The following is a 41,747-nucleotide window of genomic DNA, read 5'->3' as shown; positions in this document are numbered from 1 at the left end:
GGTATCAACATATCTGGCGTTGACTTTTGGCACGCTGTTGAGTTCTCAAGGAACGGACGCTTCCTTCGGAACCCTCTCACAGGCTCCTCCGGGCGTTTCCCTTCGGTTTCACCAGCTTATCAGATCCGCTTACCGCTTTTCTGACCCCCGCTGGCGGGGTTCCTGCATTTCCTTCTGCCTTTCGGCGCTTTCCGACTCTATCAGATCGCTCTGACCGTCTTCCCGCGCCACCAATCCGCAACGAGCTTCCGATCCGAGAATTCCCGGATCGGTTCGCTCACTCAGGATTGGGCTCCCCGGAGGCCGTCCGCGCTGTCAGCGCGCCCGATTCCCTCTACAGGCAGCTCGGAGAACGTTAGTAGCCCTTGGGGGGCGTGTCAAGCGCCGGCAGCGGGCCGGCACCGGGGAACCCGGTGCCGGCCCGTATCGCTGCTGGTCAGACCTCCACGACGACCGGGAGGATCATCGGCCGGCGGCGGTAGGTGTCGGACACCCACTTGCCGATGGCGCGGCGGATCAGCTGCTGCAACTGCCTGGGCTCGGCCACGCCGTCGCCGGCCGCGCGGGACAGCGTCTCCTCGATCTTCGCGATCGCCGGCGCGAAGGCCGCGTCCTCGATACCGGAGCCACGGGCCTGGATGTGCGGGCCGCCGACCACCTTGCCGGTGGTCGAGTCGACCACCACATACACCGACACAAAGCCTTCGTCGCCCAGGATGCGGCGGTCCTTGAGGGAGGTCTCGGTGATGTCGCCGACCGACAGACCGTCGACGTAGACATAGCCCGCCTGGACCTTGCCGGTGATCCGGGCGACGCCCTCGACCAGGTCGACCACCACACCGTCCTCGGCGATCACGGTGCGGTCCTTGGGGACGCCCGTCGCCTGGCCGAGGTTGGCCGCGGCGCGCAGGTGGCGCCACTCGCCGTGCACCGGCATCAGGTTGCGCGGGCGGCAGATGTTGAAGAAGTAGAGCAGTTCCCCGGAGGAGGCGTGCCCGGAGACGTGCACCTTGGCATTGCCCTTGTGCACCACATTGGCGCCCCAGCGGGTGAGGCCGTTGATCACCCGGTAGACCGCATTCTCGTTGCCCGGGATCAGCGACGAGGCCAGGACCACCGTGTCGCCCTCGACGATCCGGATCTGGTGGTCGCGATTGGCCATCCGGGAGAGCGCCGCCATCGGCTCGCCCTGCGAACCGGTGCAGATCAGCACCACGTCCTCGTCCGGCAGGTCGTCCAGCGCCCGGACGTCGACCACCAGGCCGCCGGGGACCCGCAGGTAGCCCAGGTCGCGGGCGATGCCCATGTTGCGGACCATCGAGCGGCCGACGAAGGCCACTTTCCGGCCAAACTCGTGGGCCGCGTCCAGCACCTGCTGGATGCGGTGCACATGGCTGGCGAAGCTGGCCACGATGATGCGGCGCTCCGCCTTGTCGAAGACCTGCCGCAGCACCGGCAGGATGTCCCGCTCGTGCGGGATGAAGCCGGGGACCTCGGCGTTGGTGGAGTCCACCAGCAGCAGGTCGATGCCCTCGTCGGCCAGCCGGGCGAAGGCGGGCAGGTCGGTGAGGCGGCCGTCCAGCGGCAGCTGGTCCATCTTGAAGTCGCCCGTGCACACGACCATGCCGGCCGGGGTGCGCAGGGCCACCGCGAGGGCGTCCGGGATGGAGTGGTTGACCGCGACGAACTCGCAGTCGAAGGGGCCGATGCGCTCGCGCTGCCCCTCCTTGACCTCCAGCGTGTACGGCCGGATGCGGTGTTCGGCGAGCTTGGCCTCGACCAGGGCGAGGGTCAGCTTCGAGCCGATCAGCGGGATGTCCGGCTTCTCCCTGAGCAGGAAGGGGACGGCGCCGATGTGGTCCTCGTGGCCGTGGGTGAGGACGATGCCGTCGATGGCGTCCAGCCGGTCCCGGAGGATGGTGAAGTCCGGCAGGATCAGATCGACGCCGGGCTGCTCCTCCTCCGGGAAGAGCACGCCGCAGTCGACGATCAGCAGTCGGCCGCCGTACTCGAAGACGGTCATGTTGCGGCCGATCTCGCCGAGCCCGCCGAGCGGGATGACGCGCAGGGCGCCCTCGGGAAGCTCGGGGGGCAGGCCCAGTTCGGGGTGCGGATGGCTCAAAAGTCTCTCCTTACGCCGCGCGCCACATGCCCCAGGGTCGCCCCCGTCGGCACATGGCGCGCGTGTCTCGTTCCTTCGATTGCTTGTTCCGCCCGTTGCCGAGCGGCGGGTCCGTGTGCGGTGCCTCGCGCCTGGTCCGGTTCTGCGGCGGTCCGTGCCGGGATGTCCGGCGGAGACCGGCGAGCCGGGGCGCGCACGTCTGCCGTCTGGCAGGTGCCTGCCGACAGCTTGCCGACTGCTGCTGACTACAGGTGTACCCCGCCTGCGGCGAGATCCTTCCTGAGCTGACCGATCTCCGCGTCCGTGGCCTCCAGCAGCGGAAGGCGCAGCGGGCCCGCGGGCAGGCCGAGCAGGTTGAGCGCCGCCTTGGTGGTGATCACGCCCTGGGTGCGGAAGATGCCGGTGAAGACCGGGAGCAGGCTCTGGTGGATGCCGGTCGCCTTGGCGTGGTCCCCGGCGAGGAAGGTCTCCACCATCAGGCGCAGCTCCGGGGCCACCAGGTGGCCGACCACGCTGACCAGGCCGACGGCGCCGACCGACAGCAGCGGCAGGGTGAGCACGTCGTCGCCGGAGTACCAGGCCAGGCCGCTGCGGGCGATGGCCCAGCTGGCGGCGGACAGGTCGCCCTTGGCGTCCTTGTTGGCGACGATCCGGGGGTGCTCACCGAGCCTGGCGAGGGTCTCCTGGCTGAGCGCGACTCCGCAGCGGGCGGGGATGTCGTACACCATCACGGGCAGGCCGGTGGCGTCGGCGACAGCGGTGAAGTGCCGGACCAGGCCCTCCTGCGGCGGCTTGCTGTAGTACGGCGTGACCGCCAGCAGGCCGTGGGCCCCGGCGGTCTCGGCCTGCCGGGCCAGCTCCACGGAGTGGCGGGTGTCGTTGGTGCCGACGCCGGTGATCACATGGGCGCGGTCCCCGACGGCTTCCACCACGGCCCGGACCAGTCGGGCCTTCTCGGCGTCGCTGGTGGTCGGAGACTCACCAGTGGTGCCGCTGATGACGAGGCCGTCGTTGCCTGCGTCGACGAGGTGGACGGCGAGGCGCTGCGCGCCGTCGAGGTCGAGGGAGCCGTCAGCGGTGAACGGGGTCACCATCGCGGTCAGGACCCGGCCGAAGGGGGTCTCAGGGGTGGAGGTCGGAGCCATGGAACCAACGCTACTCGTTGCCGACCGGAGGGTGCCCCCGGTGGGTGGGGGGTGGAGGTCCGCCCGGGTTCGCCGCCCCGGGAGCGAAACGGGAGAGTCAGGCGGAAACCGGGGGTGACCACCGGAAGTTCTCCGGGCGATCAGGGTCGCGGCAGGGATTCCGGTGCCGTCTGCTCGGGGGTTCAGCCGGCACCGGAATCCGTGATTTGAGCCTAGGTACGGGGCCGGGAGCCCGCAATCCGGACATGGCCGACCGGGTACTCCCCCGCGCGGCCGCCGCAGGTCAGGGGGCGACGCGGCCGTGCTCGTCGAAGGCCGCATGGGTGAGCGGCATCAGCTCGGCCCACCGCTGCTCCATCAGCTCCGCCACCATCTCGATCTCGCGCTGCGGGAAGGAGGGCACCTTGGCCCGCTCGTCCTTGGTGCGCAGCGAGAGGAAGTGCATCAGCGAGCGGGCGTTGCAGGTCGCGTACATCGAGCTGAACAGCCCCACCGGCAGCACCGCGCGGGCCACCTCGCGGGCCACGCCGGCGGCCAGCATCTCGCGGTACGCCTGGTAGGACCGCTGGTAGGAGTCCTCCATCGCCGTCGTGACCGTCCGGTGCTGCTCGGGCGTGCCCTCGACGAACTCGTACTTGCCGGGGCGCCCCTGCTGGACGAGCTTGCGCTCCGCCGCCGGCACGTAGAAGACCGGCTGCAGCTCGCGGTAGCGGCCGCTCTCCTCGTTGTAGGAGTTGTGCACCACGATGCCGTCGGCGAGGAAGTTGTGCCACGGACCTGCGACGGAGAGGTCGTAGGTCATCTCCTCGCCGTCGTCCTGCACCGAGACCAGCATGTCCGGCTTGGCCACCGCGACCTTGCCGCCGCGCTTGGCGAGCCCCTGCTCGTCGGCGCTCTTGGCCGTGTGGCAGGGCCGGCAGGCCGGGGAGAGGTTCCCTTCGTCCAGCGCGAGGAGCAGGTCCAGCGCGACCGGAATGACGTGGTCCAGCTCCAGCTCGGCCCGGGGGAAGGTCCGCGAGCAGAGGTAGCAGGTGTCCAGTTCCTTGATCAGCCGGTTGCGCTGCATGGATGTCCAGACGCCGATGCCCTGCCGCAGGCTCGGCGGCACGAGTGCCTCACTCGGCCTCGGCGAGGTGCCCGCGGCCATGACCGCGTCCCCGGCTTGCAGCTCTCCCGCCTTGCGCCAGCCGTCCGGGGTGAGGACGGCGTGGTCCCTGCTGCACCGCAGGACCTTCCCCGACGCGGTGGTCAGCCTGAGGAGCTGCTTGACCCCGGACTCCATGACGTCGATGATCTGCGCCCGCTGCGCGAGCAACGTCCGCTCGTCGTAACAGCGGACGTGGTTGCGCCGGACCGACTCCAGCCGACGGCGGCGCGTAGTGGGGTGCTCCGCCCGGAAGTCGGCGACGACCCGCTCGGCGTCCTCCCGGGCCTCGTGCAGCCCCAGATAGTGGTACTCCCCCTGGTGGCGCACCTGGGCGTTCCACTTGCCCGCCTTCTCGTGCCAGGTCACACCGCCCTTGGAGACCGGCAGCCGGTCCTCCACGCCGTGGTGCCATTGCTGGTAGAGGTCCTTGATGCTCCTGCGGGCCAGATGGCCGCCTTCGCTCTCCAGGGTGATCTGGGTGTCGCCGGCGAGGCACCAGCCGCTGCGGTGCCGGTGGAATTCGCGGAAGACGAAGATCGGGGCGCTGATGAAGAAGGTCATGGAGTTGTGCTCGAAGGGCGTGCCGTGGCGGTCGCGCATCAGGTAGTTGATCAGGCCCTTGGAGCGGGCGGGGTCCTGCTGGAGCGCTTCCAGGGACTGCTCGCCGGCCGTGGAGACCCGGGCGGCCCAGAGCACGTCGCTGTCGCGGGCGGCGTGCCGTACCAGTTCGACGGTCACGTCGCCTCGGAAGCGGACCTCCTGGGCGGCTTCGTCGGTCACGGGTGGTTCCTCTCGGGGCGGCGGTGGGGGCGGCGCCAGACTATCCCGCACGTCGCGGGCCCCGGCACGGCACTCGCCCGGCGGCTTCGTATCCTCGTGCGCACGGCTCGGCCGAGCCGGTGACCGAGGAGGAACGGATGACGGTGGAAACGTACGGGACGGCTGTGGTGCGGGAGACCCGTCCGGAGGACATGGCCGATGTGCTGCGGGTGCGGACGGCGGGGTGGCGGGCCGCGTACCGGGGGATTGTGCCTCCCGCGTACCTCGATGCGCTGGACGCCGGTCCTGAGGCGCTGACCAGGGCGTTAAGGCACTTCCGGGAGCGGCCGCGGGACCGGTGGCACCTGGTGGCGGAGCGCGGCGGGCGGGTGGTGGCGTTCGCGGTCTGCGGGGGTGCGCGGGCGACGCTGCCGCTGCCCGCCGAGGGGGAGCGGCGGCCCGGTGAGCTGTATGCGCTGTACGCGCACCCGGAGGCGTGGTCGACGGGGGTGGGGGCGTTGCTGCTGGAGGCGGTGCGGGGGCGGCTGGCGGGGGACGGCTATCCGGCGATGGTGCTGTGGGTGCTGGAGGAGAACGCTCGGGCTCGGGCGTTCTATGAGCGGCACGGGTTGCGTCCGACGGGGGCGCGGGCGATGTTGCGGTTGGGCGGGGCGAGGTTGCCGGAGCTCCAGTACCGGGTTGCGCTGGGGGTGGGTGGGTCGTAGCTGGGCGGTTCGGTGCTCACGCCTGAACGGGGACGGGTCGCCACCCGGGGGGCGGGATCTGTGGGGTGGGGTGCTGCGGCTGGGTGGGGGGTTGCTCGTGCAGTTCCTCGCGCCCCTGACGGGGCCGCCCACACCCGGGTGGGGACGGGTCGCCACCCGGGCGGGGCGGGACAGGTGGGTTCGGAGGCTCTGCTGGGTGGGGGGTTGCTCGCGCAGTTCCTCGCGCCCCTGACGGGGCCGCCCACACCCAGGCGGGGACGGGTCGCCACCCGGGCGGGGCGGGATCTGTGGGGTGGGGTGCTGCGGCTGGGTGAGGGGTTGCTCGCGCAGTTCCTCGCGCCCCTGACGGGGCTGCCCACACCCAGGTGGGGACGGGTCGCCACCCGGGGGGGCGGGATCTGTGGGGTGGGGTGCTGCGGCTGGGTGAGGGGTTGCTCGCGCGGTTCCTCGCGCCCCTGACGGGGCCGCCCACACCCAGGCGGGGACGGGCCACCACCCGGGCGGGGCGGGACAGATGGGGTGGGGGGTTAGTGGGGGGTGGGGTGGAGGCGGATGGCGTGTTGCATGGTTTTGCGGGCGCGGGGGGTGTCGCCGGCGTCGGCGTAGGCGATGGCGAGGCGGAACCAGACGCGCCAGTCGTCCGGCGCCGCCTCCGCCTCGGCCTGACGGCGGGCGAAGACGGCGTCGGCGGAGGCCCGGTCGATGCGGCCGCCGGGGGTGCGTACCAGTTCATCGACGGGGAGGCCGCCCTCGGCCTCCAGTTCGCGGGCCAGCGCCTCGCTGTGGCGGCCGAACTGCACGGTGTGCCAGAGGAACCAGACACCGATGCCCGGGATGACGATCGCGCAGATGCCGATGCCGACCCCGGCCGGTCTACCGGTCGCCATCAGCTGGACGCCCTCGAACACCACCACCGCGAAGGCCAGCAGCAGGATGGCGGCGAGGACGAAGAATCCGGTGCGGGACTTCACGGGGTACTCAGTCCAGGTCCAGGAAGTGCTCCAGGCCGACGGTGAGGCCCGGAGTGCCGCCCACCCTGCGTACGCCCAGCAGGATGCCGGGCATGAAGCAGCTGTGGTGCAGCGAGTCATGACGGATCGTCAGCGTCTCGCCGGTGTCGCCGAACAGCACCTCCTGGTGGGCCAGCAGGCCGCGCAGCCGGACCGCGTGCACCGGCACGCCGTCCACGTCCGCGCCGCGCGCGCCGTCCAGGGCGTGCGTGGTGGGGTCCTGCTGGCGGGGCCGGCCGGCCTGCTCGCGGGCGGCGGCGATCAGCTGGGCCGTACGGGTGGCGGTGCCGCTCGGCGCGTCGGCCTTGCGGTCGTGGTGCAGCTCGACGACCTCGACCGACTCGAAGAAGCGGGCCGCCTGCTGGGCGAACCGCATGGTGAGCACCGCGCCGATGGAGAAGTTGGGCGCGATCAGTACGCCGGTGGCGGGCGAGGCCGCCAGCCAGCCGCGCACGGTGGCCAGCCGCTCCTCGGTCCAGCCGGTGGTGCCGACCACGCCGTGGATGCCGTGGGAGACGCAGAACTCCAGGTTGCCGAGGACGGCGTCGGGGTGGGTCAGGTCCACCGCGACCTGCGCCCCGGCGTCGACCAGGGTCTCCAGGCTGTCGCCGTGGTCGGGCGAGGCGACCAGCTCCAGGTCGGGGGCGGCCTCGACCGCCCGGCACGCCTCGGAGCCGATCCGGCCCTTGGCTCCGATGACAGCCACTCGCAGCGGCGCGGTCATGAGGGTGCTTCCTTTCACGGGAACGGGAATCACAAGGCGGTCGGACGGTCGGGCGGTCAGGCCACCGCTTCGGCGAGGCGGCCGGCGCGCTTGTCCCCCACCGGTCCTATCACGGCCAGCGACGGGCGGCGCCCACCGAGGACGTCCCGGGCGACCTCGCGGACGTCGTCGGGCGTGACGGCGGCGATCTTCCCCAGCAGCTCGTCCACCGACAGGTGGGTGCCGTAGCAGAGCTCCGCCTTGCCGATCTTGTTCATCAGGGAGCCGGTGTCCTCCATGCCCAGCACCGTGGACCCGGAGATCTGGCCGATGGAGCGGCGCAGCTCCTCGTCGTCGATGCCGTGCTCGGCGACCCGCTCCAGCTCCTCGCGGCAGATCTTCAGCACCTCTTCGACCCGCTTGGGCTGGCAGCCGGCGTAGATGCCGAAGAGGCCGCTGTCCGCGTACGAGGAGGAGTACGAGTACACCGAGTAGGCCAGGCCGCGCTTCTCGCGGACCTCCTGGAAGAGCCGGGAGCTCATGCCGCCGCCGAGGGCGGCGTTGAGCACGCCCAGCGCCCAGCGGCGCTCGTCGGTGCGGGCGACACCCGGCAGGCCGAGCACCAGGTGGGCCTGCTCGGTGGGCCGGTTGAGGACCTGGGACCGGCCGGCGGTGCGCAGGGCGCGGCTGCCGCCGCGCGGTTCGGCGGGCCGGGCGTCGGCGCGGCCCAGTGCGCCGGCCGCCTCGAAGGCCCGGGTCACCTGGCGGACGACCTTGGCGTGGTCGATGTTGCCCGCGGCGGCGACGACCAGGTGCTCGGGCTTGTAGCGGCGGCGGTAGAAGCCGTCGATCTGGTCGCGGGTGAGGGCGTTGATGGTCTCCACGGTGCCGAGCACCGGGCGGCCGAGCGGCGAGTCGCCGTACATCACCTGGGAGAACAGGTCGTGGACGACATCGCCCGGGTCGTCCTCGGTCATCGCGATCTCCTCGAGGATGACGCCGCGCTCGGCGTCGACGTCCTCGGGGCGGATCAGCGAGCCGGTGAGCATGTCACAGACCACGTCGATGGCGAGCGGCAGGTCGCTGTCGAGCACCCGGGCGTAGTAGCAGGTGTTCTCCTTGGCGGTGAAGGCGTTCATCTCGCCGCCGACCGCGTCCAGCGCGGAGGAGATGTCCAGCGCGCTGCGCCGCTCGGTGCCCTTGAAGAGCAGGTGCTCCAGGTAGTGGGTGGCTCCGCCCAGCACCGGGGTCTCGTCCCGCGAGCCCACCCCCACCCAGATGCCGAAGGTGGCGGAGCGCACCGTCGGCAGGGTCTCGGTGACGACGCGCAGGCCGCCGGGGAGCACGGTGCGGCGTACGGTGCCGGCGCCGTCCACCCCCTTGAGCAGGGTCCGGGTCGTGCCGGGGCGCTGCTGCGCCGCCGAGACCTGAGCCACGGGGAAACCTCCAGGAGCAGGGAGAACAGGAGTATCAGGGGTGCGGCCCGTCCCTCCCCGGCAGGGGAGGAACGGGCCGTGGGTCAGGCTGTGCCCGTGACCGGGGTCAGGAGCTCGCGGCCTCGTCGCCCTCGCCCTCGATGACGGGGATGAGGGAGAGCTTGCCGCGCGGGTCGATCTCGGCGATCTCGACCTGGACCTTGTCGCCGACCTTGACGACGTCCTCGACGTTCTCCACCCGCTTGCCGCCGGAGAGCTTGCGCAGCTGCGAGATGTGCAGCAGGCCGTCCTTGCCCGGCATCAGCGACACGAACGCGCCGAACGTCGTGGTCTTCACCACAGTGCCCAGGTAGCGCTCCCCGACCTCCGGCATGGTCGGGTTGGCGATCTGGTTGATCGTCGTACGGGCAGCCTCCGCCGAGGGGCCGTCGACCGCACCGATGTAGATGGTGCCGTCGTCCTCGATGGTGATGTCCGCGCCGGTGTCCTCCTGGATCTGGTTGATCATCTTGCCCTTGGGGCCGATGACCTCACCGATCTTGTCCACCGGGATCTTGATGGTGATGATGCGCGGCGCGTTCGGGGACATCTCGTCGGGCGCGTCGATGGCCTCGTTCATCACGTCGAGGATGTGCAGCCGGGCCTCGCGGGCCTGCTTGAGCGCGGCGCCGAGCACCGAGGCGGGGATGCCGTCGAGCTTGGTGTCGAGCTGGAGCGCGGTCACGAAGTCGCGGGTGCCGGCGACCTTGAAGTCCATGTCACCGAACGCGTCCTCGGCGCCCAGGATGTCGGTGAGGGTCACATAGTGGGTCTCACCGTCGATCTCCTGGGAGATCAGGCCCATGGCGATACCGGCGACGGGGGCCCGCAGCGGGACACCGGCGTTCAGCAGCGACATGGTGGAGGCGCAGACCGAGCCCATCGAGGTGGAGCCGTTGGAGCCCAGCGCCTCGGAGACCTGGCGGATCGCGTAGGGGAAGTCCTCGCGGGTCGGCAGCACCGGGATGAGCGCCCGCTCGGCCAGCGCGCCGTGGCCGATCTCGCGGCGCTTGGGGGAGCCCACCCGGCCGGTCTCACCGACCGAGTACGGCGGGAAGTTGTAGTTGTGCATGTAGCGCTTGCGGGTCTCCGGCGCCAGGGTGTCCAGCTGCTGCTCCATGCGGAGCATGTTCAGCGTGGTGACACCGAGGATCTGGGTCTCGCCGCGCTCGAAGAGCGCCGAGCCGTGCACCCGCGGGATGGCCTCGACCTCGGCGGCCAGGGTGCGGATGTCGGTGACCCCGCGGCCGTCGATCCGGACCTTCTCCTTGATGACGCGCTCGCGGACCAGCTTCTTGGTCAGCGCGCGGTACGCGGCGGAGATCTCCTTCTCGCGGCCCTCGAACTCGGGCAGCAGCTTCTCGCCGGCCAGCGCCTTGACGCGGTCCAGCTCGGCCTCGCGGGCCTGCTTGCCGGCGATGGTCAGCGCCTGGGCCAGCTCGTCGCTGACGGCGGCGGTGAGCGCCTGGAGCACGTCGTCCTGGTAGTCCAGGAAGACCGGGAACTCGCCGGTCGGCTTGGCGGCGCGGGCGGCCAGGTCGGCCTGGGCCTTGCAGAGCACCTTGATGAACGGCTTGGAGGCCTCCAGGCCGGCCGCCACGATCTCCTCGGTCGGCGCCTCGGCGCCGCCCTCGACCAGCTTGATGGTCTTGTCGGTGGCCTCGGCCTCGACCATCATGATCGCGACATCGCCGTCGTCCAGGACGCGGCCGGCCACGACCATGTCGAAGACGGCCTCCTCCAGCTCCGGGTGGGTCGGGAAGGCGACCCACTGGCCCTTGATCAGCGCGACGCGGACGCCGCCGATCGGGCCGGAGAAGGGCAGGCCCGCCAGCTGGGTGGAGGCGGAGGCGGCGTTGATCGCCACCACGTCGTACAGGTGAGTCGGGTCCAGCGCCATGACGGTGCAGACGACCTGGATCTCGTTGCGCAGGCCCTTGACGAAGGACGGGCGCAGCGGGCGGTCGATCAGCCGGCAGGTGAGGATCGCGTCCTCGGAGGGGCGGCCCTCGCGGCGGAAGAACGAGCCGGGGATGCGCCCGGCCGCGTACATCCGCTCCTCGACGTCCACCGTGAGCGGGAAGAAGTCGAAGTGCTCCTTGGGCTGCTTCGAGGCGGTGGTGGCCGACAGGACCATGGTCTCGTCGTCCAGGTAGGCCACGGCCGAGCCGGCGGCCTGGCGGGCCAGTCGGCCGGTCTCGAAGCGGATGGTACGGGTGCCGAAAGCGCCGTTGTCGATGACGGCCTCGGCGTAGTGCACGTTCTCTTCCACCAGGAAGATCTCCTCTTGTCATACGGGTCCTGGTGGAGCGCCCCTGCGCATCGCTACCGCTCCGGCCCCGGCCGGGCCGGTCTTCGATCGAAGCCTCCGGGCGGCTGTTCGCGCTGCCCGGCGGCCACTACCGAGGACCGGCGCCTCCTGGCACCGAGTCGGCGGTCGCGTGTGGACGCTCCCCTGGGTGCGGGCGGCCTCCGTTTGAGGCCTGCGGCCCGCGCGGTGTCGGTGTGCCCGTCGGCGCCGACGTGCGGCGCCCTCTGCGGGCCTTCCCTCCACCTTACAAATCCACACCCTACAAACCGGGCCGTTCCCACGCGCGTGGGAACGGCGACCCCGGGGGGGTGCGGCGCGCCGCCGGGCGGTTCGGCCCGGAATAGCGCGAAGGGGGCGGCTTCCCCACCAGGGGAGCCGCCCCCCGGGCGACGTGTTACTTGGCGCCGCCGGCGGCACCGCGGCGGATGCCCAGGCGGTCGACGAGCGCACGGAAGCGCTCGATGTCCTTCTTGGCCAGGTACTGGAGCAGGCGGCGGCGCTGGCCGACCAGCAGCAGCAGGCCCCGGCGGGAGTGGTGGTCGTGCTTGTGGGCCTTGAGGTGCTCGGTCAGGTCGGAGATCCGACGGGTGAGCATCGCGACCTGGACCTCGGGGGAGCCGGTGTCGCCCTCCTTGGTGCCGAACTCGGACATGATCTGCTTCTTGACGGCGGCGTCGAGAGCCACAGCAACTCCTTCGAGTGATTCGCCGAGCGGTCCTGGTCTGCGTCACAGGCGCCTTGGTGGGACTCGGCTTCGTACGGCGACCGTGGCCCGGCGTGTGCGGACACACAGCGTGTGGACACTGCATCCGGACACAGTGCGGCAACGATCGATGCCCAAGCGTACCAGTGCCCGCCGACCGGCTGGTCGGCGGGCACTGGCGGGGCTTGGGCACGGCCGGGGGCCGCTCGGGCCGGGGGGGTTTCAGCTGGTGAGGCCCCGGACGGTCGCGTACACGTCCAGCACCGCCAGGGTGAGCGGCACCAGCGAGATCAGCACCAGGCTGTCCACCAGGTCCAGCACCCGGCCCCAGAACGGCGAGACGCCGAGCCGGGGGACGACCAGGGCGATGGCCACCAGCAGCGCGGCGCCGACCGCGATGGCGGTGCTCAGCCAGACGGTGCGGATGTCGGCCTCCGGGCCGGCCTGCACCGAGACGATGAACTGCGGGGTGTGCAGCGCCAGGCCGAGGATCAGCAGGCCCAGGCTGACCAGACCGGCGATGACCAGGCAGAAGACCTGCGCGGAGTAGCGGAACAACCGGGCTCGCAGCATGGTCGCGATCCCGATCACCAGGGCGAGCAGCTCCCCCCACATGCGGTCGCTGAAGCCGAGCACCGTGCAGGCGCCCACGACCACCGCGGCGGCGCCGCCGACCAGGCCGACCAGCACCTCGTGGCCGCGCCGCGCCTGGGCGGCGATCCGCTCGTACTCCAGGGCCTCGTGGTCGGCCGGGTCCGCGCCGCGCTCGCGGGCGCCGGCCTGGCCCGGGGCGTGGAAGCCGACCGGCAGCCGGGCGAAGCGGGAGGAGAGCGCGGGCAGGAAGCCGACCACCGCCACCGCGGCGGCGCCGGTGACGGCGGCGATGGAGCCGGCCGAGGTGTTCTCCATCGCCACGGCGGCGAAGGTGGCCAGGGTGCCGGCGGCGGCCACGAAGGCGGAGCCGACGAAGAAGGAGTCCTTCTCCGGCAGCAGGCCCACCAGCAGCACCGACACCACTAGCACGGTGACGCAGCCGACCAGGAACTGCATCCGGCCGGGCCCGCCGCCGACCAGGGCACCGGGATGGGTGACCGGGATGATGCCGGAGCCGGCGATCAGCGCGTGCGGCAGCGCGGCCAGCCCGAGGGCGAGGGCCGCGGCGTGGTCGGCGTACACCCGGGCGCGTACGCCGCTGAAGGCGACCAGGACCACGGCGGTCACCCCGGAGAGCAGCCCGGGGAGGCTGTGCATGTCGTGGAAGAGGTCGGAGAACCAGAGCGCGAAGCCCATCAGGGTGAGCAGCAGCACCGCGCCGGTCAGGCCGAAGGTGCGCATCAGGGCGGGGCCCCAGAAGCGGCGGTCGGACTCCACGGCGGTGGCGATGGCGTCCGCCACGTCGTCGTACACGGCCGGCGGCAGCGACTCCGCGAAGGGACGCAGGCTCAGCAGGTCGCCGTCGCGCACCTGCTGGGCGGCCAGCGGCAGTCCGCTGTCGAGGACGGTGCCGTCGCGGCGGACCAGGTGGAACCCGGTCGGCGCGCCTTCCTGCTGTGTCTGGCCGGACAGCCGCAGCACCTCCGGGTAGACGTCCGCGAGCGGGACGTCCTCCGGCAGCGCGACGTCGATCCGGCTGTCCGGTGCGACGACGGTGACCCGGCAGAATCCGGTCGTTGCGCTGGCGCTCACCGGTTCTCCCCCTTGTTGTGTGTACTACGGATTCGGCGCGGGGCCGGTACGGCCTCCGTGCACCGCGCCCGCCCCGCCGGGTGCTGACCGCGTCCTGGCAAGACCGGCGCGGGCACACCCTACCCAATCCGGCCCGGCGCCCGGCCACCGCCGTGGCCGGGGCGGGGCCGCGATGTGATGGTGGATCAGCTGTGCGGCGCGGCGGCCCCGAGGCGCCGCACGGCCGGCATCAGCGCCCGCCCGCCGAGCTGCCGGACCGGGGAGCCGTCGGCGCTGTCCTCCCGTGGGCGGATCGATCCGTGACAAACCGTCAGAGTGTGTCGGGCGGGCGGTGGGTGCGACCACCGCCCCGAGGCCCGCCAGGCCGGGGGATCGGGGTTCTGGCCATTGTCCGGTACCAGTAGGATCGGCCCCTGCGCAGGGGTGTCGAGGGGCGGTTGCCGGCTTGCGGGCCCCTGCGGTCGGTGGAGGGGGCCACGGGGGCTCTCACCCCGGACCGACCGGGCACGCACACCGCTGCGCGGCTGCCGGCCGGTCCGGCGATACGACGAAGCGACGAAGCGACGCAGCGACACGATCGACAGCGTGCGTGAGGGCTGGTGCCGAAGTGAGCGTGGTAACCGTCAAACGGCCGCCGAGGGCCTATCCGCCCACGGTGCCGGACGAGCCGGTCCAGTTGGAGTCGCCGCCGGAGCTGCCCAGGGGCGGTAACGACGACTGGATGATGAACCTGCTGCCGCTGCTCGGCATGGGCGGTTCCGCGGCGTTCTTCTTCATGCCCAACGGTGGCGGCTCCACCATGAAGGTGATGGGCGTCCTGATGATCGCCTCCACCGCCGGCATGGCGGTGGCGCAGATCGTCCGGGCCCGGCGCGGCGGCGGCTCCGCGATGTCGGACGAGCGCCGTGACTACCTCAAGTACCTGACCCAGATGCGGCGTCAGGTCCGCCGCATCGCGGAGCGGCAGCGCGGTGCGCAGTTGTATCTGCACCCGGAGCCGGACCAGCTGTGGTCGGTGGTGGCGGAGGGCCGCCGACTGTGGGAGCGGCGGCCCAGCGATCCGGACTTCGCGCAGATCCGGCTGGGGCGCGGTCCGCAGCAGTTGGCCACCCCGCTGGTGGCGCCGCAGACGGCGCCGCTGGACGAGTTGGAGCCGCTGACCGCCGAGGCGATGCGGACCTTCCTCTCCTCGCACGGCACCCTGCACGACCTGCCGCTCGCGGTGTCGCTGCGGGCCTTCTACCACATCACGGTCTGCGGCGACCCGGACACCGTGTACGGCAATGTCCGGGCGATGATCGCGCAGTTGACGACGCTGCACTCGCCGGACGACCTGGTGGTCGCCTTCGCCGCCGCGCCCGGCGCGGCGGACGAGTGGGAGTGGGCCAAGTGGCTGCCGCACACCCAGCACCGCCGGGAGAGCGACGGCGCGGGCAGCCGGCGGCTGATCACCACCGGGCTCGGCGAGCTGGAGGAGCTGCTGGAGGACGAGCTGGCCGGCCGGGCGCGCTTCCACCGGGACGCTCCGGTCAGCGGCGACCAGCCGCATGTGGTGGTCGTGGTGGACGGTGCCTCGGTGCCGCAGGACTCGGCGCTGGCGGGTGCGGAGGGCCTCCAGGGCGTCACCATCATCGAGGTGGTCCCCGGTGATCTGGACGAGCTGAGCGGCAGCCTGGTGATCACCGTCTCCCCGGACGAGCTGCTGCTCCAGTCGGCGTCCGGCGCCGCCTACCGGGGCACCGCGGACACCCTGTCCACCTGGCAGTCCGAGGCGCTGGCCCGGCAGCTGGCGCCGTACCGGATCTCGGCGGGCGGCGACGACGAGCCGCTGCTGTCCAATCTGGACTTCACCGATCTGATGGGCGTGGGGGACGCCGGTTCCATCGACATCTCCCGTACCTGGCGGCCGCGCGCCTCGCACGAGAAGCTGCGGGTGCCGATCGGCCTGGGCGCCGGCGGTGAGCCGGTGATGCTGGACCTGAAGGAGGCCGCGCTGGAGGGCATGGGCCCGCACGGCCTGTGCGTCGGCGCGACCGGCTCCGGCAAGTCGGAGCTGCTGCGTACGCTGGTGCTGGGCCTGGCGATGACGCACTCCTCGGAGATCCTCAACTTCGTGCTGGCGGACTTCAAGGGTGGTGCGACCTTCGCCGGGATGGCGGAGATGCCGCACACCTCGGCGGTGATCACCAACCTGGCGGAGGAGCTCACCCTCGTCGACCGGATGCGCGACGCGATCACCGGTGAGCTGAACCGCCGTCAGGAGCTGCTGCGCTCGGCGGGCAACTACGCCAACCTCAACGAGTACGAGCGGGCCCGGGTGGCCGGTGCGGCGCTGGACCCGCTGCCGTCGCTGGTCCTGATCATCGACGAGTTCAGCGAGCTGCTGACCGCCAAGCCCGACTTCATCGAGATGTTCATCCAGATCGGCCGGATCGGCCGGTCGCTGGGTGTGCACCTGCTGCTGGCCTCGCAGCGGCTGGAGGAGGGGCGACTGCGCGGTCTGGACACCTACCTGTCGTACCGGATCGGTCTGCGGACCTTCTCGGCGGCGGAGTCGCGGGCGGCGCTGGGGGTGCCGGACGCGTACCACCTGCCGCCGGTGCCGGGCGTCGGCTACCTGAAGTTCGGCACCGATGTGATGGACCGCTTCAAGGCGGCGTACGTCTCCGGTCCGTACCGGCCGGCCGGGCAGGTGCGCTCCACCGGGCGGGTCTCCAGCCACCGGCCGGTGCTGTTCACGGCGGCCGAGGTGGCGGTGGTCGAGACCGCGCCCGCCGAGGTGGAGCCGGAGCAGCCGCGCGAGGACGACGCGTTGGTGGACACGGTGCTGGACGTGATCGTGCAGCGGATGATCGGCCAGGGGCCGGCGGCGCACCAGGTGTGGCTGCCGCCGCTGGACGAGGCGCCGAGCATGGACCAGCTGCTGCCGCCGCTCCAGGTCACCCCCGAGCGGGGGCTGACCGCGCCCGAGTACGGCGCGCTGGGCCGGCTGGTGGTGCCGGTCGGCATCGTGGACAAGCCGTTCGAGCAGCGTCGCGATGTGATGTACCAGGACTTCTCCGGGGCGGCGGGCCACGGCATGATCGTGGGCGGTCCCCGGTCCGGCAAGTCCACGCTGATGCGGACCATGGTGGCGGCCTTCGGGCTCACCCACACCGCGTCCGAGGTGCAGTTCTACTGCCTGGACTTCGGCGGCGGCGGCATGATCGGCCTGGAGGGGCTGCCGCACGTCGGCGGTGTGGCCGGCCGGCTGGACGCCGAGAAGGTGCGCCGGATGGTCAGCGAGGTGCACGGGGTGCTCAACCGGCGCGAGGAGCTGTTCCGCGCGCAGGGCATCGACTCCATCGGCACCTACCGCACCCGGCGGGCGCAGGGCGCGCTGCCGAACGAGCAGTTCGGTGACGTCTTCCTGATGGTCGACGGCTGGCTGACCTTCAAGCAGGAGTTCGAGCTGCTGGAGCCGGTGATCGCGGACATCGCGCAGCGCGGTCTGGGCTACGGCATCCACCTGGTGCTCACCGCCTCCCGGTACGCGGAGGTGCGGCCCGCGCTGAAGGACCTGCTACAGAACCGGGTCGAGCTGCGGCTCGGTGACTCCATGGAGTCCGAGATCGACCGCAAGGTCGCGCAGAACGTCCCGGCGGGCGCGCCCGGTCGCGGCCTCACCCCGGACAAGCTGCACTTCCTGGGCGGTCTGCCCCGGCTGGACGGCTCGCACTCGGTCGAGGACCTGATGGACGGCGTGGCGCAGCTGGTGCAGTCGGTGAGCACCGGCTGGAACGGCCCGCAGGCGCCGCAGGTGCGGATGCTGCCGACGGTGCTGCCCGCCGGGCAGCTGCCCAAGGGCTTCGAGTTCCCGGAGCGCGGTGTGGCCTTCGGTGTGGACGAGGTGGAGCTCTCCCCGGTCTTCGTCAACTTCGAGACCGACCCGCTGTTCGTGGTCTTCGGCGAGAGCGAGTCCGGCAAGTCGTCGGTGCTGCGGATGCTGGTCAAGCAGATCACCGAGCGGTACACGCCGGACGAGGCGGGCATCGTGGTCGGTGACTACCGGCGTGCGCTGCTGGGCACCGTGCCGCAGGGCTACCTGGTGGAGTACGCGGCGGCGCAGCCCGCGCTGCAGCAGATCGTGGAGATGCTGCGCGGCTCCTGCGCCCGCCGGCTGCCGGGTTCGGATGTCACCGCCGAGCAGCTGCGGGACCGCAGCTGGTACACCGGCAAGGACATGTTCGTGATCGTCGACGACTACGAGCTGGTCGCGACGTCGTCGGGCAACCCGTTGCAGGGGCTGGTGGAGTTCCTGCCGTTCGCGCGGGACATCGGCCTGCGGGTGATCATCGCGCGCAGTGCCGGTGGTGCCGGGCGGGCGATGTTCGAGCCGATGATGCAGCGGATGAAGGAGCTGGGCGCGCAGGGCGTGGTGCTCTCCGGCAACAAGGACGAGGGCGCGCTGCTGGGTACGGTCAAGCCGCAGCCGCTGCCGCCCGGCCGGGGCATGTTCGTGTCGCGGCGGATCGGCTCCGGTCAGATGGTGCAGACCGGCTGGCTGCCCTCGCACTGAGGCCGCCATACGCGGAGAGCGGCGGCGGGGACCGGTCCGGTCCCCGCCGCCGCTTCGTCGTACCGGGTGGCTGTCGTACTGAGTGGCTGTCGTACTGGCTGGCTGTCGTAACGGGTGGCTGTCGTAACGGGTGGCTCAGATGGCGGCCCGGCGCTTGCGGTGGTCGCGCAGCACCACCGAGCCGCCGCTGATCAGCAGCACGCCGAGCAGGCCGGCGCCGAGCACATAGGTGGCGGTGCGGCGGTCCCGGTCGGCCTGGGTCTCGCCCAGGATGAGCGGCTGCGCCACCAGCGGGTCGGCGGCCAGGCGGGTCACCGGGTCGGGCACGGCGGCGGTGGCCGGCGGGGCGTTGGAGGTGACCGCCTTCACCGGGTCGACCACTCCCCAGCCGATGAACTTGTCACGGTCGCGGCCGTTGCGCTGCGCGGTCTGCTCGATCCGCGCCGCGATGGCGGCCGGGGTCCACGCGGGGTACTTGTCCACCGGGTACTTCTGCCGGAGCAGCGCGGCCACGCCGGCCACGTACGGGGCGGAGAAGCTGGTGCCGTTGTCCACGCACTGGCCGGCGCTGGGGACGGTGGAGAGCATGTCCACGCCGGGGGCGGCCACGTCGACGAAGTCGCCGTACTGCGAGAAGGTCGCCCGCTCGTTGTTGCGGTCGGAGGCGCCCACCGCGATCACCCCGGGGAGGGACGCCGGGAAGGTGGCGCCCTCCTTGCCGTCGTTGCCGGACGAGGCCACCACGATGATGCCCTTGTCGATGGCGGCCTGGACGGACTTGGCCAGGGCGTCGCGGCCGTTGAAGTCCCCGGAGGGGCCGGTGCCGCGGACGTCCTGCGAGATGTTGATGACCTGGGCGCCCGCCGCCACCGCGTCGTCGATGGCGGTGGCCAGGGTCTTGACGTCGCCGCTGCCCTCGCTGTCGTTCTGCCGGATGGCCAGGATGGTGGCGTCCGGGGCGAGGCCGACGAAGCCGGTCGCCGCGCTGGGGGAGGCCGCGATGATGCCGGCGACCTTGGTGCCGTGGCCGACCGGGTCGGTGGTGGCACCGCCGGCGACGGTCTGCTTGGTCTGCGGGTCCTTGAGCAGCACCTGTCCGGGCCGGACCTTGCCCTGGAGCTGCGGGTTGCGCGCGTCCACACCGGTGTCGATCACCGCGACGACGACGCCCTTGCCGGTGATGCCGCCCTTGGTGGTGACGCCGCCCTTCCACAGCTGGTCCAGTACCACCCGTTGCAGTGACCACGGCACGCCGGGGACGTCGCTGGACGGGATGTTGCACGTGCCGGCCGCCGCCGGGCTCAGCGGGGACCAGACCACCCCGCCGTCCTGCTCGGCCCCCGGGGCCACCGCCGCCGCCGGGACCGCGGCGACCGTGGCGAGGATGCCGAACGCGGCCGCGGCCGACGCCGCCGGGGTCGCCACGGCTCGGAGGCCACTGCGCCGCGCGGCCTCCCTCTGCTTGCTCAACGGCACCTGTACTGCCCCTCTTTCGCGCAGGTCCTCGTCGGGTGGGTCCGCCCGGTGCAGCCGTCAGGGGCGGGCGCCGTCCGGCGCCCGCCCCTGTTCAGCCGACCGGGGGTCAGTTGCCCCAGATGCTGGCGTTCTTGTTCTCGGTCTGCTGGTAGCTCTGCGCGGCGTTGTCCAGCGCGGTACCGATCTGGTTCAGCACCTGGTGCAGGTCGGCGGCGGAGCGGTCCCACTCGGCCTGGCGGGCCTGGTAGCCCTCCTTGGCCTTGCCGTCCCAGCTCTGGGCGATGCGCTGCACACCGGCCTTGAGGTCGTCCAGCTGCTGCTGGATGCGACCGGCGGTCGAGCGGACCTCGGAGCCGGCGTTCTGGATGGTGCTGAAATTGACGAGAATGTGGCCGTCGGACATGACGTCTCCCTGTCGAAAGGATCTTCAACGGCCCGCTGTCGCACGGGCCGGCGGGTACAGCGGCGGAAGCGGGCGGGTCAGCTGAACTGGCCGGTGATGTTGCCCAGCGACGAGCGCTGCTCCTCTTCGGTCGCGGAGTACTGCGCGGTGGTGGCGTCGATGGCCTGCTTGATCTCGTCGAGCACCCGGTTCAGCTTGGTGGCGTCCTCGTTCCAACGCTCCTGGAGCTGGTGGTAGGCGGTGGCGGCCTGGCCCTGCCACGTGCCGGTGACGGAGCTCACCAGGCTGTTCAGGCGGCTGAGCTCCTGCTGGATGGACGCGTTGACGTCGGCGATGCGAGCCGAGAACGCCCGCATCTCCTCGGCAGTGGTCCTGAACTGACCCGACATGTTCCAGTCCCCCATGAGACAGACGACTTGGCCGGCAGCCCGTATCCAGCCCCCGGTCAACACCACGACGTGATGTCCGGAATCACTCTAGCCGCCGCCACTGACACGCCCAACACCCCCTGGGGACGGTTACCGGACCATGACATCCGATGCACACAACGGCCGCAGGCCGGGCCGGAAGGCTTCCGGCACCGGCCTGCTGACGGTTCGTCGGATGATCAGATGAGGGACCGTCAGGACGTCTGCGGCTGCAACGCCGAGCTGCTGTCCAGGTTGGGCCCGCCCGGTACCAGGTCGGACCAGGCCCTCGGCACCAGCGACGGCTGGACGTCCTTGTAACCGAGCCGGGCCTGGGCGTCATTGCCCTGCTGGGCCTGGGCCTGGGACGGGTCGGGCGGCGCGGTGGGCTTGGGCAGTACGGAGCTCTTGGCCGAGCTGTCCCCGTTGGCGACCACCTGGTATCGCAGCCCGGTCTCGGTGAGCAGGTACACCGAGCCCGACACCGCGTCGGACTGGGTGCCCGCGCCGCCCTCCACCGCCCGGTACAGCAGACCGGTGCCGGGGCTGACCTGGGCGCTGGTCGAGCCGACCGTCACCCCGGCCGGGAAGGTGCTGGCCGCCCAGACGCTGCGCCGGGGGTTGTTCTTCTCGTCCATGCCCTCATAGGTGCTGCACACCACGTTGCGGGTGCCGCCCTCGCGGTCCTGGGCGTTGACCGCCTGGTTGGGGCGCAGCTGCGGCCAGTCGGCGGGCAGCGTCAGCCGCCGCTCGTTGCCGACCGCGCCCGCGTACCGGGCCTGCTCGGCGGCGGTGAGTTGACCGATGGTCACCTGGCCGTTGCCGTAGACGGCGGACAGCCGGGGGTTGTTCTGGAACAGCTGGAGTTCGAAGTCGGTCAGCCGGTAGAGGCCGCCCTCGCCGACCACGTAGTAGGCGTCCGGCTTGCCGTCGTTGTTGGAGTCGAAGGACATCAGGCGGCCGATGGTCTCGTCCTCGTGGTGCGACAGCGTCAGCCCGGAGGGGCCCTGGAACCGGGGGATGGTGGGGAAGTACACCTCCTGGCCGTCCTGCAGGGTGTCCAGCCACTGCTGGGTCACCCGCTGCGGAGCGGACTGGGGGCCGAACAGGCTGGTACGCAGCGCCTTGGCGTCGGCGCTGTTGGCGCCCTGGCTCAGCTGGTGCTTGCGCCCGGCCGCGTCGACCAGGTAGTCGGTGCCGCCCTTGCCGTCCGGTCCGGGCACCTGGACGTAGAGCGCGTCGCCGTGGGAGAGCCGGAAGCTGCCGTTGCGCAGCGACTGGGCCTGGGTGTCCGTCAGCACCAGCACCGACTGGTTGACCGTGGTCTGCGCCTGGTCGCCGCCCGGCCGGTCGCAGACCGTCCAGACCTTGGGCTTGGCGGCCTCGTCGGCGCTGGGCAGCTTGTCCGGGGCGTACGGGATGCCGATGGTCGGGCCGTGCTTGCGGTACTGGTCGAGCACCTTGTCCTCGACGATGGTGACCTTGGAGTCGGCGTCCAGCACCAGCTTGGCCGAGGCCATGTTGAGCACCGGGTAGAGGGTCTTGTCGTCGGGCTTGTCGGGGTTGGCGAGCACCACGTAGCGGGTGGTGGACTGCTTGCCCACCACGATGCTCTTGCCGTCGTCCCAGCCCTGCGGCGCGGCCGGCTTGATCATGCCCCACATGCCGAAGCCCGCGACCACCACCGCGGCCATCACCAGGCTGGGCACCACCGCCCGCACCGGGCGCGGGGCGTCCTCGTCATTGCCACCCCCGGCCGGCTGCAGGAACGCCCCCACCGTGCGGCGCCGCGCGAACGTGTACGCGTTCAGCTCGTCCCGGCGTGATGCCATGCTCGTCGTCTCCCACCTGTCCGTAACGCTGTCCGGTCGTACGGCGTGGGCTGATCCCGGCCCCCACCCCGCCGCCGCCCTGGCTGGGAAAGCGCTGCGTGCGCCCCGTTCTCCCCGTCGGCCACCGCGGACCGGGTCCGCTGCGGCCGGCGCCGCCCACCGGGTCACCGGGGGCCGAAACCCTCTACGATGCGGCGGGCAGACGGTCAGTACGGTACGGGTACCGTATGGCGATCAGCCAACCGGCCGCCGGTAATCCGACCAGAGAGGGTCACTCGGGGGATGCGAAGCCAGACCGCTCCAGAGCGCCGCAGCGCACCGCACGGAACGCCACCGCAGCCGGGCCCGCCGGCCTCCGGGCACCGCCGCCGCCGACGGGGGCGCGCCGAGCCCGCACCGGCTCCGCTGACCCCCGTCGCCATCCGGATGCACCCCCGGCCAGGGCGGCTCGGCGGCCCGGTCCGCCTCCAGCAGCTGGTACTGATCGAGGTGGCCGCCGCGCTGGTGGTGGTCGGCTGGACCGTCAGCAAGGCACTGGCCGGGGCGATGGCGGTGCCCGCGGTGCTGCTGGTGGTGGTCGCGCTGCTGCCGATCCGCGGCCGCTCGCTGCCGGAGTACCTGCGGACCGCGATGGCGCTGCGCGCCCGGCGGCGCGGCGCCCCGGACAACGTCCCGCCGCAGGGCACCGATCCGGGGATCGCCCCGGCGCTGGAGCTGGACCCGGCGCTGCGCACCTGCACCCACACCACCGAGACCGACTCCCCCGGCAGCGGCGGCGGCCAGCGCCGGGTGCGCCGCGAGGCGGGCATGGTCGGTGACGGCACCTTCCTGAGCGCGGTGCTGCTGGTGCGGGCCAAGGACGAGCCGCTGCGGCCGCTGCGCACCGCCCGGCCGCTGCCGCTGGACGTACTGACCGCCGCGCTCCAGGTCGACGACATCACGCTGGACTCGGTGCAGATCGTGCAGCACACCCAGCCCGCCCCGGCGCCTCACCTGCCCGAGCAGGCTCTGGCCTCCCGCGCGTACCAGCAGCTGCCCGAGGGGTCGTCCACCCCGTCGCTGCGGCTGACCTGGGTGTCGCTGCGGCTGGACCCGGAGCGGGCGGCCACCGCGGTGCTGGCCCGGGGCGGCGGCGAGACCGGCGCCCGCAAGGCGCTCCAGCGGGCCGCCGACCAGCTGGTCGCCGGGCTGACCGGGGCCGGCTTCAGCGCGACGGTGCTGGACGAGCGGGAGCTGATCGCCGCGCTGGCGACCTCCATCTGTGTCAACCCGCTGGCCACGGCGGGCCGCCAGGGCACCGGCGGCGGTACGGGCAACACCCGGCGCACCCAGGAGAGCCGCCGCTTCTGGCGGGTCGACGACCGCTGGCACACCACGTACTGGATCTCCCGCTGGCCGCAGCTGACCCGCCCCGGTGGCAGCGGCGGCCGGGTCGCGGCGCCCGACCTGGTCAACACGCTGACCGGGCTGCCCGCCCTGGCCAGCACCTTCAGCCTGACCGCGACCCGGGGGACCGGCGGCGCGGTGGCGGTCTCCGGGCATCTGCGGCTGACCGCGCGCAGCGAGAGCGAGGTCGCCCAGGTCGGGCGGCTGCTGGAGTCCCGGGCGCAGGGCACCGGGACCGGACTGGTGCGGCTGGACATGGAGCAGGCCCCGGGCATGCTCGCCACGCTGCCGCTGGGAGGGACCCGCTGATGGCGTACCAGAGCTACTCCCCCCACTCGCCCGCCGGACAGCCCGGTCCCGAGCGGCCGCCGCAGCGGGCCGCCGCCCGGATCAGGGCGGGCTTCGGCCTGCGCGGTCCGCGCCGCGAGCGGCATGTGCTCACCGCCGAGCAGCTGAACGCGCTGTCGATGCCGGTGGGCGACGACGGGGTGCTGATCGGCGTCGACCCGCAGCGCCAGCCGGCCGTCCTCGGGCTGTTCCGCCCGTCGGCGTACGACATCGTGCTGGTCGGCGGCGTGTGGACGGCGCAGCTGATCGCGTTGCGGGCCGCCGCCACCGGGGCGCGGGTCGCGGTGGAGACCGGCAGGCCGCAGACCTGGGCGCCGATGGCGCAGGCGGCGGGCGGCGGGCAGCCGTGTGTGACGGTGCACCAGGTGGGCCGGCTGGGTCCGCAGGGGCCCTCGGTGGCGGCGCCGGTGCTGGTGGTACGGGACCTGGGTGCCCGTCCGGTGCGCAGCCGGCTGTCGGCCGGGCCGTGGCAGACCATGCTGACGCTGCTGCCGTACCTGGGGCCGAACGCGCAGCGGGTGCTGGGCGCGGCGGACCTGGTGGGGGTGCAGCGGGTGTCGCCGCAGGAGGCGGAGCTGGTCGGGCGGGCCATGAACCTGACCGCCGCCGATGTGGCCGCGCTTCCCTCGATGGGTGACAACGTGACGCTGTGGACCACCCGGATGCGGCGTCAGTTCGTGATGACGGCGCCGGTGGACGCGGAGGTCCAGTTGCTGGGTGGACCGCGCCGGGTGGACTGAGGGCCGCTTTCACTCGTACGGGCGAGGGCGTGTGAGCGGCCCCGCCCGTACGAGTGACGACCCGTACGGGTGACGACGGGGGCGCCGCCGGAGCGTGCGGCGGGTCCGGGGGCTCCGTGCGGGCGAGCCGCGCAACCGGATCGCTCGTTCGGGCGATGGCGGCCGGGCCGGGCGCTGGGCTGGTCGGCCCCGGACGACGCGCCGGGGGCGTGCCGCGACCACCCGGACTATCCCGAGTTGCGGGCTAACTCATAGGCTGGTGCTTCGCGGACGCCCTGACTCTTGACAGGGGAGCGCGTCCGACACGGGGACGACCGGTGGGGTCGAGGCCGATGCGGCTGCCTGCCGGAGCTGAGAGAGGGAGTTCGAGTTGAGCACCGATCGCGACGGCGTCTACGTCGGCGACAACGCGCCGGACGAGGACGAGGAGTGGTCTGACGCGCCCGACTACACTCCCCCGGCCTGGTACACGCAGAACGAATCCCCCGAGGCGCCGGACGCCCAGGCACCGCCCGCACCGCCGGCTCCGCAGCCCGTCTCCAACCCCTTCCCGCCGCAGAGCAGCGGGCCGGACGGGCCGGTCGGCTCCGGTCCCGTGCCGCCGCCCATGCCCGTTCCGCCGGGGCCGATGCCGCAGCAGGCCGGGCCGGTCGGCCCGCAGCCGCCGCACGCCGGACCGCAGCAGCACGCCCCCGGGCCGGGCCCCGAGCAGGCCGGGCCGGGACCGCTCGGCGGCCCGGTGCCACCGCCGCAGGCGGAACCGGAGCCGCAGCAGGTCGGCCTGGATGCCGCCGCCGAGGCGGCCGGGCCGCAGCCGGAGTCCGCCGAGCCGCAGCCCGCACCGTTCACGCCGCAGGCCACGCCGCCGGACGCCGCGCCGCAGCCCGGCCCGCAGCCCGGTCCGCAGTCAGGCCCGCCGCCGGGTCCGCAGTCAGGGCCGCCGCCCGGCCCCGACCCGGCGCAGCAGGGCGCACCCTGGCCGATCGCCGGTGGCCCCGGTCGGCCGTGGGCCCCCGGGCCCGAGCAGTTCCCGCCACCACACCAGGCCCAGCAGGCCCCGCCCCCCGGGCCCGGCCCGCAGCAGGGCGGCCACCCGGCCGCCGGCGCCGCCTGGGGCGCCCCGGGTCCGCAGCAGGGCCCGTACCCGCCGCAGGCACCCCAGCAGCCGGGCCCGTACCCGCCCCAGTTCCCCGGGCCGCCCCAAACCCCCGGCCCGCACTCCCCCGGCCCGGCCCAGCAGCCCGGCCCGCAGCCCCCCGCCGACCCCCGCCAGGGCGGCTGGCCGCACCCCGCCCCGGCCCCGCCGCCGTACCAGCAGCCCGGTCCCGGCGGGGAGCCGCCCGCCGCCTTCCACGGCGGAGGCGCCCCGCAGCGCACCTCGCACGGTGCGCCGCTGGGCTACACCGCCGCCGTGGAGCTCTCCTCGGACCGGCTGCTGCGCCGCCAGCCGCAGGAGCGCCGCCAGCAGTCGCGCTTCAAGTTCGGCGGCAAGGCGGCGGAGGCCGAGCGCCAGCGCAAGCTGGAGGTCATCCGTACGCCGGTGATGAGCTGCTACCGGATCGCGGTGATCAGCCTCAAGGGCGGCGTCGGCAAGACCACGACCACCACCTCGCTGGGCGCCACCCTGGCCACCGAGCGCCAGGACAAGGTCATCGCGATCGACGCCAACCCGGACGCGGGCACCCTGGGCCGCCGGGTGCGCCGCGAGACCGGGGCGACCATCCGCGACCTGGTGACGGCGATCCCGCACCTCAACAGCTATATGGACATCCGCCGGTTCACCTCGCAGGCGCCCTCGGGTCTGGAGATCCTGGCGAACGACGTGGACCCGGCCGTGTCGACCACCTTCAACGACGCCGACTACCGGCAGGTCATCGATGTGCTGGGCCGGCAGTACCCGATCATCCTCACCGACTCGGGCACCGGTCTGCTGTACAGCGCCATGCGCGGCGTGCTGGACCTGGCCGATCAGCTGATCATCGTCTCCACCCCCAGCGTGGACGGTGCGAGCAGCGCCTCCACCACCCTGGACTGGCTCTCCGCGCACGGCTACGCCGATCTGGTGCAGCGCAGCATCACGGTGGTCTCCGGGGTCCGCGAAACCAGCAAGCTGATCAAGATCGAGGACATCGTCGCCCACTTCGAGACCCGCTGCCGGGGCGTGGTCGTGGTGCCGTTCGACGAGCATCTGGCGGCCGGTGCCGAGGTCGACATCTCGATGATGCGGCCCAAGGTACGCGAGGCGTACTTCGACCTGGCCGCGCTGGTCGCGGAGGACTTCCAGCGGGCCCAGCAGGCCGCCGGGGTGTGGCCGCAGCAGGGCTGGCCCGGCCAGCAGCCGCAGCCGGGCTGGGGCCCGCAGCCGGGTCCGCCCCCGCAGCAGGCCGGGCAGCCGTGGGGCGACCCGGGCGCGCCGCAGCAGGGCCAGCCGTGGGGCCCGCCCGGCCGGCAGCAGCCGTACCCGGGCGGCCAGCAGCCCCCGCCCGGCGGCTACGGCTACCCCCAGCAGGCCCCGCAGCAGCAGCCCCAGCCGGCGCCCGGCCACCAGGCACCCGGCCAGCAGCCGATGCCGCCCGGCTGGACCCAGCAGCCCGGCCAGGCCCCGCCGCCGCCCCCGCCGGGGTACGAGGAGCAGCCGCCGCCGGGCTACGGCTATCCGCCGCCCCAGCAGCAGTGACGCCTCAGCAGTGACCCCTCAAGCAGTGACCCCCCAGCAGTGAGCAGCGACGGCCGGGGCCCCGCGACAGCACGTCGCGGGGCCCCGGCCGTCTCCGATCCGGTCAGCGTCAGCGTCAGCGTCAGCGGGGCGGCGTGCCGTCGTCCGTCAGCTCCCGGGCCCGCTTGACGTCGTCGGCCATCCGCTCCAGCAGCGCGTCCACGGTGTCGAACTTCTCCATGCCGCGCAGATAGACCAGGAAGTCCACCGCGACATGCAGCCCGTACAGGTCCAGCCCGACCCGGTCGATGGCGTACGCCTCCACCGTGCGCGCGGTGCCGTCGAAGGTCGGGTTGGTGCCGATCGAGATCGCGGCGGGCATCCGCTCCCCCGCGATCGGCAGCGGCCCGTCCCCGACGACGGTGAGCCAGCCCGCGTACACCCCGTCGACCGGGACGGCGGTGTGCGGCAGGATCTCCACATTGGCCGTGGGGTAGCCCAGTTCGCGGCCGCGCTGGGCGCCGCGCACCACCACGCCCTCCACCCGGTGCGGGCGGCCCAGCACCTCGGCGGCGCCGGGCATGTCGCCCTCGGCGATCAGCCGCCGGGCCAGGGTGGAGGAGCAGGGCTCATCGCCGCCGACCTCGTTGCGCACGAACAGGTCCACGACCTCGGTGTCGAAGTCGTGCACCCGGCCCAGCTCCGCGAGCAGCGCCACATCGCCGGCCGCCTTGTGGCCGAAGGTGAAGTTGGGGCCCTCGACGACGGCCTGGGCGTGCAGCGCGTCGACCAGCACCTGCTTGACGAAGTCCGCCGGGGCCTGCTGGGAGAACTCCTGGGTGAACGGCAGGATCAGCACCGCGTCCACGCCCAGCTCGCCCATCAGCTCCGCCCGCCGGTGCGGCGGGGCCAGCAGCGGCGGGTGGCTGCCGGGGCGGACCACCTCGCTCGGGTGCGGGTCGAAGAAGACGACCACCGAGGCGGCGCCCAGTTCACGGGCGCGCTCCACGGCCCGGCCGATGATCAGCTGGTGCCCCCGGTGCACTCCGTCGAACGATCCGATGGTGACGACGGAGCGCCCCCAGCTGTCGGGGACTTCCTCCAGGCCACGCCAGCGCTGCACCCTGACCGCTCCTTGTCCGCACACTCGCTACACTCGCTCGCCGATCTACGCCTATAGCCTGCCATGCCCGCCCGCCGGGCTCCGCACCGGAATGCCGTCCGCCCCCGGTGGCGGCTCAGGCGAAGACGGCCAGCGGACGCGCCTGGCCGTGCTTCTCCTCCACCAGGGCGAGGAAGCGGTCCTCGGGGCCGAAGACGGCGACCGGCCCCGGCGCGAGCCCGGGGGACTTCAGCCGCACGCCGTTGACCAGCAGCCGCGCCTGGTCCGCGTCGACGTCCCAGCGGGGGAAGGCCGCGGCGGCGGCCGCGCCGAGCGGCAGCGTGCCGAAGGACTCCTCCAGCTGCTCCAGGGTGTGCGCCTGCTGCACCGTGTACGGGCCGACCCGGGTGCGCCGCAGAGCGGTGAGGTGGCCGCCGACCCCGAGGCCGGCGCCCAGGTCGCGGGCCAGCGCGCGGATGTAGGTACCGGAGGAGCACTCCACGGTGACGTCGAGATCGATCAGCGGGGTGCCGTCCTCGGCCACGGCGGCGCGCTGCGCATGCACGGTGAAGGTGGCGACGGTGACCGGCCGCGCCTTCAGTTCGACCTCCGCGCCCTCCCGGACCAGGGCGTAGGACCGCTTGCCGTCGACCTTGATCGCGCTGACCTTCGACGGGGTCTGGAGGATGTCGCCGGTGAGCGCGGTGACGCCCTTGGCGATCGCCTCCGGGGTAACGCCGTCGGTGGAGACGGTGGCGGTGGGCTCGCCTTCGGCGTCGTCGGTGACGGTGGTCTGGCCCAGCCGGATGGTGGCCTCGTACGTCTTGTCGGTGAGCATCAGATGGCCGAGCAGCCGGGTGGCCTTCTCCACGCCGATGACCAGCACTCCGGTGGCCATCGGGTCGAGGGTGCCGGCGTGGCCGACCTTGCGGGTGCCCGCGAGGCGGCGTATCCGGGCGACCACGCCGTGGGAGGTGATGCCGGCGGGCTTGTCGACGATGACCAGGCCGTCGGGGCCGGTTCCCTTGCGCTTCATGGGTGGTGGCGGCGCGTCCCGTACGGGGGGTGCGCCATTCCTTTCGGGTGTGCTCGGGTACTCGGTGTTCTGGGGATTCGGTGTTCTGGGGACTCGGTGTTCTGGGGACTCGGGGTTCTGGGGAGGCTCAGGCGGACGGCCGCAGGGCCCGGCGGAAGCGGTCCAGCGTCTCCTGGACGCCGAGGGCGGAGGTGAAGCCGGCAGCGTACACATGGCCGCCGCCGCCGAGCGCCGCGCAGGCGGCGGCCACGTCGACCGCGCCCTTGGCCCGGGAGGAGCCGCGCAGGGCACCGTCCGGGTCCTGCTTGAGCACCAGGGCGACCTCGGCCTCGGCGGTGCGCCGGACGACGTCGATCAGGCCCTCGATCTCCTCGACGGTGACGCCGTGGGCGGCCAGGTCCGCGTACGGCACCCAGGTCCACACCAGACCGAGGCCGCCGACGGCGGTGCGGTCCAGCTCGGCGCGGGCCAGCGCGGCCGACAGCACCTTGAGGTAGCCGAACGAGGAGGTGTCCCACAGGGTGCGGGAGATCAGGTCCTGCCGGATGCCGGTGGCCAGCAGCCGCGCGGCGAACTCATGGGTGGCCGCCGTGGTGGCCCGGTACTTGAAGGAGCCGGTGTCGGTGGCCACGCCGGTGTACAGGCAGGCCGCGATCGACTGGTCCAGCGGTACGCCGAGCCGCCGCAGCAGCTCGTCCACCAGGACGGCGGTGGCGGGCGCGGCCGGGTCGACCAGCGGGTGGGTGCCGAAGCCGGTGTTGGAGGCGTGGTGGTCGACGACCACCAGGGCGCGGGCGGCGAGCGCCTTCTCCCGGAGCAGGCCGAGCCGGCTCTCGGCGGCGACGTCGAAGGTGAGCACCAGCTCCGGTCGGTCCGGCACCTCGGCCACCGGTACCAGCAGCTCCTGGCCGGGCAGGAAGGCCAGCGAGGCGGGCACCACCTGCGGGTCGTCACCGAAGGAGACCCGCACCCGGTGGCCCAGCGAGCGCAGCGCCAGCCCGGCGGCCAGCGCCGAGCCCAGTGCGTCGCCGTCGGGGCAGACATGGCAGACCAGGTCGATCTCACGGGCGCCGGCGATCAGCGCCAGCACCTCGGCCCACTCCCGGTCACCGGGGGCCGGCGCGGCGAACCTCGGCCCCGGCAGCGCCGTGCCGGGCGGCTCGCCCCCGGGGACGGCAGGGGCACCCCCCGCCGTACTGGCGGAGGGTGCCCCGGTGGCGGCCCCGGCGGGCTCGCCCGCCATGGCTAGGCGTCCTCGTCTTCTGCGTCGTCGGCGCTGCGGTACGGGTCCGCGTCACCGGCGTAGCTGGCGCCGGCGGCGGCGGTGCGCACCTGGGCGTCGGAGATCCGGGCCCGGTCCAGCAGCTCGTCGATGTGGCGGGCGTTGTCCGGGACGGCGTCCGCGACGAACGTCAGGGACGGGGTGAAGCGCACCCCGGTCTGCCGTCCGACCTCGGAGCGCAGGATGCCCTTGGCGCTCTCCAGCGCGGCCGCCGTGGCGGTCTGCTCGGTCTCGTCGCCGTAGACCGTGTAGAAGACGGTGGCCTCCCGGAGGTCTCCGGTGACCCGGGTGTCGGTGATGGTCACGAAGCCCAGGCGAGGATCCTTGATCCGCCGCTCCAGGGTCTCCGCGACGACCACCTGGATGCGGTCGGCGAGCTTGCGCGCCCTCGCGGTGTCGGTCACGTGTCCTCCTCGTGCTGTGGGCGCGGTACCGGTCGGCGCGGTGGCCGACCGGGTTCCGTCGGGGCCCGTGCCCCAACGTACCGGCCCGCGCCCGCAACCGTGGGGCGCGTTCGGTCATCGCGGGTGTGACGGCGGCGACTGCCGCCGCACCCCTCAATCGTCATCGCCGTGGAACCGCCTCCGGACGGAGAGCAGTTCCACCTCGGGGCGGCCGGCGACCAGCCGCTCGCAGCCGTCCAGGATCTCCCCGATGTGCCCGGCGTCGCCGGACACCACCGCGCAGCCGATCTCGGCCCTGCGGTGCAGCTGCTGATTGCCGACCTCGGCCGCGCTGACGCCGTACTTGCGCACCAGCTCGGCCACGATCGGCCGCACGATCGAGCGCTTCTCCTTCAGCGAGTGGACGTCGCCGAGGAGCAGGTCGAAGGTGAGTGTTCCCACGAACATGTGTGACAGGCCAAGCCGGCCTGGGGGCCTCGTAGGGCAGCCCCGAACTGGGGCTTTCGTACGACGAACCGTACACAGCGCGCCCGGGGCCGGTCGACGGATTTCGGGAGACCCCGTCCTCCGCCGCCCGGCCCCGGACTACCGGCCGACCGCGCCCCGCGTCTCACGGGGTGCGGCCGGCCGGGGCCGCGCTCAGGCGCGCGGCTTCTCGCGCATCTCGAACGTCTCGATGACGTCGTCGACCTTGATGTCGTTGAACGACCCCAGGGTCACACCGGCCTCGAAGCCCTCGCGCACCTCGGTCGCGTCGTCCTTGAAGCGACGCAGGCCCTCGATGGTGAGGTTCTCCGCCACCACGGCGCCGTCCCGGATGAGGCGGGCCTTGGCGTTGCGGCGGAGCAGGCCCTCGCGGACCAGGACACCGGCGATGTTGCCGAACTTGGAGGAGCGGAAGACCTCGCGGATCTCCGCGGAGCCCAGGCGGACCTCCTCGTACTCCGGCTTGAGCATGCCCTTGAGGGCCGCCTCGATCTCCTCGATCGCCTGGTAGATGACCGAGTAGTAGCGGATGTCGACGCCCTCGCGGTCGGCTGCGGTACGCGCACGGCCTTCGGCCCGCACGTTGAAGCCGATGATGATGGCGTCCGAGCCCATCGCCAGGTCCACGTCGGACTCGGTGATCGCACCCACACCACGGTGCAGGATGCGCAGCTCGACCTCGTCGCCGACGTCCAGCTTGACCAGCGCGTCCTCCAGGGCCTCCACCGAACCGGAGACATCGCCCTTGATGATGAGGTTGAGCTGCTCGATGGAGCCGGCCGCGATGGCCTTGTCCAGGTCCTCCAGGGAGATCCGGACGCGGCGCTGCGCGAAGGCGGCGTTGCGCTCGCGGGCCGCCCGCTTCTCGGCGATCTGCCGAGCGGTGCGGTCCTCGTCGACGACGATGAAGTTGTCGCCGGCGCGGGGCACCGAGGTGAGGCCGAGCACCATCACCGGACGGGACGGGCCCGCCTCGGAGACGTTGTTGCCGTTCTCGTCCAGCATCGCCCGGACGCGGCCGTACGCGTCGCCGACGACCATGGAGTCACCGACCCGCAGGGTGCCGCGCTGGACCAGGACGGTCGCCATGGCGCCGCGGCCCTTGTCCAGGTGGGCCTCGATCGCGATGCCCTGGGCGTCCTGCTCCGGGTTGGCGCGCAGGTCGAGCGAGGCGTCGGCGGTGAGGATCACGGCCTCCAGCAGGGAGTCGATGTGCAGACCCTGCTTGGCGGAGATGTCGACGAACATGGTGTCGCCGCCGTACTCCTCGGCCACCAGGCCGAACTCGGTCAGCTGACCGCGGACCTTGGTCGGGTCGGCGCCCTCGACGTCGATCTTGTTGACCGCGACCACGATCGGCACCCCGGCGGCCTTGGCGTGGTTGAGCGCCTCGACCGTCTGCGGCATGACGCCGTCGTTGGCCGCCACCACCAGGATCGCGATGTCGGTGGACTTGGCACCACGGGCACGCATGGCGGTGAACGCCTCGTGACCGGGGGTGTCGATGAAGGTGATCGGACGCTCTTCGCCGTTCACCTCCGCAACCACCTGGTACGCACCGATGTGCTGGGTGATGCCGCCGGCCTCGCCCGCGACCACGTTGGACTTCCGGATGGCGTCCAGCAGTCGGGTCTTACCGTGGTCGACGTGGCCCATGACGGTGACCACCGGCGGCCGGATGGCCAGGTCGTCCTCGTCGCCCTCGTCCTCGCCGAACTCGATGTCGAAGGACTCCAGCAGCTCGCGGTCCTCGTCCTCCGGGCTGACGATCTCCAGGACGAAGCCCATCTCCTCGGCGAGGAGGCGCAGCGTCTCGTCGGAGACCGACTGGGTCGCGGTGACCATCTCACCCAGGTTGAACATCACCGACACGAGCGCCGCCGGGTTGGCGTTGATCTTGTCCGCGAAGTCCGTCAGCGAGGCACCGCGCGACAGGCGCACGGTCTGGCCGTTGCCCCTCGGCAGCATGACGCCGCCGATGGACGGGGCCTGCATGGCCTCGTACTCCTGACGCCGCTGCCGCTTCGACTTGCGACCGCGCGCCGGGCGACCGCCCGGACCGCGACCGAAGGCGCCCTGCGTTCCGCCACGGCCACCCGGGCCGCCGGGTCGCCCGCCGAAACCGCCGGGACGGGGACCGAAGCCGCCGCCACCGCCGCCGCCACCGGGACGCGGGCCGCCGAAGCCGCCGCCCGTACCGGGACGACCGGCACCGCCGCCGCCACCGCCGGGACGGCCGGCGAAGCCGCCGCCACCACCGGGACGACCGCCCGGACCGCCGGGACGACCGCCCGGACCGCCGGGACCACGGCCGCCGGGGCCGGGACGGGGGCCGGCAGCGGGACGCTGCGGCATCATGCCGGGGTTGGGACGCGGCATTCCGCTCGGCGTGGGACGCGGGCCCTGCGGCCGCGGCATCCCGCCGGGGGACGGAGCGCCGCCCGGACGCGGAGCACCCGCGCCGGGACCGCCGGGACGGGGGGCGCCACCGGCGCCCGGACCGCCCGGACGCGGGCCGCCGGGACGCGGAGCGCCCTGACCACCCGGACGGGGAGCACCACCGGTGCCACCGGGACGCGGAGCGCCACCGGCACCCGGACCGCCCGGACGCGGAGCGCCCTGGCCGCCCGGACGCGGCGCGCCGCCCTGGGCACCGCCCTGGCGGCGGTCGCCGCCCGGCCGGGCCATGCCGGTGTTGCTGGAGGTGAACGGGTTGTTGCCCGGACGCGGACCCGAGGGACGCGGACCGGGACGGGCACCGCCGGGACGCGGCGCGTCGCCGCGCGGCGCCTCGGTGCGCGGCTGCTGCGGGGCAGCGGCCGGACGGGCGGCGGGAGCCTCGGCCTGCGCGGCGGGAGCCGCAGGGGCCTCGGCGGCCGGCTGGGGCTGCGCCGGAGCCGGCGAGGAGAACTCGGCGGCGGGCGCCGCCGGGGCGGCCGGACGGGCCGGCGTCGGACGCGGGCCCGGCGCGGCGGCCGGACGCGGACCGGGGGCGGCAGCCGCCGGGCGCGGGCCGGGCGCGGGGGCACCGGCAGCGGGACGCGGCGCGGGCCTCGGGCCCGGCGCGGGGGCGGGACGAGCCGCACCGGCGTCACCGGACGGCTGGGGCGCCGCGGGCTTCCGCGGGCCAGGCTTGGCGGAGGACCGGCCGGAGCCGCCCCCCTGGAAAGCATCAGTCAACTTACGAACGACCGGCGCCTCGATAGTCGAGGACGCCGAGCGGACGAACTCACCCAGCTCGGTGAGCTTGGCCATGACGACCTTGCTCTCCACGCCGAGTTCCTTGGCGAGTTCGTATACCCGGACCTTAGCCACTTCGCTCCTTCTGGTCCGGGGTGGTCGTCCGCCGGACCGTTGCTACTTCATGGGCGTACTCATCGCGTACTCATCGAGTGCTCATCGCAATCTCGACCTACTTCCATCTCGCGAGGTACCTGGTGTCGGCGCATGCACAACCGTGCAGGCGCACCGTGCTCCGTACAGCGAACTCCCCCGCACTCGGCGGGGGTGGTGCGGTACCGCTCAGCGGCGGTCTTCCCGCTCCTCGACCCTGCGCCGCTCCGCGGCGTGCTCTTCCACGAAGGTGCGAAGCACCTCGGTGTCGAGCGCCTCCCGCAGGCGGAAGGCCCGCGGGAAGGCCCGGCGGCGAACCGCGAGGTCGAGGCAGCCCGGGTCGGGGTGCAGATGCGCTCCTCGGCCGGGCAGCGTGCCGCGGGGGTCGGGGACGCAGGCGCCCTCCACCGCCACCACACGCAGCAGGTCGTGCTTGGCCGTCCGCTTGCGGCAACCCACGCAGGTGCGTTCAGGGCATACACGGGCACGCGTCCGGCCAGACACGTCCAAGTCTACCCCTCCATGGGTACTTCCCGCGGCCCGGTGATTCCGAGCGCGGGCCACTACTGCTCGGTGTCGGGGCGGATGTCGATCCGCCATCCGGTCAGCCGAGCCGCCAGACGGGCGTTCTGCCCCTCCTTGCCGATGGCCAGCGACAGCTGGTAATCGGGCACGATCACCCGTGCGGACCGCTGCATGAGGTCCACGATCTCCACCTTGGTCACCCGGGCGGGCGACAGGGCGTTGGCCACCATCTGCGCCGGGTCGTCCGACCAGTCCACGATGTCGATCTTCTCGCCGTGCAGCTCGGCCATCACGCTGCGCACCCGGGCGCCCATCGGGCCGATGCAGGCGCCCTTGGCGTTCAGCCCCTGCCGGTGCGACCGCACTGCGATCTTGCTGCGGTGGCCGGCCTCCCGGGCGATGGCGGTGATCTCCACCGCGCCGTCCGCGATCTCCGGGACCTCCAGCGCGAAGAGCTTCTTCACCAGGCTCGGGTGGGTCCGCGACAGCGTCACCGACGGCCCCCGCACGCCCCGCCGCACCGCGACCACGTACGACCGCAGCCGGGTGCCGTGCTTGTAGTCCTCGCCCGGCACCTGCTCCTGCGGCGGCAGGATCGCCTCCAGCTTGCCGATGTCCACCAGCACGCTCTTGGGGTCGTTGCCCTGCTGCACCACGCCGGTCACGATGTCGCCCTCGTGTCCGGCGTACTCGCCGAAGGTGCGCTCCTCCTCCGCGTCCCGCAGCCGCTGCAGGATGACCTGCTTGGCCGTGGTGGCCGCGATCCGGCCGAAGCCGCTCGGGGTGTCGTCGAACTCCCGGGGCTCCCCGGCCTCGTCCGCCTCCTCCAGCGCCCACACCGTCACATGGCCGGTCTTCCGGTCCAGCTCGACCCGCGCCTTGCCGCGCGAGCCCTCCGTGCGGTGGTAGGCGATGAGGAGGGCAGACTCGATCGCCTCGACCAGCAGGTCGAACGAGATCTCCTTCTCACGCACCAGCCCGCGCAGGGCACTCATGTCGATGTCCACGGCTACGCCTCCTCCTTGTCCTCGTCGTCCCCCTCGTCGGAGGCGTCCTCGTCGTCCTTGTCCTTGCGGCTGAACTCCACCTGCACCTGGGCCCTGGCGATCTCCAGGTACGCCAACCGGCGCTCGGTGGCCTTGCCACGGCCCTTCACGGGCGGCACCTCCACGGTGGCGCCCTCGTCGTCGACGGCCAGAATCCGGCCCACGACCTCGCCGCCCGCGACCAGCTGCGCCTTCACCAGGCGCCCCTCGGCCCGGCGCCAGTGGCGGGGCTCGGTCAGCGGCCGGTCGACCCCGGGGGAGCCGACTTCCAGCACGTACGGGGCACCGCCCATGGCATCCGCGTCGTCCAGCGCCTGGCCGATCTCCCGGCTCAACTCCGCGACCACGTCCAGCTCGACGCCGCCGTCGGCGTCCACGACCACCTGGAGCTGCCGGCGCCGACCCGCCTGGGTCACCCGGATCTCCTCCAGGTCCAGCCCCGCCCCGGCGGTCAGCGGTTCCAGCAGGGCACGCAGCCGATCGTTCTGGTTGGTGCTCATCCGGGTGACTCCTCGGCCGCGTCTGCTGTTGTCTGGAATGCCGTGCAAAGCCTATCCGGTCAGACAGCCAACTGCCGATTCCGGCTGCCCGACCCCCGGTGTCGGGCCCCCGTCCGGTACCCGATACCTTCCGTGCCGCAGACCTCTACTCAGCGGGAGCGTGTCGATGCAGTCCCCCGGGCAGCCCTCCAGGCGGCGGCTCCTGGCCGCCGGCAGCCTCGCCGGAGCGTCCCTCGCCCTCGCCGCCTGCACGGACGGTACCCCGGCCCCCCGGCCGACCCCCAGCAAGCCGGACCCGGACGCGGCCATCCGCCGCAGCGCCGCCGACGCCACCACCGCGCTGATCGCCGCCTACGACGCGGCCATCGCGGCCCACCCCAAGCTGGCCGGCCGGCTCGGCCCGCTCCGCGCCCACCTGGTCCAGCACCGCGCCGCCCTCGGCACCGCGACCCCGCCGACCACCCCGGCCCCCGCCGTGCCCACCCCCACCGGCCAGGCCGCCACCCTCACCGCCCTGGCCGCCGCCGAGCGCCGCACCGCCGCCACCCGCACGGCCGCGCTCCCCGGCGCCTCCCCCGAACTCGCCCGCCTCCTCGCCTCCATCGCCGCCTCCGGCGCCGTCCACGCCCTCCACCTCACCAACTGACCCCCACCCCCACCAAGCCGCACCAACCCACCAGCACCAGCCCCGCACGGACCTCCCTCCCCCCTCCGGGCGGAAGGGTGGCGGACGGGGAGGGGTGGGGGTCCCGGGCACTAAGGAGGATCGACGTCGGAGCGCCGACCGCGAGGAACGAGTGGTCGGCGGGCCGACAAGACCGGACGCCCGGGACCCCCACCCCGGACCGGCCGACACCCGCACCCACCCACACACCCCCACCCACGGCCCACCACGCCCCGCCAAAACCCCACGACCCGGAAGCCCCCGTGACCACTCCCACCCCCTCCCCCCTACTGGCCGCCCTCCAGGCGGCCCTGGCCGCCGAACACGCCACCGTCTACGGCTACGGCGTCGTCGGCGCCCACCTCGACGGCAGCCGCCTCACCGCAGCCCGCGCCGCCTTCGCCACCCACCAGGCCCACCGCGACACCCTGCAACGCGAACTCACCGACCGCCACGCCACCCCGGTCGCCGCCGCCCCCGGCTATGAACTCCCCTTCCCGGTCACCGACGCCGCCTCCGCCGTCAAGCTCGCCGCCCTGCTGGAGCAGCGACTGACCGCCGTCCACGCCGACCTGGTGACCGCCGCCACCGGACAACTCCGCCGCACCGCCGCCGACGCCCTCCGCGAAGCCGCCGTACGAGCCGCCCGCTGGCACGCCCCGGACACCGCCTTCCCCGGCCTCCCCGAACGCACCGCAACCTCCCTCTCCCCCACACCCACCCCCTGACCACCCCACCAGCCCCCTCCCCGGTCGCGCCCATCCCCGACAATGAGCACGACGAGAGGGAACCCATGCCGACCGACCCCAGCACCCCCCACCCCCCGCCCGCCGGCGTCACCATCCCCGAGCGTCTGGACCGCACCCTCCGCGCCTGGGAGGGCGAACAGGGCGCCACCTGGCTCGCCGAACTGCCGTCACTGGTCGCCCGCTACCTGGACCGCTGGCACCTCACCGCCGAACGCTCCGTGGAACCCGGCGGCCAGATCAGCCTGGTGGTGTACGTACGCCGCGCCGACGGCACCCCGGCCGCCCTGAAGGCCGGTCTGGTGACCGATGAGACGGCCGACGAGCCCGCCGCGCTGGCCCACTGGAACGGCCGCGGCGCCGTACGACTGCTGGAGGCCGACCCCCCGCAGGGCGTACTGCTCCTGGAGCGGCTGCGCGGCAGCATCTCACTGCGCTCCCTCCGCGAGGACAAGGCCATGCTGGAGGCGGCCGGCATCCTGCAACGGCTCTGGGTCCCGCCCGCGCCCGACCACTCCTTCCGGACGGTCGCCGGCTACGCCGGCCACCTCTGCGACCTGCTGCGCACCCGCCGTACGCCGGCCCCCACCGCCACGCCCGCCGTCGCCGCCGCCACCACGGCCGCCCGCCCGCTGATCGACGAGGCGCTGGAGACGGCGGCCGCGCTGCTCGCCTCCGAGCCGGAGCAACTGCTGCTGCACGGCGACTTCCACCACGGCAATGTGCTGGTCGCCGAGCGGTCGCCGTGGCTGGCGATCGACCCCAAGCCGCTGGTCGGTGAGCGCGCGTACGACCTGGCGTGGCTGGCCCAGGACCGGATGGACACCCTGCTGGGCTCGCCCGGTCCGGAGGCCGCGATCCGCCGCCGCCTGAACCGGCTGGCCGACTCGCTGGAGGTCGACCGGGAGCGGCTGCACGGCTGGACGCTCTTCCGGACGGTCGAGGCCGGCGTCTGGTCGCTCAGCGTGGGCGCCACCGGCCCGGCCGAGCTCTACCTGGAGTTCGCAAGCCGACTGTGAACGCCGACGGTCACCGCCGCCGCAGCGGCAGATCGGCCCCCATCACGGCGTACGGCCGGTCGGTGTTGGGGAAGAGCACCGGCCGGGCCAGGTCGGCGTATCCGAGGCCCCGGTAGAGCCTGCGGGCCGGTGTCTCCTCGTCGATCGCGGAGAGGATGGAGCGCGGCAGCCCGGAGCGCTCGCACAGCTCGCTGATCATCGTCCGGCCCAGCCCGCGCCCCTGGTGGGCCGGGAGTACGTGCAGCTCGGTGACCGCGAAGGAGTCGTCCAGCCAGCGGCCGTTGCCGGTGGCCTCCAGGTAGGGCTGGATGACGGTGCTCCACCAGTGGCCACGGTGGTTGGGCATCCCGTACCCGAAGCCGACCAGCCGCCGGCCGTGCAGCGCGCCCAGTGCGATGACGCCCGGGTACTCGGCGTGGCGGGTGACGATCTGGAGGCGGACCGCGACCTCCTCGTCGGTCAGCCCGAAGGCGAGGGCCTGCACCGCGAGCGCCTCCTCGGCGCGGGCGGCGAGGTCGATGGGCTCGATCGTCACGTCGTCCATGGCCGGGGACGTTACCGCTGGATCGCCCGCGCGTCGCAGACTCGCCAGGAATCGCCCGGCCTTGCCCGGTACCCGCACCACCCCCGCACCCCTTCTGCCCGGACCGGACCCCACCCCGCCTGCAACCGCCCGGAACCTGAACCCTCCAGCGCCTGAACCGCCCAGCCCTGCAACCATCCAAGACCCCGAACCGCCCAAGACCCCGAACCGCCCAAACCGGAACCGCCCAGCACCTGAACCCTCAGAACAGGACGCTCATGAACGCCCCGACCTCCTGGAACCCGACCCGCCGATAGGCGGCCCGAGCCGGCAGGTTGAAATCGTTCACATAGAGGCTGGCCACCGGCGCGACCTCGCGCAGCGCATACCCGACCACCGCCGCCATACCGGTCTCGGAGAGCCCCTGCCCGCGCCGGTCGGGCGCCACCCAGACGCCCTGGATCTGGCAGGCCCGGTCGGTGACGGCCCCGATCTCGGCCTTGAAGACGACCCGGCCGTCCTCGAAGCGGGCGAAGGCCCGGCCGCCGGTGACCAGTTCGGCGACCCGGGCGCGGTAGAGGAGACCGCCGTCCCCGGCCATCGGGGAGACCCCGACCTCCTCGGTGAACATCGCCACGCAGGCCGGCATCAGCAATTCGATCTCGTCCCGCCGCACCCGCCGCACCCGCGCGTCGGCGGTGACCGCGGCGGGCGGCGCGGTGATGGTCATCAGCGGCTGGTGGGGGCGTACCTCGCGGGGCGGGCCCCAGCTGGGTTCCAGCAGCGCCCACAGCTGGGCGGTGGCTTCGGCGGGGCCGACGATGGAGGAGCAGCGGCGCCCCTGGCGGCGGGCCCGCCCGGCGAAGGACGCCACGGCGTCGGGGCCGGCGCCGACCGGGACCAGGTTGGCCCCGGCGTAACAGAGCGCGTCCAGCAGTCCGTTCTCGTTGTACCAGCCCCACATCTCGCCGCCGAGCCGCCAGGGGTCGAGGCCCGCCACGTGCACCCGGGCCGCCACAAAGGCGTTGGCCACCGGGTCGCGGTCGAGTACGTCGAGGGCGTCCTCAAGGTCTGGTGCCTCAAGGACGCGGGTGGTCGATACCGAACTTCCCAGCATCTGCGCGCCTCACCATGCAGTCGGGCCGCTCACGCCGCCACCCCGGGGGACCGGCCCCGCCGGAGCGGGGCCCGACTCCGAGGGTACGGGCGCTGCGGACCGCACCCTACCCCGCAGCCCCGGAAACCCGCGCGGGGACGCCCCGCCACCGGCCGGGCCCCGGAGCGGTCCCACTCCGGGACCGCTCCGGAACCGCCCGGGGACCGCTGCGGAACTACCGGTCAGCCGACGGGGGTGACGACGGGTTCGCCCTGCTCCTCCATGTCCTCGGCCAGCTTCAGCGCCTCTTCGATCAGCGTCTCCACGATCTTCGACTCCGGCACGGTCTTGACCACCTCGCCCTTGACGAAGATCTGCCCCTTGCCGTTGCCC

32 protein-coding genes and 2 pseudogenes are annotated in these 41,747 nt (G+C 73.0%); 8 read left to right on the top strand and 26 right to left on the bottom strand.

Annotated features, from left to right (window positions below):
- Positions 1 to 436: 436 nt before the first annotated feature.
- From ACIQGZ_RS29290 to ACIQGZ_RS29275, 4 genes and pseudogenes are all read right to left on the bottom strand, one after another.
- Positions 437 to 2,122, bottom strand: a complete 1,686-nt coding sequence (locus tag ACIQGZ_RS29290) for a ribonuclease J (RefSeq protein ID WP_402607711.1) — start codon at positions 2,120 to 2,122, stop codon at positions 437 to 439.
- A 245-nt stretch (positions 2,123 to 2,367) separates the two neighbouring features.
- Positions 2,368 to 3,267 carry a 4-hydroxy-tetrahydrodipicolinate synthase gene (dapA, locus tag ACIQGZ_RS29285; protein WP_402607709.1) on the bottom strand — a complete coding sequence of 300 codons (900 nt, stop codon included), beginning with the start codon at positions 3,265 to 3,267 and terminating at the stop codon, positions 2,368 to 2,370.
- A gap of 283 nt (positions 3,268 to 3,550) precedes the next feature.
- On the bottom strand, positions 3,551 to 4,741 hold the full coding sequence (gene thyX / locus ACIQGZ_RS29280) for an FAD-dependent thymidylate synthase (RefSeq protein ID WP_402607715.1): 1,191 nt from the start codon (positions 4,739 to 4,741) through the stop codon (positions 3,551 to 3,553).
- Between the two features lie 168 nt (positions 4,742 to 4,909).
- Positions 4,910 to 5,194: pseudogene (locus ACIQGZ_RS29275) on the bottom strand (FAD-dependent thymidylate synthase); the annotation flags it as partial.
- A 137-nt stretch (positions 5,195 to 5,331) separates the two neighbouring features.
- On the opposite strand from ACIQGZ_RS29275, the gene ACIQGZ_RS29270 reads away from it, so the two are divergent.
- Positions 5,332 to 5,898 carry a GNAT family N-acetyltransferase gene (locus ACIQGZ_RS29270; protein WP_402607707.1) on the top strand — a complete coding sequence of 189 codons (567 nt, stop codon included), beginning with the start codon at positions 5,332 to 5,334 and terminating at the stop codon, positions 5,896 to 5,898.
- Positions 5,899 to 6,425: 527 nt separating this feature from the next.
- On the opposite strand, the gene ACIQGZ_RS29265 is transcribed toward ACIQGZ_RS29270, so the two are convergent.
- The 6 genes from ACIQGZ_RS29265 to eccD all read right to left on the bottom strand — a co-directional run bounded on the left by ACIQGZ_RS29265 (position 6,426) and on the right by eccD (position 13,786).
- On the bottom strand, positions 6,426 to 6,869 hold the full coding sequence (locus tag ACIQGZ_RS29265) for a hypothetical protein (RefSeq protein WP_402607705.1): 444 nt from the start codon (positions 6,867 to 6,869) through the stop codon (positions 6,426 to 6,428).
- Positions 6,870 to 6,876: 7 nt separating this feature from the next.
- Positions 6,877 to 7,632, bottom strand: a complete 756-nt coding sequence (gene dapB, locus ACIQGZ_RS29260) for a 4-hydroxy-tetrahydrodipicolinate reductase (protein ID WP_402607703.1) — start codon at positions 7,630 to 7,632, stop codon at positions 6,877 to 6,879.
- 56 nt (positions 7,633 to 7,688) lie between these two features.
- Positions 7,689 to 9,047, bottom strand: coding sequence for a M16 family metallopeptidase (locus ACIQGZ_RS29255; RefSeq protein ID WP_402607701.1), 1,359 nt, complete (start codon positions 9,045 to 9,047; stop codon positions 7,689 to 7,691).
- A 106-nt stretch (positions 9,048 to 9,153) separates the two neighbouring features.
- Positions 9,154 to 11,358 (bottom strand): polyribonucleotide nucleotidyltransferase, encoded by a 2,205-nt coding sequence (locus ACIQGZ_RS29250; RefSeq protein WP_402607699.1) that lies wholly within the window; start codon positions 11,356 to 11,358, stop codon positions 9,154 to 9,156.
- Positions 11,359 to 11,791: 433 nt separating this feature from the next.
- Positions 11,792 to 12,082, bottom strand: coding sequence for a 30S ribosomal protein S15 (gene rpsO / locus ACIQGZ_RS29245; RefSeq protein WP_402607697.1), 291 nt, complete (start codon positions 12,080 to 12,082; stop codon positions 11,792 to 11,794).
- 240 nt (positions 12,083 to 12,322) lie between these two features.
- Positions 12,323 to 13,786: a type VII secretion integral membrane protein EccD gene (eccD, locus tag ACIQGZ_RS29240; RefSeq protein WP_402607695.1), complete on the bottom strand. Its 1,464-nt coding sequence runs from the start codon at positions 13,784 to 13,786 to the stop codon at positions 12,323 to 12,325.
- A 607-nt stretch (positions 13,787 to 14,393) separates the two neighbouring features.
- Between eccD and eccCa the strand changes: the two genes are divergently transcribed.
- Positions 14,394 to 18,344 carry a type VII secretion protein EccCa gene (gene eccCa / locus ACIQGZ_RS29235; RefSeq protein ID WP_402607693.1) on the top strand — a complete coding sequence of 1,317 codons (3,951 nt, stop codon included), beginning with the start codon at positions 14,394 to 14,396 and terminating at the stop codon, positions 18,342 to 18,344.
- Between the two features lie 135 nt (positions 18,345 to 18,479).
- Here the strand turns inward: eccCa and mycP are convergent, their stop codons facing one another.
- From mycP to eccB, 4 genes are all read right to left on the bottom strand, one after another.
- A complete protein-coding gene (mycP, locus tag ACIQGZ_RS29230) occupies positions 18,480 to 19,769 on the bottom strand; it encodes a type VII secretion-associated serine protease mycosin (RefSeq protein WP_402607691.1) in 1,290 nt (429 codons plus the stop codon).
- A 157-nt stretch (positions 19,770 to 19,926) separates the two neighbouring features.
- Entirely contained in the window at positions 19,927 to 20,223 is a 297-nt protein-coding gene (locus ACIQGZ_RS29225) for a WXG100 family type VII secretion target (protein ID WP_402607689.1), read from the bottom strand.
- A gap of 77 nt (positions 20,224 to 20,300) precedes the next feature.
- Entirely contained in the window at positions 20,301 to 20,612 is a 312-nt protein-coding gene (locus ACIQGZ_RS29220) for a WXG100 family type VII secretion target (protein ID WP_402607687.1), read from the bottom strand.
- 233 nt (positions 20,613 to 20,845) lie between these two features.
- Positions 20,846 to 22,462 (bottom strand): type VII secretion protein EccB, encoded by a 1,617-nt coding sequence (gene eccB, locus ACIQGZ_RS29215; RefSeq protein ID WP_402607685.1) that lies wholly within the window; start codon positions 22,460 to 22,462, stop codon positions 20,846 to 20,848.
- A gap of 426 nt (positions 22,463 to 22,888) precedes the next feature.
- On the opposite strand from eccB, the gene eccE reads away from it, so the two are divergent.
- The 3 genes from eccE to ACIQGZ_RS29200 all read left to right on the top strand — a co-directional run bounded on the left by eccE (position 22,889) and on the right by ACIQGZ_RS29200 (position 27,613).
- Entirely contained in the window at positions 22,889 to 24,157 is a 1,269-nt protein-coding gene (gene eccE, locus ACIQGZ_RS29210; protein WP_402607683.1) for a type VII secretion protein EccE, read from the top strand.
- Positions 24,157 to 24,936, top strand: coding sequence for a hypothetical protein (locus tag ACIQGZ_RS29205; RefSeq protein WP_402607681.1), 780 nt, complete (start codon positions 24,157 to 24,159; stop codon positions 24,934 to 24,936). Before eccE ends, ACIQGZ_RS29205 begins: the two co-directional genes overlap by 1 nt.
- Before the next feature lie 370 nt (positions 24,937 to 25,306).
- Positions 25,307 to 27,613 (top strand): AAA family ATPase, encoded by a 2,307-nt coding sequence (locus ACIQGZ_RS29200; protein ID WP_402607679.1) that lies wholly within the window; start codon positions 25,307 to 25,309, stop codon positions 27,611 to 27,613.
- A gap of 121 nt (positions 27,614 to 27,734) precedes the next feature.
- Here the strand turns inward: ACIQGZ_RS29200 and ACIQGZ_RS29195 are convergent, their stop codons facing one another.
- The 9 genes from ACIQGZ_RS29195 to rimP all read right to left on the bottom strand — a co-directional run bounded on the left by ACIQGZ_RS29195 (position 27,735) and on the right by rimP (position 37,306).
- A complete protein-coding gene (locus ACIQGZ_RS29195; protein ID WP_402607677.1) occupies positions 27,735 to 28,715 on the bottom strand; it encodes a bifunctional riboflavin kinase/FAD synthetase in 981 nt (326 codons plus the stop codon).
- A 115-nt stretch (positions 28,716 to 28,830) separates the two neighbouring features.
- A complete protein-coding gene (truB, locus tag ACIQGZ_RS29190) occupies positions 28,831 to 29,730 on the bottom strand; it encodes a tRNA pseudouridine(55) synthase TruB (protein WP_402607675.1) in 900 nt (299 codons plus the stop codon).
- 127 nt (positions 29,731 to 29,857) lie between these two features.
- Positions 29,858 to 30,973: a bifunctional oligoribonuclease/PAP phosphatase NrnA gene (locus ACIQGZ_RS29185; protein WP_402607673.1), complete on the bottom strand. Its 1,116-nt coding sequence runs from the start codon at positions 30,971 to 30,973 to the stop codon at positions 29,858 to 29,860.
- 2 nt (positions 30,974 to 30,975) lie between these two features.
- A complete protein-coding gene (gene rbfA, locus ACIQGZ_RS29180; protein WP_402607671.1) occupies positions 30,976 to 31,416 on the bottom strand; it encodes a 30S ribosome-binding factor RbfA in 441 nt (146 codons plus the stop codon).
- Positions 31,417 to 31,569: 153 nt separating this feature from the next.
- On the bottom strand, positions 31,570 to 31,863 hold the full coding sequence (locus tag ACIQGZ_RS29175) for a DUF503 domain-containing protein (RefSeq protein ID WP_402607669.1): 294 nt from the start codon (positions 31,861 to 31,863) through the stop codon (positions 31,570 to 31,572).
- Positions 31,864 to 32,055: 192 nt separating this feature from the next.
- Positions 32,056 to 35,217 carry a translation initiation factor IF-2 gene (gene infB, locus ACIQGZ_RS29170; RefSeq protein ID WP_402607667.1) on the bottom strand — a complete coding sequence of 1,054 codons (3,162 nt, stop codon included), beginning with the start codon at positions 35,215 to 35,217 and terminating at the stop codon, positions 32,056 to 32,058.
- 207 nt (positions 35,218 to 35,424) lie between these two features.
- Complete coding sequence (locus tag ACIQGZ_RS29165) at positions 35,425 to 35,739, bottom strand: YlxR family protein (RefSeq protein WP_402607713.1); 315 nt, start codon at positions 35,737 to 35,739, stop codon at positions 35,425 to 35,427.
- A 59-nt stretch (positions 35,740 to 35,798) separates the two neighbouring features.
- Positions 35,799 to 36,767: a transcription termination factor NusA gene (gene nusA, locus ACIQGZ_RS29160; protein WP_402607665.1), complete on the bottom strand. Its 969-nt coding sequence runs from the start codon at positions 36,765 to 36,767 to the stop codon at positions 35,799 to 35,801.
- 2 nt (positions 36,768 to 36,769) lie between these two features.
- Entirely contained in the window at positions 36,770 to 37,306 is a 537-nt protein-coding gene (rimP, locus tag ACIQGZ_RS29155; protein ID WP_402607663.1) for a ribosome maturation factor RimP, read from the bottom strand.
- Positions 37,307 to 37,472: 166 nt separating this feature from the next.
- Here rimP and ACIQGZ_RS29150 point away from each other — a divergent pair, with 166 nt between their 5' ends.
- The 3 genes from ACIQGZ_RS29150 to ACIQGZ_RS29140 all read left to right on the top strand — a co-directional run bounded on the left by ACIQGZ_RS29150 (position 37,473) and on the right by ACIQGZ_RS29140 (position 39,735).
- A complete protein-coding gene (locus ACIQGZ_RS29150) occupies positions 37,473 to 37,952 on the top strand; it encodes a hypothetical protein (RefSeq protein ID WP_402607661.1) in 480 nt (159 codons plus the stop codon).
- 281 nt (positions 37,953 to 38,233) lie between these two features.
- Complete coding sequence (locus tag ACIQGZ_RS29145) at positions 38,234 to 38,698, top strand: ferritin-like domain-containing protein (protein ID WP_402607659.1); 465 nt, start codon at positions 38,234 to 38,236, stop codon at positions 38,696 to 38,698.
- 65 nt (positions 38,699 to 38,763) lie between these two features.
- Positions 38,764 to 39,735, top strand: coding sequence for an aminoglycoside phosphotransferase family protein (locus ACIQGZ_RS29140; RefSeq protein ID WP_402607657.1), 972 nt, complete (start codon positions 38,764 to 38,766; stop codon positions 39,733 to 39,735).
- Between the two features lie 10 nt (positions 39,736 to 39,745).
- On the opposite strand, the gene ACIQGZ_RS29135 is transcribed toward ACIQGZ_RS29140, so the two are convergent.
- The 3 genes and pseudogenes from ACIQGZ_RS29135 to ACIQGZ_RS29125 form a co-directional block, all read right to left on the bottom strand.
- Complete coding sequence (locus ACIQGZ_RS29135) at positions 39,746 to 40,279, bottom strand: GNAT family N-acetyltransferase (RefSeq protein WP_402607655.1); 534 nt, start codon at positions 40,277 to 40,279, stop codon at positions 39,746 to 39,748.
- A gap of 241 nt (positions 40,280 to 40,520) precedes the next feature.
- Complete coding sequence (locus tag ACIQGZ_RS29130; protein WP_402607653.1) at positions 40,521 to 41,375, bottom strand: GNAT family N-acetyltransferase; 855 nt, start codon at positions 41,373 to 41,375, stop codon at positions 40,521 to 40,523.
- Between the two features lie 221 nt (positions 41,376 to 41,596).
- Positions 41,597 to 41,747 (bottom strand): annotated as a pseudogene (locus tag ACIQGZ_RS29125) (4-hydroxy-3-methylbut-2-en-1-yl diphosphate synthase); the annotation flags it as partial.

Source organism: Streptomyces sp. NPDC092296 (assembly GCF_044755465.1).
GTDB lineage: Bacteria > Actinomycetota > Actinomycetes > Streptomycetales > Streptomycetaceae > Peterkaempfera.
This window is presented reverse-complemented; position numbering and strand designations above follow the sequence as displayed.

Bases quoted from the DNA above. Each gene is read 5' to 3' on its own strand.
- ACIQGZ_RS29150 (WP_402607661.1), top strand. From the start codon at position 37,473: ATGCAGTCCCCCGGGCAGCCCTCCAGGCGGCGGCTCCTGGCCGCCGGC.
- eccB (WP_402607685.1), bottom strand. From the start codon at position 22,462: ATGGCATCACGCCGGGACGAGCTGAACGCGTACACGTTCGCGCGGCGC.
- dapA (WP_402607709.1), bottom strand. From the start codon at position 3,267: ATGGCTCCGACCTCCACCCCTGAGACCCCCTTCGGCCGGGTCCTGACC.
- ACIQGZ_RS29135 (WP_402607655.1), bottom strand. From the start codon at position 40,279: ATGGACGACGTGACGATCGAGCCCATCGACCTCGCCGCCCGCGCCGAG.
- ACIQGZ_RS29220 (WP_402607687.1), bottom strand. From the start codon at position 20,612: ATGTCGGGTCAGTTCAGGACCACTGCCGAGGAGATGCGGGCGTTCTCG.
- dapB (WP_402607703.1), bottom strand. From the start codon at position 7,632: ATGACCGCGCCGCTGCGAGTGGCTGTCATCGGAGCCAAGGGCCGGATC.
- truB (WP_402607675.1), bottom strand. From the start codon at position 29,730: ATGAAGCGCAAGGGAACCGGCCCCGACGGCCTGGTCATCGTCGACAAG.
- ACIQGZ_RS29225 (WP_402607689.1), bottom strand. From the start codon at position 20,223: ATGTCCGACGGCCACATTCTCGTCAATTTCAGCACCATCCAGAACGCC.
- ACIQGZ_RS29175 (WP_402607669.1), bottom strand. From the start codon at position 31,863: ATGTTCGTGGGAACACTCACCTTCGACCTGCTCCTCGGCGACGTCCAC.
- ACIQGZ_RS29140 (WP_402607657.1), top strand. From the start codon at position 38,764: ATGCCGACCGACCCCAGCACCCCCCACCCCCCGCCCGCCGGCGTCACC.
- ACIQGZ_RS29270 (WP_402607707.1), top strand. From the start codon at position 5,332: ATGACGGTGGAAACGTACGGGACGGCTGTGGTGCGGGAGACCCGTCCG.
- ACIQGZ_RS29130 (WP_402607653.1), bottom strand. From the start codon at position 41,375: ATGCTGGGAAGTTCGGTATCGACCACCCGCGTCCTTGAGGCACCAGAC.
- rimP (WP_402607663.1), bottom strand. From the start codon at position 37,306: ATGAGCACCAACCAGAACGATCGGCTGCGTGCCCTGCTGGAACCGCTG.
- ACIQGZ_RS29185 (WP_402607673.1), bottom strand. From the start codon at position 30,973: ATGGCGGGCGAGCCCGCCGGGGCCGCCACCGGGGCACCCTCCGCCAGT.
- ACIQGZ_RS29205 (WP_402607681.1), top strand. From the start codon at position 24,157: ATGGCGTACCAGAGCTACTCCCCCCACTCGCCCGCCGGACAGCCCGGT.
- eccE (WP_402607683.1), top strand. From the start codon at position 22,889: ATGCACCCCCGGCCAGGGCGGCTCGGCGGCCCGGTCCGCCTCCAGCAG.